The sequence below is a fragment of the Trichococcus alkaliphilus genome, assembly GCF_003008695.1.
In the GTDB taxonomy this organism is placed as follows: domain Bacteria; phylum Bacillota; class Bacilli; order Lactobacillales; family Aerococcaceae; genus Trichococcus; species Trichococcus alkaliphilus.
Genome location: NZ_PXZT01000018.1, coordinates 1 through 53,370, shown reverse-complemented (window position 1 = coordinate 53,370; position 53,370 = coordinate 1). Strand labels below are relative to the sequence as shown.

Sequence of the window (53,370 nt, the reverse complement as noted above, 5' to 3'; positions counted from 1 at the left end):
CCCATATAAGACTTGAAATAATTCAATGTCCTATATAGAGGTAGCATATCAATGCGGGACAGCCGTTTTTTAGTTGTTGGGCGTTACGGTCAGTACAGTAATAGCGAGATAAGCCAAGGCCAGGTCGTCCATGCTCTTCAAGGCCAGGCCGGTCGCATCAAAAAAACGATCGATCCGGTACTGGAGGGTGTTGCGGTGCAGATAAAGGTCGGCTGCCGCTTTCGACAGGTTTCCTTGGTTCTGCCACATAGCCGTGATCAGTTCGTGTGTGCCCTCGACGGAACCGATCGTAGTCTGCAAGGCTTGCAGCACCGGATTTTGGGTTCCTGCTTCCGAGATGAAGTAAGGAAGCGCGATGGCGGCAAGCGTGATGATCTTGTTGCCTTTGGCGATCGTTCGGCTGGCCGCGAATATTTTCCTTTCCTCCTCGAAAAGAAGCGGCAGGCGAGCGTCGACAGGCCAACGTTGACCCAGATACAAGTCGGTCCGCAGGCTGAAGTCATCGTCCAGAACATCAAGCACCGCCGCCAACTCCTCATCGATGCAGTAAGGTTCAGGGCTGTCGAGAATGAAGACACCGCTTTTGCCGTTCAAAAAGAAGCATTCGCGGACGAGCGGTAACGTCTGGCTGAAGGAATCGAGCCACAGCGTCTGATCGAAAGATCCGGCGTCCTCTTCCCGATAGGAGAGGCTGAACTGGAGCAGTTGGGTCTGTGCCAGTCCGGTCGGAAATTCGCTCGTCTGGCCCAACAGAAACTGAGCCCAAGGATTCTTCGGAATTTCGAATGTCGTCTTGGCCTCGTTGAGCAGCAACTGCTTCAAAAGGGCTTTTTCGCGTCCGTTCAGGGTGTGTTCAGGGATATGCAGCCATTTGTTCTGGAAAGGCAACGTGAAGTAAGCGGGCCCGAGATTGGCCGCGGTCGTTATTTTGGCTTCGGGGAATAGTTGTTGGAGTTCTTTTTGATTCAAACTTTCACCTCATTTGTAGGCTGGTTGTTTTAGCTTTGAAAGGCTTTTCATCCATTTTAGCATTATTATCATTAATTTGCTAAAAAAATATGAAATATGCTATGATAAGTGAAGCAAAAGGGACGAGGTATGGGAAGATGGATGAGTTGAAGGAAGAGTATATGCGGGAAGCCATCAAGGAGGCGGAAAAGGCTGCGGCCATGGGGGAAGTGCCGATTGGAGCGGTGATTGTCTGGAAGGGTGAAATCATCGGGCGCGGGCACAATGAACGTGAAGTGACGAATGATGCGACGACGCATGCGGAAATGACGGCAATCAAGCAAGCCAATGCGTTCAAGAAGAACTGGCGGCTCGAGGAAGCGGAGCTTTATGTGACGCTTGAGCCATGCCCGATGTGCTGCGGCGCGATCCTGTTGTCGCGGATAAAAAAAGTCTATTATGGCGCATCCGACCTGAAAGGCGGGACGGCAGGCACTTTGATGAACCTGCTCCAGGATGAACGCTTTAACCATCAGAGCGAGGTCGAGAAGGGTGTCCTGGAGGAAGAATGCCGGACGCTGCTGCAGGATTTTTTCCGGGCGCTGCGCAAAGAACGCAAGGAAAACAGCCGGAAGCATCTCCGCGAGCACATGCAGGATGAAAACAAAGGCTAGCTTTTTCTTTTTGGCTATGGTATGATAAGAAATGCCGAAAGGCCTTATGGCAATGGCGATCTTATGAATTGAGTCAGATCCGGAAGGAAGCAGCTATAAGTAGGTATCGCCATGTGCTGTAAGTTATTATAACTTATACAAAGAAGCAGGAAAAACCGTCCAACGGTTCTCCTGCTTCTTTTTTGCTTCGATTTTGTTTTCTTTCGCTAAACTGGATGCTGCTGTTCCGCATCGTCAACGATGATCAAAATATTCCCTTCCTCCAATTCGGAGAAGTATCCTTGCATCTTGCGTTCCTGCTCTTCTTCCTTTTCCGGTGACAACTGTGGATAAGGCTGCTGAGGGGATGGCTCGAAAAGGGCTTCCTCATCGAAAGACGGGTAGAGCGGGGCGAGTTCTTTCCAGTCGAAGCTCTCATCGTGTCCTGTTTCGGTGATGATTTCAATGCCTGTTTCTTTTGCCAGCCGTTCCTTTTTATCCGGTGAATTGGTCACCAAAAGGAGGTCGGTATCCTTATGCCCTTTTTCAATGAGTGCTTTTACGGCTGTTTCCACAGCTTCGACGGTTGCGTATGAACCTGCCACAAATTTTGACATATCACATCAGTCCTTTCACTGTTCATGGTTTGCAGAGCTGCTTGATGAGTCGAGTAGAAAACTGTCATTCGTCGGCTTCCTTCGTAATGATGACGATGCTGCCGCTTTCGATGGCAGCGATGTGGTCCGCAAGAAAGTCCATGCCGTTGGGGAAAGTCCCGGTCTTTTTTTGGAAATATTCGTATTGCTTCAGGTTGAACAGATTGTTGACCTTTTCCAGCAACGAGTGGCTCGAAAAAATCGCACCGTCCGAACCGCGAAGATCCCAATTCTCCAATATGGCTTCTTGATAGGCGTTGTTCGTCACCAATGTGATCTGTTCCTTCTTGTAGCCCTTTTTATGCAGTTCCTCAACCGCCCGTTTGCACTCCTCAATGGAATGGAGACCGGTGTGAATGGTATATGTCATGATGACTTCCCCCTTATCAAGAGAAAAGAAAACGTTCTCTTTTGATTTGAGTATAAGCCTTTGCATCAAAAAAAACAACAATCGCACTGTCAATGCCGTTCGCGTGCCGCATTCCTTTTGGATCAGTATTGATTTTTCTTGAATACCGCCACACTGGACCATTTATCCTGGTACAGAATATGCACATTCCGGATGCGGTCGAGCGGAACCCATTCTTCGCCGATCAGGATTTCATCCTCTCCGCAATAGCCCTTGAAAAAGCCCGTGATTGCTTCCGTTTGGCGCCCGAACCGATCCTTTTGGTTCAATTGGATCGATACCCGGTGATTTTTTTTCAGGGCTTCCGCCAAGGTTACATCGATTTCAGTAGGGCTCAGTTGAGGGAGGATCGGGATGTCCTTCATGGCTTCCTCTTTTCCTGCAGAGATGGACTTCACCAGTTCATCCATGGCGTAGGCCGTTACCCATTTGATCATGCCGCGGTCGTGGTAGTCGTTGTAGTCCTCAAATACCTTATCCGTCCGTTTTCTTGGTTCGTTCAGCATTTTCTTCCCCTTCCTCCAATCCGGCCATGCCGCCTGCGTGTCCTCCCACCAATGAGCTGCGCGGGATTGCGCGGCCGCCTTCCAACAGGCTGACTGCCCGCACAAGTGAGCGGAAGCCATATTTTTTGCGGATCGAATCGACAATCAGATCCTTCTTTTGCTCGTTTACTTGTTCGTCAGGATCCTGAAACAGGTCCAGCTGCAGAAAATCCGTGTGGATCAGATTTCCGGCACCCACGCCGACGTTCCGGATCGACTGGTCTTTGTAATGCTGGTCAAAAATCATCAGGATATGGGCTACGAGCTCACTCGAGGCATTGGTGGGCGGGATTTTCAGCTGCTGATGGAAGCCGGTCCGGCCCAGCTGATCGATGTAGTTGATACTGTAGCCGATGCTCAGACTCACAAGCTGGGCCTTGGCTCCGGATTTCCGCAGGCGCGTCGCCACTTGGTCGGCCATTTCGATCAGGACGATCTCGATCTCCGAGCGCACCACATAATCCTTGTTGAGTACCTGTGAATTGCCGATGGATTTGGAGTTGACTTTGACTTTTTCCCCAAGAAAGCTGCGGTCGATCCCCCAACTGTGAGCGTACAACTGCGCGCCCATGACGCCAAGCTTGCTCTTCAAGTCATAGTAATTGGTGTGCGCCAAGTCATAGATCGAGGAGATGCCCAACTGGTTGAGCCGCAGCTGGGTCCGTTTGCCGATGCCCCAAAAATCGGTCATGTCCGGGATCTTCCAAATGGTTTCGGGAATATCCGGATAACGCCATTCCGCGATCATGTCCGGTTGGTGCTTGGCCGCGTTGTCGAGCGCCAGCTTGGCCAGCAGCGGATTATCGCCGATGCCGATTGTTGTGTAGATGCCGGTGGTCTGCAATACGTCGGCCTGGATGAGTTTGGCCATTTCGTAAGCCGAGTTTTTCCCGAAAAGTTTCTGGACACCTGTGATGTCGACGAAACTCTCGTCGACCGAATAGACATGGTGGTTGGCTTCGTCCGCATACTTTTTGTAGATGTTGTTGATTTCGGTATTTTTCTGCATGTACAACCGCATTTGCGGCGCCGCGATCACCAAACCCGGCGGATAGGGGAACGGCAAGTCCCTGGCCCGGCTAATGTTCGATATCCCGTAAGCCTTTTTGGCGGCCGGAGAGGAAGCCAGAATCAGCCCGCTGCCGCGCTCTTTCGGATCGGCTGAGGGATAGCTCATCACAACCAATTTTGTTTCGAGCGGATGCAGCCCGCGCCTGACGCATTCCACGCTCGCATAGAAGGATTTGCAGTCGATGCAAAGAATGTCGCGACTGGGTTCCTTCGCATAATCAAAAACCAATTCCGTTTCATACATAAAAACCGTCTCCAATCTCTATGTCTCTATTATACGAACGTACGTTTGTTTTTGTAAAGCGAACAGGGAAAGATATTTAAAAAGAAAGTTAGGAAAATTTTAAAGTGTCCCTCGATTTTTTATGGCGAAAAAGTTGGGAACCTTTTCATTTCATGTTTAACGGCCGTTCTGCTATAATTACCGTGTGGAAAACTATTCATAAATTTATGGATAAAAGGAGGAAAAAAGAATGGAACAATTTACGGATTCCTTGCAAGGTTTGTGGGTCTCTTTCGTCAATATCCTTCCGAATCTCCTAGGCGCTCTCTTATTGTTGGTATTAGCTTGGATTATCGCTACGCTAGTGAAAAAGGCTGTCGTGAAGGGTCTCAATGCCCTTGGATTTGATAATAGATTGGTAAAATGGGGCGTTGCACACACCGTAGAGGACTCCCACCGCGTTATTGAATCGATCGGGAAGGTCTTCTACTATCTGATTTGGCTATTCTTCATACCAGGTATTCTTTCACAGATTGGTCTCGCCAATATTGCTCTACCCATAACCAACATGTTCGATAACTTTTTGGCTTTTCTGCCTAAACTCTTCGGAGCAACCATTATCTTGGTGATTGGTTACTTCGTGGCCAAATTCGTCAAGGAACTGGTCCAAAGCTTGTTGGAATCCCTCAACGTTGACCGTTGGATTTCCAAATACACTCAGACTACCAATCAAAGTGCGCAACACGCCGCAGGTCCAACCCCTGGGCAGAAGAATACGATTGCCCGTGTTTTGGCCAATATAGCATTTGTGATTATCCTGATTCCAGTCCTGACTATGGCGCTGGAGGCGTTGCAGATCCGTTCCATCTCTGAACCCATCGTGAATGTACTGACCCAAATTTTGGCTGCCATTCCGAATATTCTGGTGGCGGTAATCCTACTGATTGTAGGTACTCTAATCGCAAAATTTGTGGCGGATCTTCTGGAAGGACTGTTGGAGAATGCTGGAATCAACCGCTTCTCCCACTACCTAAATCCTAATGGAACTTCCCGTCTCAACCTTTCACAAGTAATCGCAAAAATTGTACAGGCTGTAATCATTGTCTTCTTCACGGTAGAAGCGTTGAATGCGGTAAACCTGGAAGTGTTGAATACCATTGGTGTTGCGATCATTAGCTACCTGCCATCCGTACTGATTGGCCTCATTATCTTAGGATTGGGGATCTTCGGCGGGAATGCGCTATCTGCCTTCCTGAAGGAGTCTACCGGCAGCTCTATGTTAGGCGAGGTCGTTAAGTACATCTTATATGTCTTGGCTGTCTTCATGACGCTGGATCAACTGCAGTTTGCTTCAACGATTGTGAACACTGCATTCTTGTTCATCATTGGCGGCCTTGCCGTCGCCTTTGCACTGGCATTTGGTCTGGGAGGCAGAGAATTTGCCAAACACCAACTCCAAAAACTTGATCGCAAAATTGACCAAGAAACAGCCAAGCCTTCCGAGCCTATCGAGAAGACGGAAACGGGAGAAAAAATTGATCCACTTGGCTAACACTAAACAATATAAACTCTCTTTTCAAAAACCAGTTCCCTTTGGAGCTGGTTTTTTTCTGTCAAAGGTTCCATTCCACGCTCCCATAGAAGGATTTGCAGTCGATGGAAAGGATGTTCCGGCTGTGTTCCTTCGCATAATCAAAAATCAATTCCGTTTCGTACATAAAAATCGTCTCCAATCTCTATATCTCCATTATACGAACGTGTGTTTGGTTTTGTGAAGCGAACAGGGAAAAATATTTTGGGAAATGATAAAATACAATATGAAAAAAACAGGGAAGCTCCCAAAAAAGGAAGTTTCCCTGTTATACACGTTAAAAAAGCTAGTTCATGATCTGCGCAATCCAACTCACGCATATAAGTAAAAAAACGCTTATGCCACAAAACATACTGATCTGGTTATTCTGTTTGATTGCCCCCAATGCCATAGCCGCGCTACTTAATATCAGAAGTAGATGGACTTTATTTGAGAAAGGCAATGGTTGGCGAGGTATTACCACGAAATATAGAAGGAAGAGAAGGAATACTGCTGTATACATAAACAAGTAGATTTTTTTCATGGCCTCTCCTTTATTCATTAATAGAGTCTTCTTATCCCACGGAATATAAAGCATAAACAAACTCGACACATACGAAACATAAACAAGACTGAACAGCGACATAAAAACAGTATTAATTATTTTTGTTAAAAGTCTCTTACTGGAGTCCTGTCAGCGTCAAGTAGAATTGAACAGTTAACGCCAATTAATTTTGAACACTTTCGCTCACAAACATGCTCTGGCGATGTTTCATACGGTAGCTAGCTTCATTCTCTATTGATTTCCTATATACTCCACGCTGGAGGGCCCGCCCCAGTGGAATAGATTGCCTAAGTGCGCATATAAACCAAATGCGTTGACTAAGAGACTGATCACTCCTGCAACAAACACCAGCTTATAGAAGGTGTTTGTTGCTTTATTTCTTTTCAGGATAATTGGAGTGATAAACAAACCTAAGGGAGCAATCAAACAACTGAGAAGATTAAGCATCAGCAAGATCAATCCTTCATCCCGCTCACCATTTGCCTGGATATAGGCTAGTTTCTTTTGGGAGTCTTTAATCTTTTCTTTGTTTTCTTCTATTTTTTTTTTTAATCCTTGATTCTCTTTCAAAAGATCATCAACAGTGACTTCGTAATATTCACTCAATCGCACGAGGTTGTCCAGGTCTGGATAGCTGCTGTTGTTTTCCCATTTGGAAATGGACTGACGGCTAATATTTAGATGTTCAGCAACTGTGCTTTGCGATACGCCTTTTTTTTGGCGGGTTTCTTTCAATCGTTCTCCTAATAACATTATTTTGCACCCCTTTAGATCACTTTCCTTCATGATAGCGTAGATAGCGTTCTTTTTCTAGAAACGAATGCTTGCACATCCGCAAATACTAGTTGCTAATGGTAGGAGAGCCTATAAAGTGCGGCCATGTAAACCACTGGTTGCTTTTATATTTACCGGATTTACCTTAAGTTAGATGTATAGATAAAAATATATACCGATCAAATTTATTCAGGAAGGAGATGACATTAAGTTTTCAGTGTATTCGTTTTTGAAATTTGAAAGGATGTGAGGAGGAGAAATTATGTCACGTGTTCTATTTATCATTTTTGTTCTTACTTTCTTCTTGCTGAATTTATTTTTTCGAAGAAAATCCAAAATGACCAGAACAAGTGGCCGACTCAAAGTAGCAACACTCGAACGGAGGGGGAACATTCAAAGTGAGTTCTTTTATTATAAGTCCATAAGATTACACGATTTAACAAATGACTCCTTGCGTCAAATAGTCTTAAAAAATGCCTCTGCGTTATTCATCTATCCCGCTCAGTTCTCCAAAGTGACTCAAAAAGAGTACCGAGAGTCTTTACAAAAGATTGCCCGAGAAATACCAATAGTAGTGATTGGAGCGAAGATACTTAATTCCGATTCCTTCTGTGAAGAAATCCTGCCGGGATCGGAACTGCATGAAACCATTCAAGCTTTTTTCTATTTTCCTAATGGCGACGATTGTTTCTTCAGGACAGACGAGTCCACCTATCAAGACCAAAAAGAATTATATCAAGCAATCCTCCTCATGCATAAGACAGCTTGCTATGCTGATTGGGAAAAAAGTTTCTATGACTACTAAACGTTCTTTCCGGTAGTGCGTCAGAGCAGTTAAAGTTTTCTTGAAAAAGATGTCGTTCCAGTAAGTGAACGCTTGATTTTAGTAACGCCTACAGATCAGGTATCAAGCTTACAACAAAGCCAACAACGAAGGGAAGTTTAAAAATGAAAAAAATAGTTCTAAGTCTACTAGCCAGTAATATATTAATTAATGCTGTTTCCCCCTACTGTGGCATTTGCTTCTGAGCAATCCACAAGTGTCATTTCTGAACTCACATCTCATAATTCATCTTCTGAAGAGAAAAACTACTTGAGGCTCGAAAATGGTGATGAAATTGTAACGAAGATAGGCACAGAAAATTTAGTTGCATTCCGTATTACTGAAGATGGGGAGGAGTTTGATTTAGTTTTTAATTTTGAAAAGGGTGAGGTAACTGTTGCTGATAAGGTATATAATATGGAGGAGTACCTATCTGCAATAAACGGAGAAGGTTCTATCAAGGAAACTGTGACTCTAATTGAGCCTCTGAGATTCTCTCAATCTGAAGAATCTGCGCTTGCACCAACATTAGAAAATTCTCCTAATATTTCCATCATGGCTATACTACCCACTACAGGCTATAATCCTTTGGTAAACTATGGAACATATAGACAAATCATTATGAAAATAGGATTTGCAACTGCGGCCCTTACTGCAATAGCAGCTTTTGTATTTAAAGGAAATGCCCAACTTAGTCAAGCTTTTGTAAGTTCTGCATTGCAAAGAGCTGTAGAAGCAGGAATTATTGCAAGTACCACCGACTACTTCTTCAGTGATGTTTACTATATTAAAAGACAGGCTACCCATCCCACAGTAGTAGGAGCCGTTAAAGAAACTCGGGAACCATATACCCTTATTCAAAATACGAGGGTTTATGGATCCACTGCCACTTGGTATTTTTGGAGTGTAAATCCTTACTAAAAGTACTATTTATTTGAGAGGATGTTAAAATATGCAATTCTCCCGAAAAAAACGGAGTCGTGGTGTCATAAAGTATCTTAAAAAGAATAAGTACCTTCTCGTCATATTCATTTACTGCATTATAGCTGCTTTATTTTCTTCCCAACTCATTATTGAGTATGGCGAAAGTAAGTTTTATACAGTCTTTTTCTTAGGTGGCGTCCTGCTGATCGTTTTCCTTAAAATCGCTTCTTTGGTAACCTCGTCTGAAAATAAAAAAGAAAAGACTCGCCACAGGCATTAGTAATTTAAGGTGAATCTAGTTCGTTAAATAATAAACTGAGTTACTCTACAGATTGAGGTGGTAGAAAAATAAGCTGTCCATTATATACAAACGGTAAAATTCTGATTATGCAGATACATAATCAGAATTTTACCGTTTTGTCTTGGGGCATAAAGTAGCTAGATACAGTCAGAACTCAAAAATATTGAAGATCACTTTTGGCGCAGTGTTGCTTATCTTGAGTGTGTACAGTCTGTGGACAGAAGATTTTACTTACCAAGACATCATGTTATTCTTTTTGGGATTGTTCATGAGCGTACTCGGCGTTGAGGAATCAAAAAAGAAAGAGGGCCGGCGCTGGAATCTCTATGTTTTTACAGCAATCTTTCTATTCGCAACGCTATTGATGCAATATATGTGATGGTTTTATTGGGTTGATGCGAATGCGCAGTGTGAGCAGGGTTGCCTATTTTTCATTTAACAGGCATTCTTTTGTTAGTTAATTAACTCAACCAATTTGCGGAAGGAATGAAGTACTAAGGAGTAAGGGGCTATGGCTGAATTTTTGGATGCTGGGGGGACGTTATTAAACGCACTAGCTATTATCGCTATTCTAGGTTGGATCATCCGCTACTTCTTCAAAAAGAGATAGCGGTCTACAAGTCGATGTGCAATTTTTCTGAAGGTCTCACTATAGAAATAATAAATTATTTGTTACAATCGTATCATACATAAATTATTTTAAAAAACATATTTATATTTCATGAGAGAGAAGGCGTGTTATGAATGCCAAGAAATACAACCTTCGAAAGGAAATAAAAATGAAGCTTTTCTTGAAAGGGTTGATCAGAGGAACTCTTCCATTTGCTGTTATGTTGTCAATGTATGCATGGAATAATTTTCAGGGAAGAGCAGCCGATGCGAAGGTTTTTCTTTTTTATGGATTTATGGCTTTGTTTTTGGGACTGGCAAGCATCATATACGAAATAAAGCAGTGGAGTTTCCGCAAGCAGATTATTGTTCATTACCTGACGATGATCGTCACGGTTTTTCTATTGCTCTTACTGAGTGGCTATTATAAGACTGGCTCTTTCAGCGCTATTTTCCAGGTGTTTCTGCAGTTCAACAAGGTTGGTGTCATTCTCTTTGTAACGACAGCTATCATTTCCAAAGTACGCAACAGCCTTATGAATTTGAAGCAAACGGATCTCTAAAACGGAACCTTTGTATTTGAAAGAAAGCAGGTGGATGGATGAGTACGCGAGACAATCAGAAAAAGTACGATGACAAAAGCAATGTGGACAGTTCCATTTACTCCAGAATCAATATTGGACAAGGGGCAAACAACAAGTTTGATGGCCCGAACCTTACTCATTCGGGAGGGAGTATGAACAATCCTGATGAGCAGGTGCATCAAAGGAGCAGCTCCCTAACTACGGTCCTCTATTACGTGGTCGGCAGTGTCATCTCTGCCGCGACAGTATTTGCAGGGATGCAGATTTTTCACGATTACTTCTATGGCGAGGGTCTCAACAAGCTACTCCCTTCTCTGCTGTTACTACTCGGATCTTTGGCTATAGGATTTTTCTGTTCAAAATTGATTATGAAAAAATTTGTGCAATTCAAAAAGAAATAATCCATTAAAACTTCTTATTTTTATCAACAATAGATATTCTAAACAGATAGGATGGTGTTGGGAAATGATGAAAAAGCCAATGGTAACAACCTTATTTTTCCTTTCAAGTCTTCTAGTATTGAGTGGGTGTGGCGGTTCCACTTCCACCACGAGTGTCGTGAAGTCAATCGGGAATGCGGTTCAGAAGAACGCGGAACTGGACAATGCCCGTTTTGAGACGCGATACTTCATGGATAGTGACGCTGAGCCATTCGACCAAAGCTCGGAAGGGGCCTTCGTGAAAAACGCGGAGTCTGATTATGAGTGGTATCAGAAGACTTCCTTCGATGAAACGAATACTACGGAAATAGCTCAGATAGGCGGAAAGCAGTATCAGAAAATCAGTGTGCCCGGTCAATCGGAAACGCAATGGGTGGAGGTTTCATCAACTGGCTTTGCTTTGCAAGAACTTCTGCGCTCGCTCTTTGAGAATGAGATAGTGGAAGCGGAAATTGCGGAGAGCCAAGTTGAGGAAACAGGAGGCCGCAAGGAATATACCCTCACCATGAACGACGCCTATGCCGAGAGGATAAAAGCGAAAAATGTGGAAGTGATCCAGCAGAACATCGACGAATTGAAACAGAACGACGAAGAAGCGCTGGTCATCGAGGGAATAGAAGCCCATCTCCAGGAAATAGAGGAGACAGACTACCAAGACATCACCATCACCTATGAAATCAATGAGGAAGGTTTCCTGACGGCTGTCCACTTCGAATCTACTGTGGTGCCTCCGGCTGAGGAGGCCTACACCATGGTCAGCAGTTTCTCCCTTACGGAATACAATCTGGATGATACAGGAGACCTGTTGCCTCAGATCGCAGAGTAAGGGAATCCGGGGAAATAATTAACATTCCATAAATAAGCTATGTCGTTGGAGAAAAAAACGTTCCGTCTATCGACGGCGGCTATGTAAAAGGCGGTCATGATTGATTTACTGGGTCACATTCTTTCAAAACATTCATCGAAAAGTTTGTCGGAAATAACTTACTTCCGTTAACAAATCAAAAAAGCAAGCACCTACCAAAGGCGCTTGCTTTTTTGATTTGAGATGAACCCTACTGGCATTCTTTAATCTTGATAATAAGTGGTTGTCATTTCCATAAATTTCTTAGCTGTCTTCGATAGATAGTTTTTTTTGTTTACTATAAAATCAAAATTTCTGACCATCAAGGGAGAATCTATTTTGAAATAAAGAGCATCCTTATCAAGATTTTGGCTGATTATATGTTCAGATACAAGCGTTGCGCCCAGACCATTAGTAGAGAGGTGATAGGCAGTCACCATCTGCTGTACTTCTAAGGTGACGTTGGGTGAGATATTATGTTGCTGAAATAATTCCATGAGTCGTGTATGTAAATTGTTCCCTGGTGTTAAGGATATTATAGGAATCTGATTTAGGTAAGAAAAATCGAGATAAGGAAAATCATTGTCAAAAAATGCACCTGCTATTACTTGGTCTTTGTTCAGTCCTATTTGGGGAATACCATGTTCCTCTATCATCGCTTTAGGAATTGAAAGGAGCAGGTTGTCCCGGAACGCGATTCCTTCTGATGTTAGCGGATCCCCATATTCATCGCATTTTAGTGTTAAGTCGATGGAACCGTTCAACAGTTTTTTGGATAACTTATTGGAACCACATTCAACAAGCTTAAGATTTATTGATGGAAAGCTTTTGATGAATTCCAATATTATCGGTGCCAGAATATAGGATGATAGGTATTGCGTCGCGCCAATGACAAGTGTTCCTCTCTTCAGATCGCTCAAATCATTTATCTGCTCTTGGAGCTCATTTTCAAGTTGCATTATTTCGAAATACTTTTGGATGTATATTTTTCCTGCAGGTGTCAGCTGAAGTGGGCGTTTGCTTCGGTCAAAAACAGTTTCCCCTAATCGTGCCTCGACGCGTTGAACGGCCATGCTGAGCGCTGATTGCGTCATGAATAGTTTGTCGGCAGCCTTTGAGAAGTTCTTTTCTTTGTAAATGGTATAGATGTATTTCATTTCTTGTTCCATAGCAGTTTATCCACCCACTTCTGATTTTTTCAAGATCAAGCCTCTATCATAGTAGTATATTTTAGGCCGCTTTCCAAGTCAATTTGAACAGCAGGTACTATAAATTCTATTGATAGTAATATCAATAATTAGAAATATTATTAATGGCATAGCTGATATATAATCAATTCAAGGTTCGGAACTGAGTACTTGTTTAACTTAAAACAAAATAATTCTTTCGCTGTCACCGCAGTATGTTTTGTCGTAAGTAGGGTTCTGCTGCCAAAGTTTTATCCGTTTTATCAAACCAAAAATATTTAATTAGGAGAGAAGAAAATGACAAGAGTAATTGACACAAGTGAACTGATCCCGGTCATTGCAGATTTATGTAAAAAAGCATGCTATGAATTAGGAGATAATTTTGTGTGCGCATTAAAGAAAGCGCTTGTAAAAGAGGAGTCGCCTTACGGAAGAGATACAATCAGTTTGCTGATCGACAATGCCGAATACGCAAAAAGGGAACAGATTGCTTGTTGCCATGACACGGGTACCACCGTTGTTATTATGGATATTGGCCAGGAAGTAGCTTGGACAGGTATGCCATTGGGCGAGGCTGTAAATGCCGGTGTACGAAAAGGGTATGAAGAAGGTTATTTACGGAAATCGATGGTGCGTGATCCGCTTGCGCGTGTGAATACAGGAGACAACACTCCTTGTGTATTCCATCCTGAAATTGTTCCTGGTGACAAAGTGAAAATTACTGTGATGCCAAAAGGCGGCGGCAGTGAAAATATGGGAGCCTTCACTACATTGGTACCTGCGCAAGGTGAACAAGGCGTTAAAGACTTTATTGTTAAAGTAGTTGAAGCCGCCGGAGGAAAAGCCTGCCCGCCTATGATTGTAGGAGTAGGAGTGGGTGGCACGATGGATAAATGTACTTGGCTTGCTAAGAAAGCGCTCTTAAGACCTATCGGAGAGAGAAGCGAAACGCCTCACTATGCAAGAATGGAAGACGAGCTTATGGAAAGAATCAACGATTTGGGAATCGGTCCATTAGGAATGGGTGGTCGGATGACAGCTTTGGATGTCCATATTGAGTACTTCCCATGCCATATCACATCACTGCCAGTTGCCGTAAACCTACAATGCCATGCAGCTAGATGCGCTGAAGCGGAAATCTGAGAGGAGAACAAATGAATACAATCATTCAAATGCACACGCCATTAACAAAAGAAGATATCAAAGAGCTGAATGTGGGAGATGTAATTGAGTTAACAGGTACAATCTTTACGGCTCGGGATGCTGCTCACAAAAGAATGCAAACCGCTTGGGAAACAGGTGCTGAGCAACCGATCGATTTTAAGGACCAATTGATTTTTTATGCAGGCCCTTGCCCTACGAAACCTGGTCGAACAATGGGCTCCATTGCGCCAACTACAAGTATGAGAATGGACAGCTTTGTGGAAATGACTTTTCAGTTAGGCATGTTAGGCATGATCGGAAAAGGAGATCGCTCTGACTTTGTCCCTGAGCTGTGCAAGAAGTATGGTGGCGTGTACCTACTGAGTATCGGTGGGGCGTCAGCGATGATTTCTGATCAAGTCAAAACATGTGATGTAGTAGCTTATGATGATCTGGGAACAGAATCAATCAAACGATTGAAGGTTGAAAAATTACGCCTGATTGTGGGTATTGATACCAAAGGACGCGTATTCCAAACAGAGCAGGTTGCTCAGTACAAGAGATAACATATTTCCAAAAGTACTTCGCTCAGTGGCAAAATATAACCAAAGTTTAGAATTTTACTTTAGATCGAGTTGTTCCTCTTAATCTGATAAATGCGTCTATTTTTAAGAGGAGCTGATTTCGATCGAACAAAGTTAAAAAAATAGTGAAATTCGATTCAATGAATTATTATCAAGAATAAATTTTCCCGCTATATTTAAATATAATTAGTAAAGGAAGTGTAAGTAATGGCAAAAGCAGTAAGTAAGATACGCAGTATGACCCTGTTCTCTAAAATCATGATAGGTTTTGCGCTCGGGATTACCATCGGGGCCATAATGGGGGAAAAAGCCTCAATATTTGCTGTCCTCGGCTCTATTCTCATCCGATTATTACAAGTCGTTGTTGTCCCACTCGTCTTTTCTCTAATGGTTGTAGCGATTGCGGACATCGATGATATGCAGCAGTTTGGTAAAATCGCACTCAAAACCGTAGGAACTTATGTTGTCTTTACATTTGTTGCAACGGCCCTAGGTCTTGGAATGGGTTTTCTGTTTCAAGTTGGGCAAGGCGCTAACATCGATACGTCTACTGCTGTCATTCAGGACCCTGTGGTATTGTCGGTTAGTGATACCATTCTGAGTTTTATCCCAAGCAATATAGTCCAAGCGATGACTGAAGGTAATTTAATACAAGTCATTTTCTTTGCAGTCATTTTCGGGTTCTCGTTGCTGGCGATCGGTGAAAAAGGTGCACCGATGTTACTGCTGTGCAAGTCTTTAGCTGAAACCATGAAGAAGTTTGTCAATATTGTATTAGCTTTCACTCCTATCGGCGTATTTGGTTTGATGGCTAATGTCATTGGTACAAGCGGGCTTTCAATCATCTGGCCTTATTTGAAGACGATTGGTGCCGTATATACAGCAGCCAGCATTCAAACGATTGTTGTCCATGGCATTATCGTGTGTGGGTTCATCTGCAGGGTTCCCCTCAAACGATTCTTGCAATCGTCGAAAGAGTCTATGGCATTCGCCTTTTCAACGACATCAAGTGTGGCGACAATTCCCCTCGCATTAAAGGCAGTAAAGAAACTTGGTGTTTCAGATCGGATCGGGAATTTTATCATTACGATTGGATCTAACATGAGTATGGACGGAATTGCAATTTACGAAGGTGTGGCGATTGTTTTTGCAGCGCAACTCTTTGGCGTTGAATTCACATTGATGGAATACTTCCGCATTATGCTTATAGCAACCATTACGTCAATGGGCTTGGCGGGTGTGCCTGGTTCAGGTCTGATTGCGATATCCGTTGTATTACAGACGGCCGGTTTACCGTTGGAAACAGTAGGCTTGTTAGCCGGTGTTGACCGAATTCTGAACATGGGCCGTATCATTCCTAACGTTACTGCAGATATTTGCACTTCCGTATTAGTAGCTAAATCTGAAGGGGAACTTGAATTGGATCCTCGGAGACTAGCTCAAGCTGAATTTTAATATTACACTAGCGAGTTGATTCTGACTCGCTATTATATTTATCCTTGATTTTTTTAAAAATACGGTTGGCCTATAATCGTTATGAAGTATCAGGGCATACGAAAAAAGTAAGGAGGGAAATATGGGATTATTTGATTTTTTTCGCAAAAAAACCAGTTATCCAGCAGAACGCCAGCAACCGGAAGAAAGCCCAGTTTTACAAGCGCATACGGGAAGCGACGGAAGCATGGTTCGTCGAGCAGAAGTTGATTTTACAAGGACAATCTCCGATAAGGAAAGAGAAGTAGCTGCTGTAGTAACAGCTGCCATACTGTCTGGCAGCAACGACAGTGCCCATATGCGGGTGAGAAAGGTAACGGGGATCGATACGGACAAGGAAATAGCCGCAGCAATTGTTGCGGCTATTGCAGCACATGATAAATTTGAAAACTCTTTTCGCCTGCACAGCATTACACGTGTGAAGTAAAGAAAAACATCAAGAAAGAAGGAAGATGGCATGTTAAGGAAATTCCGCATCAAAATCAATGAAAAAGAATACATGGTGGAAATGGAAGAGTTCGGTGCGCCGGCTGTAGCCGCGGCATCGGCTCAAACAGCACCCGTGCAAGCCGCGCCAGTCGCAGCACCTGTAGCTGTTCCAGCGGCTCCTGCACCGGTTACCGGAAGTGGAGAAGGCGACCCGATCACGGCGCCGATGCCCGGGAAAATCATGGACATCAAAGTGAACGTCGGCGATGTCGTGGCAGAAAATCAAGTGCTTGCCGTATTGGAAGCCATGAAACTGGAAAATGAAATCGTTGCGCCAAGAGCAGGCACCATCACGGCTGTCATTGCCACAAAAGGAGCACCGATCGACGTCGGACAAACAATCGTAATCATTCAATAAAAACAACGTTTGGAGGGAAATAAAAATTGGAACAAATTGTTGCAGGAATCTTATCCGTCACGCCCGGCCAACTGATCATGATGGTCATCGGCAGTGTGCTGATGTATCTGGGGATCAAGAAAGAATATGAACCGACTTTGTTGGTACCGATGGGATTGGGAACGATCCTCGTCAACTTCCCGGGGACCGGCGTCTTGACGCAGATGATCAACGGAAGCGAAGCGGAAGGCGTCCTCGATGTCCTTTTCGAAGCCGGTATCAGCACCGAGCTGTTCCCTTTATTGATCTTTATCGGCATCGGGGCCATGATCGACTTCGGCCCGCTCCTACAGAACCCATTCATGCTATTATTCGGCGCTGCTGCCCAATTCGGGATCTTCTTCACGATTGCGGTAGCCGTATTTTTCGGATTCGACATCAGGGAAGCCGCATCGATCGGCATCATCGGCGCTGCCGATGGCCCGACAGCCATTTTCGTATCCAACCAACTGGCACCGAGTCTGTTGGGGCCGATCACCGTCGCCGCTTATTCGTACATGGCCTTGGTGCCGATCATCCAACCGATCGCCATCAAAGCCGTCACAACCAAAGCGGAACGCCGCATCCGCATGACGTACAAAGCGGAAGGCGTTTCGCGCATGACCAAGATCCTGTTCCCGATCATCATCACGCTGATCTCAGGTTTCATCGCACCGATTTCCTTGCCGCTGGTCGGATTCCTGATGTTCGGTAACCTGCTGCGCGAATGTGGCGTCTTGGACCGTCTGTCCCAGACAGCCCAGAACGAATTGGTGAACATCATCAGCATCCTCTTGGGTCTGACGATTTCCGTCAAGATGCAAGCCGAATTGTTCCTGAACTTGCAGACGTTGATGATCATCGCTTTCGGTCTTGTCGCTTTCATCATGGATACGATCGGCGGGGTATTGTTCGCGAAACTGCTGAACCTGTTCCGCACGCAAAAAGTCAATCCGATGATCGGTGCCGCCGGCATTTCGGCGTTCCCGATGTCCAGCCGGGTCATCCAAAAGATGGCGACGGAGGAAGATCCGCAGAACTTCGTATTGATGTATGCGGTGGGCGCGAACGTCTCCGGACAGATCGCATCCGTTATCGCAGGCGGACTGTTGTTGGGCTTCTTCAGCTAACCTATTATTCTTTTGAAAGGAGATTGACATGAGCACATTTGAAAATTTTCAAATCGCCCTGAAACTGATGCTTTTTGGGATGGGAGGGATCTTCCTCGTCCTCTTCCTCCTGTATGTGGTTTGTATTGTACTGATTAAACGGTTCCCGGCCGATAAATGATGGAGTTGATGAAAATGACGAAAAAAATCCGGTTTATGGAAACGGTCCTGCGGGATGGGCATCAAAGTCTCGTAGCGACCCGCATGTCGACCCCGGAGATGCTGCCGATCCTGAAGAAAATGGACGAAGCCGGCTATGATGCGCTTGAAGTCTGGGGCGGCGCGACCTTCGACGCCTGCCTGCGGTACCTGAACGAGGACCCATGGGAAAGGCTGCGCACAATCCGGAGCGAAGTGAAGAACACGAAGCTGCAGATGCTTTTGAGAGGCCAAAACTTGTTGGGCTATAAGCACTATCCCGATGATGTCGTCGAAACATTCATCCAGAAAGCGATCGAAAACGGCATCGATGTAATCCGGGTGTTCGACGCGCTGAATGATCTGAGGAATCTGAAGACATCCTTCAAAGCCATCAAAAAGTATGGTGGACACTGTCAAGGGACGATCAGTTACACGACCAGCGAAGTGCACAACAATGACTATTACCTGAAACTGGTTGCACAAATGGAGACGATGGGCGCGGATTCGATCTGCATCAAGGACATGGCGGGCATCCTGACGCCAAAGAATGTCTTCGAATTGGTCAGCGCGCTGAAGAAATCCACGGTGTTGCCGATCCATGTCCACACGCATTGCACCAGCGGCATTGCCGAAATGACCTACCTGATGGCCGCGCAAGCGGGCGCGGACGGCATCGATTGCGCCATCTCGCCGTTCTCCGGCGGAACGAGCCAACCGGCGACGGAATCGATGGCGATCGCCTTTGAGGAGATGGGTTTTGATACCGGATTGGATCTGGAAGTACTGAAGGAGATCGCGGATCATTTCCATCCGATCAAAGAAGACTTCCGCAGCAAGGGGCTGTTGAATCCGAAAGTGATGGATGTCGAGCCGAATACTTTGTTGTACCAAGTTCCCGGAGGCATGCTTTCCAACCTGCTTTCACAACTGAAAGAGGCGCATCAAGAGGATAAATATGAAGCGGTACTGAAGGAAATCCCTGCCGTAAGGAAAGACATGGGCTATCCACCGCTTGTGACGCCATTATCGCAGATGGTCGGCACACAGGCTGTCATGAACGTCGTGAGCGGGGAACGCTACAAGATGGTGCCGAAAGAAATCAAGGATTACGTCAAAGGCTCCTACGGGAAATCCCCAGCGCCGTTGTCCGAAGAAATCAAACAAAAAATCATCGGCGATGAGGAAACCTGCACGGTACGGCCGGCAGACCTGATTGAACCGGGGATGAAAGACTTCAAAAAGGAAACTGCAGAGTACGCAGACACGACGGAAGACGTGTTGACGTACGCCCTGTTCCCGAATCTGGCTGAACCGTTTCTGCGCAAAAAGAAAGATCCGTTTTACGATATACCGATCCAAAACGTATATGTTACTTTTTAACTTTATTAAGGCGTCCATTCTTTATGAAGAAGGGGCGCTTATTTTTGTTTGCGGAGCAAGAATCCAGAAGCCATCTTCCTTATTTGTAAATTAATAAACAGTCTGAACGTGTTCGTCCGGTCCGTTTGTGATAAAATCTAACGGGAACGATAAACATAGAATGCTTTGAGAAGTGAGGATATAAGATGATTGCAAAGACTGAAGAGGATTTTAACGGATTAAAAGAAATTGGCGGCATTTGTGGAGCGATCCGGGATGAAATGGTCCAATCCACCAACCCCGGCATCACTACAAAAGAGCTCGATGACATTGCCAAGGCGCTTTTTGAAAAAGCAGGGGCGGAATCGGCTCCAAAAGGGGAATACAATTTTCCTGGGTATACGTGCATCAGCGTAAATGAAGAAGTGGCGCATGGGATTCCGAGCGATCGGATCATTGAAGAAGGGGATCTTGTGAACATTGATGTTTCAGGTTCCAAAAACGGCTACTTTGCGGATACCGGCATTTCCTTTGTTGTCGGGAATGGCGATGTCGTTTTGAAGAAAATATGCGATATTGCGAAAGAGGCGTTCGATGCGGGACTTGCGAAGGTAAAACCGGGCGCGAAAACAAGCAACCTTGGAAAAGCGGTGCATAACGTGGCGAAACGGCATGGCCTGACTGTCATTAAAAATCTTACCGGCCACGGTGTTGGGCGCGCGATTCACGAAGCTCCCGATCATATTTTCAATTACTACTCACGCTGGGATGACGAAATTCTGAAAGAAGGCATGGTCATCGCCTTTGAGCCCTTTATTTCTACATTCGAAGAGGAAGTTTTCCAAGTTGAAGATGACGACTGGACCTTCTTTACAGAAGAAAGCATGGTAGCCCAATACGAACATACGATTATTGTCACGAAGGAAGGACCGATCATTACCACGCTTTAAGAACTTTGAAACTCCAATAGGGCGCGATTGCGGGACAATGACAAATACTTGTATCAGAAAAAGCACAGATTAATTTCTGTGCTTTTTTGCATGCCCTATCAGCTCTATATGATTTCATGTAATCATGCATTTGATTTTTTAAATAACAGCAAACCCACAAATATCATCGACCCACCTACATATGTCGCCAAGGTAGGGATCTCTCCCATTATGAGGAAGCCCATCAAAGCGGCCAACAAAGGGGTCACAAACATGTAATTCGTTACATCGCTTGTTTTTTGCGCCATGGTCAGTGCTTTTGACCACAACATGTACGCAAGCGCACTTGGGAAAACACCCAGAAAACCCATCACAAACAACTGCTGAAGAGGGGCGTTGCCGAATTGCACTGCCGCATCCGGTAAATACCACAGCAGAAATAGCGTTCCGGCAAAAACGCTGTAAGCAGTGGACTGCAAGGGGGAATATTTTTTCAGTAAAGAACGTTGAAGCAGATTATAGCCGCTGATGCAAAGGGCTGCGCCAAACATCCATAACATACCTGCATTCACAGAAAGAATTCCGTTCCATAATGTCAGAACCAGAATGCCGATAAATTCGATGATGATTGCGATCCATCCCAAGACCTTGATCTTTTCCTTGAATATGATCCGGGCAAACAGAGCGGTCAGGATAGGTGCGGATGCGATGACGACACTACCCGTCGCTGCTGTCAGCGATTTGGATGCTTGGTTAAAGGTGATCATATATAGCGCGAAGCCTAAAATGCCTGCTATCAGGAATTTAGGGATATCTTTTTTTTCCGGAAATCCAATTTTTGTGAAAATTCCAATTCCAATAAACAATAGGGAAGCAATCACATAACGAAGGACGCCTATCGCTTCTGCTGTATAGTAAGTCAGCGCGATTTTTGTGAGAACGAATGCCGAAGCCCACAGAACTACTGTAACAAAAGCATAAATTTGAGCCTGATTTTTTGTGTTTTGCATTTTTCCCTCGCTTTCCTGAATGTACAATTCACTCCTGGTGAAAATTCATTCATCTTCATAAACCCTTTTTTTGGTATATTTATAGGATAATTTAATTATATGAAAAGTCAATGTTTTTCAAATCGGCCAAATTTGATTAGATGAATAGAAGCTAACAGTTCTGAGCGGAGACTTTTCCTCGAAAGGGCTGATTTCATTTTTCCCGAAGGGTCGAGTGGCGAAAATATAGGGATGCAAAGCAAAGCTACATTTTCAAAATACATAACGTTCGGAAAAATCGATCATCTTTGATCGTTTTTGTATAGCTATTTAAAAGCAACTTATTGTTATATAATGAAAAAACGTTATGAATTGGTGAAACGCCATTTTGGGGGAGAAAAAAATTATGTCTAAAGAAATTGCTACACTCGCTGGAGGATGTTTCTGGTGTATGCTTGAACCTTTTGATGAAAAAACTGGAATCGAATCCGTTGTTTCAGGCTATACTGGAGGTTTCAAAGAGAATCCGACGTATGAGGAAGTGAAGTCCGGAGAAACCGGACACACTGAAGCGATCCAAATCACTTTTGATAACAATATAATTTCCTATGGGGAGTTATTGGGTATTTATTGGCAACAAACCGATCCGACAGATGCCATGGGGCAATTCATGGATCGCGGATCATCGTACCGTCCGGAAATATTTTATCACTCAGAGATACAGAAAGAGATTGCGGAACGATCAAAAGAGGAACTGAAAGGCAAACTGGCAATCAATGCGCCAATCGTCACTCAAATTTCTCCTGCAAGCACATTCTATCCTGCTGAAGAGTACCATCAGGATTTTTATAAAAAAGAGGGAAACCATGAGCGGATGATACCCTTGGAGGAAGATCGACAGAATCGCTTAAACGAAGTATGGGGAGATGTGGATAATGATGAAAAGAACAGTTAAAGGTTTATTTACTATAGGGGCTGCTGTATTATTTCTCGCGGCTTGCGGACAAGAAGCGGCTCAAGAAGATATCAGAACAGTAAAAATTGGCGTTGTTGGTGAACGCAATGAGGCGTGGGAACATGTTCAAGAACAACTTGAAGAAAATAACGAACCTGTAAGAATTGAGTTGGTAAAATTCACTGAATATGTTACACCTATCCAAGCTTTAGAGGATGGCGATATTGATTTGCACTCGGCTTTGACTGAAATTTATATGGATCAAGTGAATGAAGATGCTGGATACAGTAACACGACTATCGCATATACGACATTAAATCCGATGGGGCTTTTTTCTGAGAAACACACATCTATAGATGAAATACCGGATGGAGGGGAAATCGCGATACCGGATGATGTTTCAAATGAATCCAGAGCATTGTTGTTATTGCAAACTGCCGGCTTGATCGAATTGGATCCAACGAAGGGCTTATTACCTACTGTAAATGACATCACTTCAAATCCGAAAAACCTTAAATTTACTGTCCTGGCTGCCAATCAAACTGCTCGCGCGATGACGGATGTTGACGCCTCCGTAGTCAATAATGACATGGCTGCCGATGCAGGCTTGGTGCCTACTGAGGACGCTATTTTCCTTGAACCTGTGGCCGATTCATCCAAACCCTATTATAATGTGATTGCTTCTCGAGAAGATGAAACCGAAGATCCTGATTTTCAAATTATCGTCGATTATTATCAAACTCCTGAAGTCGAAAAAATCATAGATGAAGTTACCAAGAAATCGTCTATACCCGTTTGGGAATAAATACAACACAGCTCCAAATCTGGAATGACAGCTTTCCTTGATTCCGCAGTGACTTAGAAAGTTTCGCAACAAAAGGCAAGTATTATGCAGTCCAAAGAAGATGATCTCGATAAGCAATCGGGGTCATCTTCTTTGGTTTTTTCTGACAACACCTCGGATATGACGATATCTTTGAAAATTAGAATTTTCTCATTGACAAGTTAAACAGATGCATCCATAATGATGTAAGTGAGAATCATTCTCAATTGCGTCGAGAAATAATACGGCCTGGACTAATACATTTAAAGGAGAATTAATATGGATACATTTCTGCCCGCGTTCATCATGGGTTTTAGGGAAGGCCTGGAAGCATTCCTGATCGTCAGCATCATTCTTCAATACCTGAGGAAAAGCAAAAATGAATCTTTGCGGAAATATGTTTACTACGGGACAATCAGCGGTATTGTTGCTTCGCTCGGTATCGGGGGCATTCTTTACATCCTATCCAAAGCGATCGACAAAATGGAGCAAGTGGCGAAATTATGGGAGAGCGGAGCAAGCTTCGTTGCGTTGGCATTGGTGACTACGTTCATTTACTGGATGATCAAGCACGGCCGAAACATGGTCTCAACTGTGGAAAGCAGTGTCAGCCAAAATCTGTCTGCCTTCGGGATTGCCAGCGTTGCTTTCATAATGGTGGCGCGTGAAGGGGTAGAGGTTGCAATCTTCACTTTTGCCGGGCAGTACGCCATCACAGCCCTGTTTGCGGGGATTACAGCAGCTTTAGTGTTGGCGGTACTGATCAATCATTCGCTGGTCAAAGTCAATTTAAGGGTTCTGTTCAACATCACCTTGGCCTATCTTATCCTGCAAGCTGGCTTTTTACTTGGTTATGGTATCCACGAAGGGCTATCCGCGCTTGGCTCCATGAACCTGTTATCCAGCGAGAGTCCGCTGTTCATAAAAGCTTTTGATCTCTCTGAGACTATTTTCTACCATAAAGAAGGACTGCTTGGCTTGCCTTTGTATGTCCTGTTCGGATGGTATTCCAAACCGGAAATACTTCAATTTATCATGCAATATCTCTACACGGGTTCGCTTTTTTACATTTGGCACAGGCAAATAAAAAAAGAAACGAGCAAATTAAATTCGCTCGCGCAATAGCATAAACTCAATGACAACTTGTATTGATATGCAGCAGCAAACTTAAATAGGACAGGATGAAATCACACATTGATTTCAGTACTGGCCTTTTTTTGTTGCAGGCATTGATGGAGATAGCCCATATCCATTTATTATATAGAAGTTAGAATTGGCGTTTAGTAATCTAGAGCCCTATAATTAATACTGTAGGGCGCAGCTGGCAGCCACGGATCTCAGTAAGCGTAATTTATCACACTGTCTAAAGAAAAGTTGCCAATCCTGAAATCACTTTGAATGCTTATCGAAGAAAGTAGGCTAGGATATGAAAAATAAGCAGCAATTAGTGTGGGGTGTAATCCTACTGGGTGCAATTGCCATACTGATTGGGTACAGCATTTGGTTATTCATGTTCGTAAAAAGTGCTGAGACAGTCATTTCCAATCAAGGGTATTACAACAGCGGTATGATGGGCGGAAGAGTCAACAACAATCAGAACAGCAGCGATGAGAAATTGACGCCGGACCAAGTTCTGTCGGATGTCGAAAATTATTTGCAGGGTTATGGAAATAACCTTGAAGTGGCGGATATTTTTGTCTTCACCGATGCGGATTACTATGTTTCTGTGGAAGAGAAAGATACCGGCAGAGGCGCAATAGAACTCTTGATCAATCCGTACACGGGGCAGATTTATCCCGAGCCGGGGCCTAACATGATGTGGAACGAGAAATATAGCATGATGATGGGAGGCTCCCTCCGCTATAATGCGAATGCAACGGATACGGCAACTGTGGGCCGGACAGAAGCAGTCAAAATTGCGGACGATTTTGTGAAGAGCCAGTTTGGGGAAGCTTTTTCGGTACCGGGTGATGGGCACGCGTTCTATGGCTATTACACTTTTCATATCGAGGAAGACGGCAAAGTAATCGGGATGCTGAGTGTCAATGACCGTACCGGAGAAGTCTGGTACCATGATTGGCACGGGGATCTGGAACAAGTGATTTCTGAACATTAACAGAAGGGAAGCGGAAAAAATGATGAATTATTACGGATATAACATGATGGGTGGATGGGGGATTTTCCTGATGATTATCCTCCTGGTAATCTTAATAGTTATCATCGTGTATGCGGTGATGAAACTAGTCCAGGGAGGCAGTAATGCTGGCACAACTTCAAATGGCCGAGATGAGGCACTTGAAATCCTTAATCAGCGTTATGCAAAAGGCGAATTATCGGACGAAGAGTACCAACAAAAGAAGAAAATATTGAAAAGTTAGTTAGGGAAATCCGAGCATTTGTTAAATGAGAGGAGAAAATCATGGCAAAAACTAATATCCGCACACCATTCTTTGTTTTTAACCCCAAATCCTATTTGTTTGGAGAAAAATTATTGGAACTAGTCAGAGAAGCAGATGCACTAGCAGAAGAATTTCCGATTTCAATTTTTGTAACCGCTCCTTTTGCTGATATTGCAGCCGTTTCATCAAATTCCAAAAATATTATTGTGACAGCTCAGCATTTAGATGGCATTAATCCGGATAAAGGAATGGGTCATGTGTTACCCGAATCACTTTATGAAGCAGGTGCACGTGCAGTATTTCTAAATCACGCTGAACGTCCCTTGCCTCTGAATGGGTTAGCTAAAGCAATTAAGCGTGCAGCTGAACTTGAAATAATAACAATTGTATGTGCAGATTCTATTGCAGAGGCAAAGGCAATCACAATGCTAAGTCCCGATATTATTCTGTGCGAACCTTCAGACTTAATTGGTACCGGTAAAACAAGTGATGAGAGCTATGTTAAAGAAACAATCGAAGCTGTTAAGAGTCTTAATCCGAATGTATTAGTTATGCAAGCAGCTGGAATCAGCACGGCGGATGATGTCTATAGAACAATTTTGCTGCAAGCAGATGGAGTTGGATGTACCAGTGGTATAGTGAAGGCAAAAGACCCCCAAAAAATGCTGAGAGATATGGTTGAGGCGACTGTAAAAGCATCGAATGAAAATAATAAATAAGGAAATGAGACCTATTATTTGAAAGCCTAAAACAATTTCCGGCGGGCTTACAGATCAGTGCCGATGGTGTGGCAATTCCCCATACTGATGCTGTATATGTGAAAATTAAAAATAGGCCAAAACTGAAATCACACAATGATTTCAGTCTTGGCCTATTTTTGTTGCAGGCAAAGAATGAAGGTTACTTTTACAGATGCCTATTTAGGGTGTACCCAAAACCGACAATTGTAAAACATTGATTTTATTACATTTTTAATGTAGACGAGAAGTGTTGGTTAAATATTAACTAATAAGATAGGCGATAAGGAAGGTTACGTATTTGTATCAATCATCGATTAAAACTTATATCTTTCATAAATTATTGGACAGCTGTTATCGAATCAGCCATTCTCCCGAGTCTAAATCTATAAATTTATCTAACGTTATTTCAGATTTAAAGGTTTCCCCATATTCACCTCTACGGGTCTGTTGATCTAATTTAAAAGGTATATTATAAAATCGATTTTTAGCTGTTTTAGCTATCATATTATTTTTGATGAAATATGATATGACCTTTTTATGTGCATCTATATCATCACAATTAAGATAAAAGCAGGCTACACCTGTTTCGGCATTACTATGTTTGGCTTGTGTAACAATTCTATTCTTTACTGCGTTCTCACATTTTTCCGCTGCAACTTTTTTGTCCTTAAAAAAATACATCCACTTACCGACTTTATCGTCTTCAAATTCGCTAGTTTCTTCTAAATAATATACCCAGGGGATACTTTCTACTATTTTCATTTAAATTCCTCATTTCTTTACAGATCTAAAGTTACCTACCTTCTCCATACCTCGTCACTACTTTCAGTAACAGCCCCTTTGTGGTAACTCATTTGGTATTCATTGATTGCAGATGAGACAGAAGTGACTAGAGATACCGTAAACAGTTCCCATAAACACATCTGAGAAAATTTGTTTTGAATTATTTTAGTTCCTTGGAAAAAATAACGGTATCTTCTATTACCACACCATCATTATTAAGGTTAAGTTCTATTAGAGCAATTTCACTTAATCTACCGTGGATTTTGTCTATATTTTTTTTACAGTAGCTAAATGCTTGAACCATTTTATCTTCAGCTAATCTACTTGCAATAGTGCAATGAGGACTCCATTTACTAGGAAGATAAAAGGAGGTTTCATTCTCGTTAAACTTTCTGAAGTAGTCGTGATGGCTGCTATGAAAATCAAGTAATTCAGTTGATAAAGTCGGAGCAATGAATAGAGTCCCTGTACTAATAAAAGTTCCTAATACATTCAAGGTCAGATCTACCTTTTCCTTATCCTCATAGAATCCATCTGCTAATTGTATAAATCTATTCTTATCTAAAGCATCATAATCAGCAATAGTGATATGAGGTCTTTTCCCTTTGGTTTCCACTCCATAGTGACTGATATTCTGCTCACTTAAATCCTGCCATAATCCTCGAAAATTCACTTCTGTTTCATGGTCTAAATAACCTATAAATGCATATTCATGCATAAAATAGCCTCCTAAAATTATCAAAGCGTCGTTTGTAAACTCAAGGATGTTACTCCATTTCACCTATCCAATCAAACATTCAAATTGTAAAGAACTGCAGAGAAATAAGCGATGCCAAAGAAGACTGGGAATAACAGGATGCTAGAGCTCGTTCTGTTCCAGCCGAAAACATTCATTGTTGGGTCTTTTTTCTTGCAGCGCACCACTCTGTAAAGTTGAAAAAGCAAGCCTGCAACAGGAAGTCCGATTAAGAATGCCAACTTCGGGAGATAATCATCCGCTTGTCCCAATTCGTTAATGTGGATGGCGATTCGGTCAGGCAAGTACGAATAAGAAAAGATTCCGCTGATAAGAGGAAGAAGCAATATTGCAAATGAGCTTTGAACACTGAATATTGAGAAATGCTGATTATGATTCATTTTCTCGCTTCTTTCTGCTTGTGATTGTTATTAAATTCACAATTCGTTGAATAAAGGCCCATCAGTTGGGAAAAGCATAAGTGCGGCCTTCAAATGCCATAAAGTCTAAATTTTTTCTTTCAAAAGAACGGGAGCCGATCAGAATAGGTTCTTCTGAACCGTTTTCGATTGAGTGAAAAGCATTGATCGTGTCCGGCTTTGAAACAGAAAAATGAATCTCCGGCTGTCCTTTGTATTTTACGGTAACAGGCCACAAGTAACTTTGGGAGAATTCGTGATACTCAGGAAAATCAACGTAGAGTGGTATATTATCGTTCGTATCGCTTCTGTCCCTTATCTCTATAGTTATTTATACAAGTAACTTAAAAACGTTTTATGTTGCTGGCGTGTACTTTTTGTCGAATTGTTTGGGTTGGCTGGGATGGTAATTTCCAATGGCGTAGCTTAGTAGTCCCACGTTATTATGTATTTTCTTTCTTTTTTCTCAAAACCTTTTCAAAAATCTTTAGGGCAACTATAGCAAGCATTAATATGCCGCTGATATTAAAGAAGTAAACATATCTAATGTCTGCAATGCCATTGTTGTAGAAATTTCCATTAAATAAAAGCCAGATTCCTCCTATTAAATAACCGGTTATGGTATTCCAACGATCTAAAAATCGCCACATTTTTCTGAGAAAATTCATGCCAGTACCCCTTTTCTGAAGTTCTAACTATAGAGAAAATAAATTATTTGATACAATAGTAACATAAAAAATGTTTAGAAAAAAACATTTTTATATACAACGAAAAAGAAGACGTTCCATTAATGGGAAACGCCAAAATTTGTGTGCATATATATTAGGTATATTAGGACGTACTTCACTGATTTGTAGTGCCAGGGGTCCGTACGATTGGAAGAGCTGTTTAACCAAAAAGGGGGAAAGCAAATTGGATAAGATTTTAATATTGGTGGTCGTCGTAGGGATATTGGGCTATTCTTGGCAACAATCAAAGAAGTATTTATCTCCAACGTCCAGTTTCAATGCCATTATCACGTTTGACCCGGAACATTATACAGACATACGTTGGTTTGAAGTCTTTCGAAAGCTGACACACTGGGAAAAATTTGGAGCTCATTCATTTAAAGGAAATGTAGCTGTGAATGCTGAAGACATCATTCATTTAATTCATAAGGAGCTTGAGGTTCCTTTGGGAAATTTCAAAGTCAAAGTATTTCCAATAGAGAAAACAAGCTTCGATTATATTGTAACTTTTAAGAAAATCCCTCGGCCTGAAATTGAGGATTACCCTCATTTAGCGGAATTGGCGATCTGGAACACATACGGAAAAAACAGTTATCGATTGTGGCTTGGAATGTCAGTAGAACAATTCAGGGAAGTCATCAGCCAGGAATTGCATATTCCTGAAGACAGTTTTACTGTTTATTGCCCTGCAAACCTCGTATGGACAAGGTTTTTGTAAGTGTAATTTGAACAGGCTAAAAATAGCAGCTCGAGAGAAAGATTCAAGAAGAGGATTCTTTCTACTATTACTACAGGGATGCAGCAGGATCCACTATCTTCCTGTTAAAGAACGTAGGTAAAGCTCCCACAAAAATAATTGATGATCCAGCCTATTCAAACGGAAACGGTCATTATACACATGGGTGTCCATAATGAACCAGAATCTGGGGAGGTAGAGGAAAAAATTACCTTCAGGTATGAAATAGGATGAATCACTCCCAACACATTATTTTTAATATAGGGATGGTAGCGATATAATTAGAGGGTCTTAGAAAACGTTCTACTTTGTTGGCTTCATTCATTATGTCACTATTAGGAGGGGTTTGTTTATGCTTAATAAAGAGAGTCTTGAAAAAAGTGCCGATTTAAGAAGAGGAGAAAATAGTGAGTTTTGGGAAGAATTTGATAAAACACTGCAAAAGCAACGTGTTGAAGTCACTTTCAAAATAGATGGACATTTTTATCCAGAGACAATGAACTCGGTAGGTTCTCCGTATTTATGTGAATTTTCAAACAAAGAAATCAACTTTTTCGAATTTAAACCGCAATCACTAAACTGGAAGAACAGCTTACGTTTAAAATTAACTCATCTAGTTGAGGAAATCGAGCTGATAGAAGTGAATACTCAAAAGAAACTTGATTTAGTAATGGGAATTTTACCGTCTGATAGTGTGACATTAGAAGTAAAAATCAATTTTAAAAACGGGCAAATATACAATCTATATTCGAAAAGTATTTCTGTTGCTGAAAAAATATTTGAGTGGTGCGATAATAATGACCTGAAGGTAAAGGATGAAGAGGGGATCGAGATAGTATTTAAAGATTCCAATAATCCCGTAGATGAAATTAAAAATAACCGTATCAATAGAAGATATTAAATTCAATACAATACAAACAAAAAACTGATTACGCGCCTCATAATCAGTTTTTTATTTTGTCTGGTGCATAAATTAGGCAGTCATGGTCATAACTCAAGATTATGTTCGCAATACTCAATAAATGAGGATTGGTATGCACGAATGTTAACCGTAAGCTAGAATCTAGAGTGATAGATTGATACTTTAACAAAATCAGGGGGGAGAAAAAATATCTTGAGAAGCCCGACACAGGAGGATCCACTACCAGAGGCAACGTTATTTGTAAGCTACTAAAACTGTTGGCGTACTCAGTCAAATGCGATTTAGGTGGTTTATTAGGTGTAACAACTGTAAAAGTTAGGCGTTTCATCTTTTTTACGTAGTGCAGACATGAAGAGAATCACTTTCTATGGTTTTAGTGTACTAATCTAACCATAAAAAGAGATTTTTCCTGCGCGCCCAAAAGGGGCTTATCGAAAAAATTAAAAATGTTAACATCCGAACCTTAATGGTCGGTTTGGATGTTAACAATTATTTTAGGTTGTTTAAAGAAAGCAGTTGTTTTCCGTCTTGGTCAAAATTATCCGGCGATAACCATTTTTCAAGCCTTTTTTTATTCCTTTCCCATTCACAATCAAGCATTGAGAACCACGATGTATCGCGATTTCTATTTTTGTATATAATTGCCTGCCGGAATGTCCCTTCGTATTCAAATCCTAACCTCTTTGCAGCTAATCTAGAAGGCTCATTTAGACTATCGCATTTCCATTCGTATCTTCTATACCCTAAATTCTCAAAAACATACTTTGCCAACAAATACTGTGCTTCGGTAGCTTGAATGCTTTTTTTCAATTGCTGGCTATATATTACATAACCTACTTCGATAACGCCATTTTGTCGATCGTTACGCATTAGCGAAAGAGTGCCTAGCACTTTTGAATGCTCTTTATTCCAAATTCCAAAAAAGTAAGGGTCGTCGGACAAAAAAGTCTTGTTGAAAATATTAGAAAACTCTTCTTCTGATTGAAAGGATGAGAAGGGCAGATAAGTCCAATCTGGCGGAGTAAGTCCTTTTTTAAAAATGTCGGTATAGAATAAGTGTGCATGGCTCTCTGATGCATGGATTAAATCGCAAGTGCTTCCTTCTATTATTGTTGCATTCAGTTCTCTAAAACAACTTTTTTTTAAACTTGGTCCGACAGGTTGCCCGTAGCAGTTATATTCCATTTTATAATCTCCTTAAATAAATTTATGAATCGGTATCTATCCTATGCTTCTACTCAAAGAAGATTCAAAACTACGTCTATACAATTAGCCTTAAGATTGAAGAAATTATATCATACTTGAATTATAACTTTTGCCGAATTATTCACCGTACCCTTAAATCAGAAATGAAAAAACATACCTCTTCGTACCCACTGTAGTTTATCTTCTTTAAGAAACTAATTAGTCAGAGAAACTTTGATAATTGAATAACCTGTTTTTTTTGCGCACAGGTTAGGTGGTCATGGTCAAAACTCAATGGTTATGAGTACGCAACTCTATAGGCAGGAGCCATTAATTGGTTCCTGCCTTTTGATGGACACCCACAATGGTATCGCCTTCGATATGGCCAAAATCTTCTCTGAATATTAGGTAATCAACTTCTCTTTCAGCGATATTCCGCTTGAAGGCCTGTTTTCCGCGGCTTCCTTGCTGCCCATTGGGTTTTCTTTTTCCCTTCATGGGCAAGGTTAGTTTCATCAAATATTTTTTCCTTAAATCGACGATAGAAGGTTCGCATGGAACAACCTATTGGTATCTCTTTCCGACCAGTGATGGTATCTGGTATCCAATCTTGCACAACTTTTACTTTAATGTGCGTCTGTTGTTCGAGTGGTAGAACCATTTTACGTCGTCCACACCTTTTTTATTTTTCTTGTATTGTTGGTAACAAGCTTCTATCCTCACCCGTTCATCCGTGGTAAAATAGGTGTAGGTCATTAGTGATCACTTCTATGTTTTCTTTGGTCGGAAATACATTTTGAGTGTCCCATGAATGGCTTATTTATTTGTCTAGCTTCATTTTATAATCGATGATTATATAAAAAGGTGTGCTTATGAAAAAGCTAATTCCGATTTTATTAGTTTTAATAGTAATTGATAAGAGATAAAAAATCAGGAAATTGGAAAATCATAGGTGAGGATATTAAATTATAGTCGTCTTTGTAGATTATACGTAATAAGAGGAGAAAATATCGGACCAAAACTACCTTGTTATAGTTATATTGAATTTAATATATTGAGGGGCGGGTGATTCAAGGTGCAAATAATTGAAATGAGAGCTATTAGAGGACCAAATTACTATAGTAGACATCCTGTTATTTTTATGCAATTAGACATTCAGGAACTTGAAATGAAACCTACTGACATGGTAGAGGGATTTAAAAAAAACATGGAAAGTATGATGCCAAGTCTCTATGAGCATAAATGTTCACCTGGAAGAATAGGTGGGTTTTTTGAACGTTTGGATAGGGGGACTTGGGCGGGACATGTTGTAGAGCACGTTGCTTTGGAACTACAATGTCTTGCGGGACAAGAAGTAGCTTTTGGAAAAACATATAATACTGATAAAATTGGTATTTATAATTTAGTATATCGCTATATTGATGAAAATACTGGTTTAAGAGCAGGAAAAATGGCTGTAGATATTGTAGAAAGAATGTTTGATAGTATAGTAACTGATATTAAACCTTTAGTTAGCGAACTTAAAGAAATCTCAACATGGAGTCTTCTTGGTCCTTCAACACAGTCAATTATAGACGAAGCAAGTAAACGTGGAATACCTCATATAAGACTTAATGAGGAAAGCTATGTACAGTTGGGGCAGGGAATTCATCAAAGGAGAATACAAGCAACTATAATGGACAACACATCAGCATTGGGAGTTGAAATTGCAGATGATAAAGAAAGAACTAAAAATTTACTCGCTTCAATGGGTATACCGGTGCCGAGGGGACTTTCTGTAATATCTGAAGATGAAGCACTAAAAGCAGCAGAGACTATTGGTTATCCTTTAGTAGTTAAACCTTTAGTAGGTAATCATGGACGGGGAATTACAGTTAATATTATAAGTAAAGAAGAGTTGCTGAACGCATTTCGTACAGCAAGTGATATATGCCAGACTATTTTAGTAGAAAGATATTTAGAGGGATTTGATTACAGAGTTCTTGTTATTGACGGAAAGTTTGTTGCAGCAGCTCTTCGCGAACCTGCTTATGTTATAGGGAATGGAAAAGATAACATTGAAAAACTGATTGAGGAAATAAACAAGGATCCTGAACGGGGTGTAGGGCATGAAAATAATTTAACTCAAATTACTATTGATTATATGACAGAACGTTTTTTAGCAGTTCAAGAACTAACACTAAAAAGTATCCTTGCGGATGGTAGAAAAATTTATATAAAATCTACTGCAAATATTAGTACTGGCGGCATTGCACAGGATGTCACAGAAAATGTACATCCCCTGAATCAATTAATGGCAGAGCGAGTCGCTAAAATTATAGGTTTAAATGTAATGGGAATTGATATTATTGCTGCTTCATTGGAAAGCCCACTTGAAAGCGGTTTATCAGGAGTGGTAGAAGTCAATGCAGCCCCAGGATTCAGAATGCATCTTAATCCTACAAAAGGAACTCCAAGAAACGTTTCAGCTCAGGTGGTTGATATGTTGTATCCAGCGGGAGTTGCTCATTCCGTACCGATTGTTGCCGTTACAGGAACTAATGGTAAAACGACAACAACAAGGTTAATTTCACATATACTTGGTCTAAACGGAAGAGTTGTAGGAATGACATCTACTGATGCAGTAACCATTAATAATGTACCAATACTACACGGAGATTACAGTGGACCCGAAGGTGTAAAAAAAGTTATGATGGATCCTACTATCGATCAAGCAGTATGTGAAGTGGCTAGAGGAGGTATCCTTAGAAGAGGTCTTGGATTTGAAGTAAGCGATGTAGGGATTTTACTTAACATTACTTCCGATCATTTAGGAGAAGGTGGAATTAATACTCTAGAAGAATTGACTAGGTTAAAATCTACTGTAACTGAAGCTGTTAAACCATCCGGTTATGCCATTTTCAATGCTGATGATATGAGGGTTCTGTCTTGCCTAAACAAAACCAAAGCTAAGCCAATATTATTTTCGAAAAACCTTCACAATCAAGCTTTAAAAGATAATTTAAATAAGGGCAATATGAATGTAACCATAAAAGATGGTATTATAATCATTCAAAAAAGAGAGTGGATTTCAAAGGTTTCAAGTGTAATAGACATACCTATAACATTTGATGGGAAGGCTGAATTTAATATTGAGAATGTAATGGCAGCTATAGCAGCAACAGCTGCCCTAGGATTAAATGAAGCTCAAATCAGAGCGGGACTTGTAAGTTTCAGTACTTCTATTGAGCAATCTCCAGGAAGAATGAATATGATAGATATGGGTGATTTTAAAGTCGTTATTGATTATGGTCATAATACTGGTGCTATTAATGCAACCGGAGAGTTTATAAAAGCTTTGATGCCAGGTAGAAAAATCCGGATGGCTTCTGGTGTTGGAAATCGTAGAAAAGAAGACATTTTAGAATTTGGTGTAGCCTTATCAAATTTCTACGATCATATTATACTATGTGATTCAGATCCAAGAGAAAGAAATGTAGGAGAGACAGCACAGATAGTCCAAGAAGGCTTGATTAAAGGTGGTTTTAAACCTGATAGGATTACTAAGGTTCTAGATGAGAGAGAAGCAACTAAAGTCTCGTTAGAAATGGCTAAACTAGGAGATGTAGTAGTATTACAAGTAGATAATATTGAACAAGTTATAAAAGATGTTCTGGATTATAAAAAAAAGTTGCTAAAGCGTATGATAAAATCTAGAGAGATATCTAATTCAGTATTACAATAATAAAAAATGGATTGTCTACACTAACCTGTACAAAATTTATATGGCCTGCGATTTGAAGTCCAAAGGACTCTTGTAACCCAAGGTTCCGTGTCAATGGCAGCCGTGTGTACCCTCAAATCATGTTTGACACCTTATTATTTTTGTCCGAAAAAGTGTTGACATTCCAAGAATCCTTTGATGTTAAATATGAAGTGCATGCTAGAAATCTCTCTTCTCCTCTAAAAGGGACTCTGAAAATTAATCTCGCACATACGGTTGAAAATGGATAAGTTTGCCTAAAGAATAGGGGGGAGTACATATTTCAACTGTGTATTCTACTATATTTAATATAGTAGAACGGCATAGAACTTTTATAGTAGTAACTCGAGAATGCTGGCTGTGGTTTTTATTGCTAGTAAAATGAGATTTTAGCATAGTCTCATATCTTACGGCTATCGTTTGGAATCATTTAAATTGAAAAATCACTCCTAATCTTACATAGGGAGTGATTTTTTTATACCTACTTATTCAATCTGTCGATAAATTTGGTTCAGTATTCATTTCCTCTAATTTATTGAGGTAACGATAAATGGTTGTACGCGAAACATTCCATCTTTCGGCAATTGTTTTAACAGGTGTTCCATTATCGATCAACGTCTTCATAAGTTCCAAGTCACTTTTGCTCAACTTTTCCGGTCGTCCACCAAATCTACCTCGTGCCCGTGCAGCGGCACGTCCGGCTGCAGAAAGTTCCAAAATCAGATTCAGTTCAAATTCCGCAAACGCCGCAAACAAGTGGAACATTAATTGGCCAGTCGAACTTGATTTATCCATCGTGATATTTTCTTGTAAGCTGTGAAAGCTCACGCCACGATTATTCAAACGATTGACGATCGTAATCAAGTCTTCCATATTTTTCCCCAAGTCGATCTAATCGCCAAACAACGAGTGTATCCCTGAACGAACAAATTCAATCGCTGTTTCTAATCCCGGGCGATTGCTCTTTGCGCCACTCATGTGATCTGTAAAAACTTTCTCACAGCCAAATTTTTCCAGACTATCTTCTTGGAGATCCAAATTCTGTAAACCAGTTGAAACCCGCGCATGTCCACTTTTCAAAAAATAATCTTCTTTTTTATCTCAATGTACCATAACTTAATCGGTAGCGATTAATTGGACATAGAATTTGTTGCGGGTTTATGGACACGCATTTCAGTTCCTTTAGAGAAAAACAATAAAAAAAAAGCAGTGTCCAGAAATGAACCATTTTCTGGACACTCTGTAAAGCAAGGACAGAGGTGCTTATTGTGTGAAAAATGTTGTAGAATGAGATGCAGTAAATAATTTTGAACTACCTCCACCTACGCATTCGCTTAGAGGTGGAGGATTCCTACGAACACCGAAGTATCCCCCGGTTAATTGAGTAGGCTATCCCCGTAGATTCCTGCGGTTAGAAGCCGTAAGGCTTCATTCCTGATATTGATGCTAGCGTTCAGATCCCGGTCATGGTGGGTGTGGCATTCCGGGCACTCCCATTCACGGGCGGCGAGATTCTTCACGTCTTTGTTTTGGTATCCGCAGCCGGAACACAGTTGACTGGATGGAAAGTTCCGGGCCACTGCAACAACCTGCTTGCCGTACCAGCACGCTTTGTATTCCAGCATGGTCCGGAACTGGGACCAACTGGAGTCGCTGATGGCTTTTGCCAGCTTATGATTCTTGACCAGGTTGGAAACCAGCAGATCCTCGATGCCGATGATGTCGTGGTTTTTGACGATCTCGGTCGATATTTTCTGCAGGTAATCGGTTCTGGCATTGCTGATTTGCTCGTGGATTCCGGCGACTCTGGCGCGTTGCTTCTGGTAGTTTTTCGATTCGGACAGTTTGCGCCCATCCTTTTTGGCTTGCTCCCGCCGTCTGGAAAGCACTTTTTGCTCCTTGGCAAGTTTCCGCTCGAGTTTGCGGAAAGGTCGCAAGTTCTTGTAGACGGTTTCATCGGAAAGGACGGCAAAATCCTTCAAACCGACATCGATACCGCAAACGGAACCCGTCTTGGGCAGCTCCTGAACCTCGGTTTCGACCAAAATGGAGATGAAGTACTTGCCCGATGGGTTCCGCCTTATGGTGGCGTTCAGGATCCTTCCGTCCAATTCCTTAGACTTGGCAAACGGGACCAGCCCCAATTTGGGCAGTTTCAGTTTGTTTCCCACGACGGCGATGTTCCCATTGGTCAGTTTGGTGGTGTAGGACTGAATGGGATTCCGTTTGCTCTTGAAGCGCGGCGCGCTGTTCTGCTTTTTGAAAAAGCGATCGAAGGAATCGCTGAGATTCCTCAAGGATGACTGCAGCGCGATGCTGTCCACTTCCTGCAGCCACAGCGTGTCTGTTTCCTTTTTAAGCGCAGTCAGGCTTGCTGAACAGGTGCCATAACTTAGCCCTTTGCCTGTATCCTCATAACATTGGTTCCATTTGGACAGAAAATGGTTGAACACGAAACGGGAGCAGCCAATGGTCTTCCCAATCAAGATCTGTTGCTCCTTCGTGGGGTAGAGTCGGAACTTGTATGCTTTGTGGATGATCATGTTGCTCACCTCCTTCTATCACCCATTATACGCGAACGTGAGTTCGATGCCAAATGTGAAGGTGTAGGAAGCGAAAAGATTTTTCGACAAACAAATAGGCTGACGCCTACCGATATTCATCTCCCGCCTACTCAGTGGGCGATGCCCTATCATTCCTTGAGGCGGGAGTCTTCTATCGGATTGAAGATAAATTCTGATTTGAGTAAGAGGTAACGTCTTGAAAAAGAAAGGATCAATACTCCTAGATCAGATGAATCGGTACATTAAAATGAGCAATGTTTACTAAAAATTCAGTTTAAAAAAGGCAGGCTTCCATTTCAATCCCGAAAATAATAGTGATTTCTGATATTGGGCCTGTGCGTATCATTTGTTATTTTGTTTTGCTTGTTATAGAATGAGTGAAGGATATTGTAAGCGCTTTAAATTCGTTTATACGTTATGAATCAGAAGGAGGAACAGTAATGGATAAGAATCCTGAATTTGAAAAAGAATTACACGAAAATGAAGTGGCCGCAGCAAATGCTGCCCATTCCCATCCAGATCCAGTTTCCGGAGAAGCAGAATCTGAAAGGGACTATCAAATACCAAAATCCCAACATCCGGACCCAGAATTGGATGCCGAAGCAGAAGAGATTGTGAAATTCAATTCGGATGATGACGCTTAAGAGAATACACAGATAGAGGCAGGACAAAACCCAACTGAGTAATAAAAATAGGTGCGAATTTACCTGAGTTGGGTAAATTCGCGCCTATTTTTATCCTGCTACGGAGGTTTGTTCCATAGGTGTGTCCTTTCAGATAAGCGAATTCATCTCTACCGTGATATCCGTCAACAGGATTTGGAAGGACACATGAACCTATTGAAGGACCATTCCTAAGGGTACTACTTACTCTAATTGGATAACATAAGCTGCTTTATATCTATAAGCAAAGGTGGTGTCTCATTTTGAGACACCACCTTTTAAGTTCTATCTATAGTTCTTCTCCATTTGTAGTAATTACCTGCTTATACCAATCAAATGATTTTTTCTTGCTTCTCTCTAAAGTACCATTGCCATAATCGTCTTGATCAACGTAGATGAAACCGTAACGTTTAGACATTTCAGAGGTACTTGCACTAATTAAATCGATACAACCCCAGCTTGTGTACCCAATAAGATCCACACCTTCTTTGATAGCTTCGTTCATTTGCTCAATATGTGCACGCATATAATCAATACGATAATCGTCGTTGATTGAGCCGTCTTCCTCAACTTTATCATAGGCTCCAAGTCCATTTTCCACGATAAACAACGGTACTTGGTAGCGATCATACATTTTCTTTAAGGTAATACGCAATCCTTTAGGATCGATTTGCCATCCCCAGTCAGATGACTCTAAATAAGGGTTTTTCACACCACTAAAGAAGTTCCCTTTTTCCTTCTGCTTACCAGGTGCTCCGCTAGCAACCATTGACATATAGTAACTAAAGGATAGGTAATCCACTGTATGTTGCAGTAATATTTCTTCATCGCCAGGAATCATGTCAATCTTAATATCGTTTTCTTCAAAATAACTTAACATGTAACTTGGATAATATCCACGAACTTGGACGTCAGTGAAGAACAGGTTCATTTGGTCTTCTTTCAGTGCTTCTAATACATCATCTGGACTGCAAGTTTCTGGATATACTTCCATACGAGCCAGCATACAACCAATCAGGGCATCAGGGATCATTTCATGACAGGCCTTGACTGCTCTAGCACTTGCTACAAACTGATGATGTAATGCTTGATAAACCGTTTCTTCTTTGTGTTCTACTTCATCTATAAGAACACCACTACCAATATATGGAGACATCGTTGAAACGTTAATTTCATTGAACGTTAACCAGTATTTCACTTTTCCTTTATAACGATCAAATACCGTTTCTGCATAATGAACAAAGAATTCAACTACGCGTCGATCTGCCCAACCATTATATTTTTGAACTAAAGCAAGTGGAATTTCATAGTGTGATAACGTCACAAGTGGCTCGATTCCATATTTCAATAATTCATCGAATACTTTGTCATAGAAAGCTAGCCCTTCTTCATTTGGCTCTGTCTCATCACCATTTGGAAAAATACGAGGCCAAGAGATGGACATACGGAATGTTTTAAAGCCCATTTCTGCAAACAGTGCAATATCTTCTTTATAACGGTGGTAGAAGTCGATACCACGACGTTTCGGGAAGTTGTCTCCAACGGTTCCTGCTAAAAGATCCTCAAGTTCCTTCTTGCTTTTAATATCCATTTCGATTTCATTTGCACGTTCTTCTTTTGGTACAAATTGAACCATATCAAAAATGGAAAGGCCTTTGCCCCCCTCGTTGTAAGCTCCTTCTAATTGGTTTGCAGCCGTAGCTCCGCCCCATAAAAAACCTTTTGGAAATGTCATATTATATTCCTTCTCTCGACTTTTTTTTGTTTCTGATTTTATTATAAATTAGTGATGCTAAAAAAACTGGTCAAAAAGAGACCAGTTTAAGGCTAAGATGAATGGTGCTATCGGAATCAATGAAACAATACATCAAACAATCTTAACAACGTTTGACTACTGACAGCACTATTTTCAATTTTTCCACACTGTAAAATTTCATCAAATAACGCTAGATGTTGATGTGGTTCCGAGAAGGTAATAAGTAATTTTTTTCCCTTTGTCCTTTTAAGTTTTTCAAATAAGAGGAATTCCTCTGATAGTAAGTACCCCTGTATAGAAATAGTGATAATCATATCTTCCTCTGTCAATATGTCCAGAGCATCCATTTGTTTAAAAATATTTGTATTACATTCACAAAATTTCCCTGCAAGAAGTATTTTTTTTTGTAACTCCAAAGCTTGGATTTGATGCTTTTCAAAACCTAGTATTACAACTCTACGGGATTTGCTGATTTGTTTTACAATCCGCTCAATCTGTTCCCTTGGGATATTTTCAATTATTTCCACGTTTTCCTTTAATTGCTCTATAAACCTATCTCCACTTAGGTCAATATCGCTCTTTTCAAGAGGTGCCCCATTCTTAATTACAGAATTTCTTAAGTTTGAAAAATTTCTAAAACCAATTCGTTTGCAGAAACGATTAATTGTAGAAGGAGCTACATTACATACCTCTGCTGCTGTTTCTAATGAAAATCCCTCAATCTTATGAAAATTTTCGAGCAATGTTTTCGCTATATGGTAGTTAATATCCTTATCAAGAGAGTTATTTATGTATGCTAAAAGATTATAAATCAATGTTTCCACATTTCCCACCTCAAGTGAATAATTCATAGTATTTTATTAAAAGTATCGATTCTCTAGTTTTTCAATTGATTTCAAAAGTTGGACAATCACTTCATTATTTTAACATTAATTCCCTTTATTTATTTGTCATTATGAATCCCTTTGAATAAATGCGTCAGTAATTCCTGTATAAAGACTTAGTACATGGGTTGGTTATAGTCATCCGCAATATTCAAGAGGAAGTCTCAAACTATTCATATTAGCATAGTTTGAAGTGGTATAAATTATTCAGGTGTACAATAGGCGTAATGGAAAGGTGGGGTTTGATGAAAAGAGATACGGCTAAAAAGCTTTGGTTCTTTGCTGCCGCTTGTTTTATTTTGTTGGGGATAGCAGATAAAAATACAACGTTTATCGTGTTGGGGGCTGCATACGTCGGCATTGGTTCTTCCATGAACAGAAAGAAACCTGCAGATACAGATGCAGAAAGAAAGGCAAGTAAAAACGGAACCTTCCACAAATAGTGGCGGGTTATTTTTTCGGTAATCTGAAAAATGGATTTGCATCAGTAGTGGTTTAGAATTTCGTTGATGTACATCATATTCAGGCTGCGATTCCGAATCAGAACGAAAAAGTGCGGGTGATATCAAAACTCTTTCCGATAAATTTTTTCAAGGAACAATATAAAAAGGAGGAAGTGTTATGTCCAAGAACGTAAAACAGAGAAGAATAATTTTAGATTTAGCCGTTACTTTAGATGGTTTTATTGAAGGGGAAAATGGAGAAGTTGATTGGTGCATTATGGACCCTGATATGGGGTTCACTAATTTCTTAAATGAAATTGACACTATTTTATATGGCAGAAAAAGTTACGATGTATGGGGCCAGTATATTCCAAAAACTGAAGACTCTGATACCGAAAAAGAAATTTGGAAATTGATTCATAGTAAAGAAAAATATGTGTTTTCCAGAACACAAAAAGCTGCTGATGCTCAAGCAATATTTATAAATGAAAATATTGTAGAGGAAGTAAATAAATTGAAGAATAAGCCCGGTAAAGACATTTGGCTTTATGGAGGAGCAAGTCTCATTACAACTTTTATAAATTTAGGACTTGTTGATGAATTTAGATTATCTATTCACCCTGTTATTTTGGGAGAAGGAAAACCGTTGTTTATTGATATAAAACAGAGATTTAATTTAAAAATGGTTAATGCCAGAACGTTCTCTTCTGGCGTTGTACAACTAATCTATCATTGGATCTGAAGATGAAAGTGAGGATTTTAAATCTTAAGGTTCTATCAGATCGGAGTACCTACGGTGACTTCTTTACACATTATAATGGGGGAATCTGATTTAGAAATGCAAAATCGTATGGTTCAGACATTAACGGAATTGATGGAGAATGAAGATCATCAAAATATATTAGCTGTAAGTCATGGTGGTGCATGCACTATGTTTAGAAAAAAATGGACAGGTACATTAGGTAATACCCGAAATTGCAGTGTTTTAGTTTTTGATTATGATGAAGGAGTATTTACCGAAAGAGCGTTGTAAAGCCCCTCGCTTTAGCCATGGGATATAAGACGTGCACTCAGTCGTGTTATTTAGATGCGCGCTGTATAATGAATATATGGAAAATAAAAAATATAAATCAAATCATAACATCACTTATTCTTGTACCTATCATGTTGTCTGGTGTCCAAAATATCGACGAAAGGTCCTTGTCGGACCAGTAGCGGCACGCTTAAGGAGCTCATTGTAGAAACGTGCACCGCTCTATCCGTCGAAATTCAGGAAATGGAGATCATGCCAGATTACGTTCACCTCCTATTGGATATAGACCCACAATTCGGGGTTCACAAAGCAGTAAAACGCATCAAGGGAGTTTCTTCCCGCGTGCTGAGACAGGAATTTAAGGAGCTGACGACGAAGCTACCCACGCTTTGGTCGAATAGCTATTTCGTTTCCACAGTGGGTGGGGCACCGCTTGAAATGATTCAGCAATACATTCAAAGCCAAAAGACCTCACAACGCCAGTAAATGCGAAGGAATCATCAGGAAAGGAGGAACACGTATGGCTAAAAGCAAAACAGCTTCATTTGTCGTAGAGATGCGACTGGTCACACATCAAAATGAACATGCAGTGCTGGATAAGCGTTTCAAAATCGCTGAAAAACTGTATAACAAAGTCTTATACCATGCGCGGACGCAGCTGACAGAGTTGTATAAGAACCGTCGATACCAAGACGTGCTGGCAGAACGCCGCTTGGCTATCAAAGTAAAGGACAAGAAATGTGAAACCGCGTGCAACAAGGAATTGCAAGCTATTCAAAAGACCTTCGGTATGACGGAATACGCTTTGCATGCTTACATCGGACGGATGCGCGAGGCGTACAAGAAGCATATCGACAGCTTCACAGCACAGAAAATCGCTTCTACGGTCTGGATAAGTGTGTCCTCCCTTCTGTATGGCAAAGGCAAAAAGGTACGCTTCAAAAAGTTCGGACAGCTGGAATCGTTGGAAGGCAAGTCGAACGCTACGGGCATGCGCTTCAAAGGCGACCGTTTGGAGTGGAACGGGCTGGTTCTGCCCGTCACTATCCGTGCCAACGATTTATTTGTTCCGGAATCCCTTTCCTTGCACCGGGTGAAATACTGCCGCATCGTACGCAAAGCGTTCAAGGGCGGTAATCAGTACTTCTTGCAACTGGTGTTGGAAGGCATTCCGCCGGTGAAACGCAACCATAATAAGGGTATGCCCCGCCGAAAACCCGCTCCGAATGCGGAAGTGGGCATCGATATCGGCACCTCTACGGTGGCGGTGGTAGGTGATGACGGCGTCATCTTGAAGGAATTATTTCCAGAAGGAGCGTCCTATGACCACGCGATTTATCTGTTGCAACGAAAACTGGACCGGAGTCGCCGCGCAACAAACCCCGCCAACTTTAATGTCGACGGCACCGTCAAGCGGGGTGTCAAGTTGACCTGGGTACGGAGCAGGAACTACATGAAAATAATGTTTCGCTTGAAGGACCTCTACCGCCGTCGGGCGGTGGCCTTAAAGGAAGCCCACAACAAAACCGCCAATGCTATCCTAGCACTGGGTAATCAGGTTTATGTGGAGGACATGGATTTCCGCGCATTGATGAAGCGGGCTAAAGAAACGACCGTCAACAAGAATGGGCGGTTCAACCGCAAGAAACGCTACGGCAAGTCCATCGGCTATCACGCGCCGGCTATGTTGGTCGGCATCGTGAAGCAAAAAGCACCCCAAGAAGGGGGAGCGCTGTACGAGGTGGATACCTTTAAATTCCGTGCCAGCCAATATAACCACGTAAATGATACCTACATTAAGAAGACACGTGATGAACGTACGACCCTTGTTGGCGGGCAGCTTGTCCAACGGGACTTGTACAGTGCGTTCCTCCTGAAAAATAGCCAACCGACACGCAACGAAACTGACCGCACAAAATGTAGCGCGACGTTCGATACCTTCATGGCGCACCACGACACCTGCATCCAGACGCTCTGCCAATCAACCGAATGGCAGTCCCGCAATTTCGGACTGCGAGATTTTCAATTTGCTTAACAAATGTATATAGCAACCAAAAGGTTCAGCTGTGAGCCTTCAACGCTAATGGTGCCATCGGGCGCCTTGTTGAGAAAGTCTAAGGGCTTTTGGGAATAGAACGGAAATAGAAAAACGACATCTCCACTTTTTTGGAAATATCGCCAGTACGGTCCGTGACGTCCCAACCGCCCTTGGAACCCCCTGGATTTATCCATGGGGAGCAGTCAGTTTTCAAGAAGTAATTGACCATGATTTTAGTTTACTGTCTTAATTAACCTTAAGCAGAGAATGAAATAGTTACAATCTTATTAACCGCTGCTTATTGTATTTACCTGGCAATGAAGAGCATTTTAGTAGCGAGCGTAGGATATGGAAAAACAGAAGTAGGTCTGTCAAAATGGCATCCCTACTTCTGTTTGTTTAAATTGATTGTATGAGGTTGATGAAATAAAGAAAACGCTTGCCTTAAAGTGGACTTTAGCAAGTAAAATAATAATGAACAACAGGACAATGGTATTCAGCTTCATTCTTTTGTTCTATAAAAATAGAAGAGGAGTAACGACATGAATAAACGTACTTTAGGAAGCGAAGGATTAGTGACATCGGAATTAGGTTTTGGTTGTATGGGATTGAATCATGACAGAGGGCCAGCCAAAGATCGAAATGAAATGATGAAAGTTGCACAGCATGCATTTGATGCCGGCGTGACAATGTTTGACACCGCAGAAGTATATGGTCCCTATACCAATGAAGAATTAGTCGGTGAAGCTATTCAAACATTTCGTAAAGAGATTCAATTAGCGACAAAAGGTGGCTTTAACATTACTGGAAATTCTAATTATCCAGACAGTAGTAAAGAAACATTGAGAAATTCTTTAGAAGGCTCTTTAAAACGCTTGAGAACGGATTATATTGATTTGTACTATATTCATCGTGTTGATCCTAATATTCCAATTGAAGAAGTGGCCCAGACTATGCAGGAATTTAAGAAGAAAGGGAAAATTCTGCATTGGGGATTATCTGAGGCGAGTGCAGAAACAATTCGCCGTGCACATCACATCGAACCTTTAGCAGCTGTTCAAAGCGAATATTCTATTTGGTGGAGAGAATTGGAAAAAGAAGTTATCCCGACTTTGGAAGAGTTGAAAATTGGTTTAGTTGCCTACAGTCCTTTAGGTAGAGGGTTTCTTACCGGGAAATTGACAAGAGACGCTATAGCTAGCGAAAACGATAATCGTGCAGAACTTCCACGTTTTACCGAAGAAGCTTTCAAAGCTAATCAAGTAGTTCTGGACTTATTACAAAAAATTGCCAATGAAAAAGACGCGACGATTGCACAAGTATCGCTTGCGTGGTTATTGGCACAAAAAGATTGGATTGTACCCATTCCAGGAACAACAAAATTGAGTAGAATAGACGAAAATGTTGGTGCAACGGCCATTCATTTTAGCAAACAAGAGCTGAATGACATTAACCATGCAGTAGATCAATTAGAAATTGTAGGAGATCGTTATAATCAAGAACAAAAGAAAAAAACGGGTAAGTAATGTCTGCTGAATATATTTAATAATTATTCATTAGATAATAAATTTAATGAAAATAAAAAACTGATTAATCCAACTAATCAGTTTTTTATTTTGTCTTGGTGCATTAGTTAGACGGTCATAGCCATAACTTAAAAATAGCCTCTGTTAGACATAAATAGTAATATTATATATATATATGTGTTTTAATGATTTATTACATACATTTATGAGGTGTTTACAAGCCCTTACTCTGTCCAAACCAACGATCACACAGCATATCTACTATCTTGAAAACGATCTGGAAGTTACTTTATTCCAAAACCAGGTCGGCAATTCGACTTTCACCAAAAAAGGGCAATTACTGAAAAATCGTTTGGTCGTCATCAATGAATATATTGATGACCTATTGCAATCCCTGGATAACAAATAGCTACTGAATAATCATCATTAACGGGATTTCGTCATGGTAGACGTTTTTTAACAAGATTATCCTAGTATGCTCGTCTATAACGTCCATATCTAGAATCCTATTAAAAAAATTCTTTTAATTTCAACTTCAGAAGGCAGTGAATCGCATGATCAAACGAATAAGGTTATTATGGGCCGTTAGCAGTATGATGGTGCTCAGTGGGTGTGGTCCTACTGAAAGAACACTAGAAGAGATACGGACATCCAGTTCGATCGAATCTAGCGCTGAAGCCAGTTCCTCAGCGTATTCTGAAAGTGCCGAACCCCAATCAGCTGTATCTCATGATGGCTATACATTAATCGAAGTGTATGGCGGGGAATTATCAGGATATCGTGCAGCAAATGTTGTCGTTGATGTCGGATTTGGTGACAGGGAATACTGGGCCTATACAAATGAATATGGGCAATTGGTTCGCATTATCGCAGCAGAAATTATTTTGCAAAGTCATCACACTGAACCAGTCAATTCTGAGGGACGCTATTATGATGATGAAGCAAAAGTTCCGGGCACAGAGCACCCAAATCACGATGAAGCACATGTCATTGCTGACTCCTTAGGGGGTGTGGCCAATGCTTATAATATTACGCCACAAGACAGTGTGCTGAACCGTCATGGAGACCAAACATATATGGAACAGACCATCCGACAAGCAGGTGGGGCAACGAATTTCGAGGCACTTATTACGTACCCGGATACAACTACTCACGTTCCAAGTTCTTATAAATACACGTATACGATTAATGGGTATCAGGTAGTAGATGCCTTCCAAAATATAAACCCAGATGAATACAATGCCACCCTAGGATTAACTGGAGAGGGCGGCTCAGATTCTGGCGGTTTCGAAACAGCAGCATTCGCTGCACCCATCGATACCACACGAGGAAACGTGTGGGCTGTGGACATGAATGGTAATGGCCAAGTCACCATCAAAGAAGCGAAAGACGCAGGATACGCTATGCCGATTACAAGAGAGCATTGGCTCTATCAGTATATGAGAGATAATGATGGAGATGGGCAAGTTGGGGAATAAGATAATTCTGGTTTTTTAAACTTTGTCTGTTTAAATGTCTCTAGGTGGGCTTTAATTATGTTTGTAATACAATTCTCACCAAGGGCAAATTCTTTGCTATGCTTATGTTTTCTTATATAATCACCTTGTATACAATTAGTGGTAACTGCTGGTAGCTTAAAAAAGGAGGAATAATCATGGAATTTCTTTGGTCTTTAATTGTCGGAGGTATTTTAGGGGCACTTGCAGGCGCTTTTTTAGGTAAAGATGTTCCCGGGGGCATTATCGGAAACATTATTGCTGGGTTCATTGGCTCATGGTTAGGGATAACTTTATTTGGTGCATGGGGACCTGCAGTCGGAGGATTCTATATCGTTCCTGCCTTAATAGGGGCCATTATCCTGATTCTCATTCTCTCACTTATACTCAAATCTACCAGAAGGTAAATGTCGATTCGTACACAGAATGGAGGGAAATAAAATGGTCAAAATATTAGAAGGAATTTACTCCACGCAAGAGGAAACAATGGCCGCTATAAACCGCCTCAAGGATCAAGGGTACAGCCGAAGCGATATCTCTGTCGTGGCAAATACAGAAGTTCATAGTCATTTTTTCACAAATATGCAGGTGGATACCACAATAGACGTTCACGCTATCCATAATTTAGATGATGATCACCGTTCACTTTGGGAAAAAATCAAGGATGCTTTCACATTGGATGACGCTTATGACGAAGAGACCTATAAAGATTCGCGGTATGATTCTATCCGTACTCTCCTGGATGGATATCGAGATGAGATTAATCGCGGTGGTATCGCAGTGTTGATCGAAGAAGAACCGCCAACTACTACTTACACTGAGGACCTAGGAGCCAATCCAAGGGATGTTATAGATCGCACCCATGAATATGATCCCGATCGAGATAGTCTTCTTTAATTGAAACCTAAAGTCTTTCTGAGGAGAGTGTCGGAAGCTATGCCTTCTGGCGCTCTTTTTATTTAGTCAAGCTTCCAAAACATTAGTAGTTAAAGTATATTTTCATTTCCATTTAACTTGCTCTTATTAAAATCCCTAACAAATCTAAATGGATTATTTATATTACTAATACTGTAATGTATAGAAAGGATGATTTTAGTGAGTAAATCCAAAATTAGACTCGTTCATACTTTCTTTAAAGTTAGCCTATTAACGATTAATATTTTAGCGGGAACACGGTTTTTTAGAACAAAGATTAGCCCTGAAGAACAAGAGACGAAAGCTTCTATCATTAAGACAGAGAAGAATAGGATCGAATTAGCCATCAATGCCCATGACGGTATGCAACTCTCAACAACTATGTTCACAAGGGATAATCCAGAAGCTATTGTTCAAATTTTGCATGGTGCTACAGAACACAAGGAATTATATTATAACTTTGCGCATTTTTTAAATGAAAATGGCTATGCCGTAATTATTTCGGACCTCCGGGGACATGGTAAAACAGTTAACCGCAGTTATCCATACGGGCATATGAACAGTGTGGATGAGGTGATTGATGATGTGTACAGAGTTACCCAATATGCGAAGACGACATATCCTGATAAACCACTATATATAGTAGGGCATTCTTTGGGATCAATCCTGGCAAGATGCTATCTTCAGAAACATGACAACGAAGTAGACAAGCTTGTCATGACAGGAACCGCCCGATCGATTGACAAGACAAAACTTGGGTTATTCATCGGTAATTGGGCAACATTTTATTCTGGAGCTTATAATCATAGTAAGATACTCCATCTCATTGGAGGATCCACTATATATAAAGCATCATCATTTGAGGAAAATATGGTGACCACAGATAGGGATTTGTATGAAAAAATGAGTGCAGATCCTCTCATGCATTTTACATGGACAAACAACGGCGCATTAACTATGTTTGAAGCAACCAGCAATCTCAAACAATATAAAAAATATAACATGCAAAACCCCAAACTTGAGATTCTAAGTCTTTCTGGCACAAAAGATCCTGTCACGGGTGGCAGCGTGGGGCTGAAGGACACCGAGCAAACACTCAGGAAAATCGGTTACTCACGCATTTCAATCAAGCAATATGAAGAAAAACTGCATTCCATTTTATTTGAAACAAATAGAGACACCGTTTACCAAGATGTGCTGGATTTCCTCAAAAAGTAACTTATAAGTATCTTAATTCTTTTCGGATTCCGACACAATGAGTGGGATAAAGTAAGTTTGGGCGCTTATTATGAATAATAATATTTTCCAAAAAAGATTGTATCAGTCCCAGGAAACTGCGTTCCGGGACTGATGCAATCTTCTGTTTTTTATGCTTTTACTCTTTGTTATCCAATTTTTCCAATGGATGGACGGCAGGTCCGTCGAGGACTTCCCCAGAGTAGGAGAAGCGGGAACCGTGGCACGGACAATCCCAAGAACGTTCCGCACTGTTCCACTGCAGACCACACCCTAAATGAGTACACGTGGTTTTGACAAGATGGATTTGGCCGGCTTCGTCACGATATCCGCCCGCTTTTTTGTCATTTACAGACACGAGTCCGCCTTCGTCCGGTTTTAATTCTTCCAGAGTAAGGGCGGTGTGTTTGAGTTTGGAGAAGACGAAATCTTTGCCGACTGTCGCATTTTTTATGACAAATTGTTTGATGTCTTCCGTTTTTAACTTTCCCCTTGTAGGAGCGAATAAATCAGCATATCTATTCGGTTGATCCACTATTAAATCCACCAGCAGCTTTCCAGAGAGGGCACCCATGGCCATGCCCCATTTATTGAAACCAGTGGCCACCAGAATATCCGGGGAATCGTGAGTTATTTGGCCGACATAGGGCATCTTATCGAGCGTTGTCATGTCTTGGGCGGACCAGTGAAAAGGAACTTCTTGGAGGGAGAAGAATTTTTGGCCAAATTCTTTTAAATTGTGATAATGCTCTTGCGTATCGGATTCACTTTTTCCGGTCTGATGGCTATCCCCGCCTATCAATAATAATTTCTCGCCATTCACACCACTAATGGACCGCAGTGAGCGAGTAGGGGATTCCGCGCTGATGTACATGCCCTCTGGAATTGAGCCGGACACTTCAGCAGCAAGAGCATAAGAGCGAGAAATTGTGAGCTTCGAGAAGTACAATCCATTGAAGTCATTAAACGGATAGTGGGTAGCAACGACTACTTTTTCGCAGTGTAGGGTTGTTCCATTTTCCATGATGACGGTCGTTTCATCTTTCAACTTCACAGCACGTGTTTGTTCATAAATTTTCCCGCCGAACCGCTGAATCTCTTTTATTAGGGCTGCCAGGAATTTGACAGGGTGAAATTGTGCTTGATCAGGCATTGAGAGCGCTGCTTGGATATCGAACGGTAAGTCCTCCAATCGCCCTTCTGTCAAAAAAGCCGGTATGCCAAGGTCTTCATAAGCCCGGGCTTCTTCTCTGATTTGTACAGCACCGTTTGCAGTCGTAGCATACACCACTGCCTTTTTCTTTTCGAAATCGCAGTCTATTCCCAATTCTTCGGCTATTTTTTCGATAAGAGCGAGTCCTTCGATATTCGCCTCGTAATACAGACGGGCATCTTCTTTACCAAAAGTGTGAATGAGTTCATCATAAATCAGTCTGTGTTGGGCCGTGATTTTGGCGGTAGTATGGCCGGTGACGCCCGAAACAAAATCCCTGGCCTCAACAAGCGTCACTTGTCTGCCTGCCTTGGTCAATAAATACGCTGTGATGACGCCGACTATTCCTCCTCCGATTACTCCCACTTGGGTCCCACTGTCTGTAGTCATTGGCGGAAAGTGCGGTATAGGATGGGTAAGCCAGTAGGATTCCGGGAAATTAGCGAGGTTTTGATCAGCAGATGTATGCTTCATTATAGAACTCCTCCTTATCGGTTTATAAAGACTTGTCTTGAGTATACTCCTTCTTCTGAAAGGAAGAAAAAGATACCCACCAAACGCGGGAGCTTGGCACAGAAAGGTGTGAACTTACGGTATGTGGACCGCTTGCACCCTCCTTTATCATTTATTTCAAGACATCATTCAAAGCTTCCGCCATTGTAGGGTGGGTAAATATTTGATCTCTCAACACCTTATAAGAGATGCCAGCCTTCATGGCTAATGAAATGATATTAATGGTTTCATGGGACTCGACGCCATACAGAGAAGCTCCCACTGAATCCTCCTCTAGCGATTTGTTCTATAGAAAAGAAATTATACCAATAATTTCCAAAAGCTAACGATTAGGTACTTTGAAGTAACCGGGTAGGGGAACCTTCCAAAAGCGGCCAGCCTATATACTTCCTTGTTTCCGATAAGGGTTAATCTTTGCTAGTGAAGCTGAATTTCTATACAATGAGTTTGTAACAGAATAACGAAGAAGAAAGTGGAGGTAATAAATATGGCTAAGTTTGTGAAAGGCTCATACCGTACCATTTCAGAAGTTCATACTGTTTTAGAGGGTTTACAACAAGAAGGGTATACTGAATCGAATATTACACTTATAACAAATGAAGCTAAGAAGTATGATGAACTAATCAATTCCACAGAGGCTACAATAAAGTTAGATGACACTGCCGACGAGCATCTTACCCTCTGGGAGAAAATCATGCATGCTTTCCCTATCTTCACCAGCAGTGATTATGCGAGCAACAAAGAGGATGCTGATTTGGAACCAGAAGAAGACACGCTACTGGAAGGGTATCAGAGGCAACTAGATGACGGTGAAATCGTTGTGATCGTGGATGATATCTTAAATAAAGAAGCCTCTTTAAATTTGGGAAATATGGATGCAACAGATACGGTGAGTGCGGTTAAGTCCAACCAAATTCTTCAAGAGACACCGGAGACAGATTCTCATCCTGATGTTGAGTCAATGGCCGATGTTTTGGAGCAGGAAACAACGGTTGTTCCCGGAGATGAAGGTACGCATGAAGATCCGTATGAAGATTCACGTATTGAAAGCTAAATAAGGCAAGCGCCAAAAACGGCTCTCTGTCAAATGGTGTTGATGAGACATTCTATCTGTTGAAATAAGG

Annotated in this window: 55 protein-coding genes, 1 other RNA gene and 4 pseudogenes; 40 read left to right on the top strand and 20 right to left on the bottom strand. The window is 41.6% G+C overall.

The annotated features are described in order from the left end of the window. Positions 1-69: 69 nt before the first annotated feature. The gene (locus C7R73_RS12465) at positions 70-969 is read right to left on the bottom strand and encodes a helix-turn-helix domain-containing protein (protein WP_106450815.1); all 900 of its coding nucleotides are present in this window, start codon (positions 967-969) and stop codon (positions 70-72) included. 137 nt (positions 970-1,106) lie between these two features. Here C7R73_RS12465 and tadA point away from each other — a divergent pair, with 137 nt between their 5' ends. Beyond that, on the top strand, positions 1,107-1,622 hold the full coding sequence (tadA, locus tag C7R73_RS12460) for a tRNA adenosine(34) deaminase TadA (protein ID WP_106450814.1): 516 nt from the start codon (positions 1,107-1,109) through the stop codon (positions 1,620-1,622). Between the two features lie 41 nt (positions 1,623-1,663). Next, an RNA gene (gene ffs / locus C7R73_RS12455) (signal recognition particle sRNA small type) lies at positions 1,664-1,750 on the top strand. A 78-nt stretch (positions 1,751-1,828) separates the two neighbouring features. Here ffs and C7R73_RS12450 read toward each other — a convergent pair. From C7R73_RS12450 to C7R73_RS12435, 4 genes are all read right to left on the bottom strand, one after another. Further along, on the bottom strand, positions 1,829-2,218 hold the full coding sequence (locus tag C7R73_RS12450) for a general stress protein (RefSeq protein ID WP_106450813.1): 390 nt from the start codon (positions 2,216-2,218) through the stop codon (positions 1,829-1,831). 64 nt (positions 2,219-2,282) lie between these two features. Further along, on the bottom strand, positions 2,283-2,627 hold the full coding sequence (locus C7R73_RS12445; RefSeq protein WP_106450812.1) for a general stress protein: 345 nt from the start codon (positions 2,625-2,627) through the stop codon (positions 2,283-2,285). A 122-nt stretch (positions 2,628-2,749) separates the two neighbouring features. Further along, positions 2,750-3,172 carry a hypothetical protein gene (locus C7R73_RS12440; protein WP_106450811.1) on the bottom strand — a complete coding sequence of 141 codons (423 nt, stop codon included), beginning with the start codon at positions 3,170-3,172 and terminating at the stop codon, positions 2,750-2,752. Next, the gene (locus C7R73_RS12435; protein WP_106450810.1) at positions 3,141-4,526 is read right to left on the bottom strand and encodes a Y-family DNA polymerase; all 1,386 of its coding nucleotides are present in this window, start codon (positions 4,524-4,526) and stop codon (positions 3,141-3,143) included. Before C7R73_RS12435 ends, C7R73_RS12440 begins: the two co-directional genes overlap by 32 nt. Positions 4,527-4,755: 229 nt before the next feature. On the opposite strand from C7R73_RS12435, the gene C7R73_RS12430 reads away from it, so the two are divergent. Further along, a complete protein-coding gene (locus tag C7R73_RS12430; protein ID WP_106450809.1) occupies positions 4,756-6,057 on the top strand; it encodes a mechanosensitive ion channel in 1,302 nt (433 codons plus the stop codon). A gap of 814 nt (positions 6,058-6,871) precedes the next feature. Here the strand turns inward: C7R73_RS12430 and C7R73_RS12420 are convergent. Next, complete coding sequence (locus tag C7R73_RS12420; RefSeq protein ID WP_106450807.1) at positions 6,872-7,393, bottom strand: helix-turn-helix domain-containing protein; 522 nt, start codon at positions 7,391-7,393, stop codon at positions 6,872-6,874. 283 nt (positions 7,394-7,676) lie between these two features. Here C7R73_RS12420 and C7R73_RS12415 point away from each other — a divergent pair, with 283 nt between their 5' ends. The 6 genes from C7R73_RS12415 (at position 7,677) to C7R73_RS12385 (ending at position 11,921) form a co-directional block, all read left to right on the top strand. Then, positions 7,677-8,219, top strand: a complete 543-nt coding sequence (locus C7R73_RS12415) for a hypothetical protein (RefSeq protein ID WP_106450806.1) — start codon at positions 7,677-7,679, stop codon at positions 8,217-8,219. A 288-nt stretch (positions 8,220-8,507) separates the two neighbouring features. Then, positions 8,508-9,158 (top strand): hypothetical protein, encoded by a 651-nt coding sequence (locus C7R73_RS12410; protein WP_106450805.1) that lies wholly within the window; start codon positions 8,508-8,510, stop codon positions 9,156-9,158. An 815-nt stretch (positions 9,159-9,973) separates the two neighbouring features. Continuing rightward, complete coding sequence (locus C7R73_RS13905; protein ID WP_192875269.1) at positions 9,974-10,072, top strand: FeoB-associated Cys-rich membrane protein; 99 nt, start codon at positions 9,974-9,976, stop codon at positions 10,070-10,072. Between the two features lie 130 nt (positions 10,073-10,202). Next, positions 10,203-10,634, top strand: coding sequence for a DUF3021 family protein (locus C7R73_RS12395; RefSeq protein ID WP_106450802.1), 432 nt, complete (start codon positions 10,203-10,205; stop codon positions 10,632-10,634). A gap of 38 nt (positions 10,635-10,672) precedes the next feature. Next, positions 10,673-11,056 carry a hypothetical protein gene (locus tag C7R73_RS12390; RefSeq protein ID WP_106450801.1) on the top strand — a complete coding sequence of 128 codons (384 nt, stop codon included), beginning with the start codon at positions 10,673-10,675 and terminating at the stop codon, positions 11,054-11,056. A 64-nt stretch (positions 11,057-11,120) separates the two neighbouring features. After that, positions 11,121-11,921, top strand: a complete 801-nt coding sequence (locus tag C7R73_RS12385; RefSeq protein WP_106450800.1) for a hypothetical protein — start codon at positions 11,121-11,123, stop codon at positions 11,919-11,921. Between the two features lie 242 nt (positions 11,922-12,163). Here C7R73_RS12385 and C7R73_RS12380 read toward each other — a convergent pair whose 3' ends face one another. Next, positions 12,164-13,108, bottom strand: coding sequence for a LysR family transcriptional regulator (locus tag C7R73_RS12380; RefSeq protein WP_106450799.1), 945 nt, complete (start codon positions 13,106-13,108; stop codon positions 12,164-12,166). A gap of 315 nt (positions 13,109-13,423) precedes the next feature. Here C7R73_RS12380 and C7R73_RS12375 point away from each other — a divergent pair, with 315 nt between their 5' ends. The 9 genes from C7R73_RS12375 (at position 13,424) to map (ending at position 20,831) form a co-directional block, all read left to right on the top strand. Beyond that, on the top strand, positions 13,424-14,269 hold the full coding sequence (locus C7R73_RS12375; protein ID WP_106450798.1) for a fumarate hydratase: 846 nt from the start codon (positions 13,424-13,426) through the stop codon (positions 14,267-14,269). 11 nt (positions 14,270-14,280) lie between these two features. After that, positions 14,281-14,835, top strand: a complete 555-nt coding sequence (locus C7R73_RS12370; protein WP_106450797.1) for a FumA C-terminus/TtdB family hydratase beta subunit — start codon at positions 14,281-14,283, stop codon at positions 14,833-14,835. A gap of 225 nt (positions 14,836-15,060) precedes the next feature. Next, positions 15,061-16,308 carry a dicarboxylate/amino acid:cation symporter gene (locus C7R73_RS12365; protein WP_239992637.1) on the top strand — a complete coding sequence of 416 codons (1,248 nt, stop codon included), beginning with the start codon at positions 15,061-15,063 and terminating at the stop codon, positions 16,306-16,308. Positions 16,309-16,429: 121 nt separating this feature from the next. Continuing rightward, the gene (locus C7R73_RS12360) at positions 16,430-16,774 is read left to right on the top strand and encodes a hypothetical protein (protein WP_106450796.1); all 345 of its coding nucleotides are present in this window, start codon (positions 16,430-16,432) and stop codon (positions 16,772-16,774) included. A gap of 30 nt (positions 16,775-16,804) precedes the next feature. Further along, positions 16,805-17,194 (top strand): biotin/lipoyl-containing protein, encoded by a 390-nt coding sequence (locus C7R73_RS12355; RefSeq protein WP_106450795.1) that lies wholly within the window; start codon positions 16,805-16,807, stop codon positions 17,192-17,194. Positions 17,195-17,271: 77 nt separating this feature from the next. Then, positions 17,272-18,342 (top strand): sodium ion-translocating decarboxylase subunit beta, encoded by a 1,071-nt coding sequence (locus C7R73_RS12350; protein WP_414718272.1) that lies wholly within the window; start codon positions 17,272-17,274, stop codon positions 18,340-18,342. Positions 18,343-18,370: 28 nt separating this feature from the next. Beyond that, entirely contained in the window at positions 18,371-18,502 is a 132-nt protein-coding gene (locus C7R73_RS13900) for an OadG family protein (protein ID WP_275658101.1), read from the top strand. Positions 18,503-18,516: 14 nt separating this feature from the next. Further along, positions 18,517-19,902, top strand: coding sequence for an oxaloacetate decarboxylase subunit alpha (locus tag C7R73_RS12345; RefSeq protein ID WP_106450793.1), 1,386 nt, complete (start codon positions 18,517-18,519; stop codon positions 19,900-19,902). A 185-nt stretch (positions 19,903-20,087) separates the two neighbouring features. Next, positions 20,088-20,831 carry a type I methionyl aminopeptidase gene (gene map, locus C7R73_RS12340; protein WP_106450792.1) on the top strand — a complete coding sequence of 248 codons (744 nt, stop codon included), beginning with the start codon at positions 20,088-20,090 and terminating at the stop codon, positions 20,829-20,831. 122 nt (positions 20,832-20,953) lie between these two features. Here map and C7R73_RS12335 read toward each other — a convergent pair whose 3' ends face one another. Next, on the bottom strand, positions 20,954-21,820 hold the full coding sequence (locus C7R73_RS12335) for a DMT family transporter (protein WP_153060398.1): 867 nt from the start codon (positions 21,818-21,820) through the stop codon (positions 20,954-20,956). A 385-nt stretch (positions 21,821-22,205) separates the two neighbouring features. Between C7R73_RS12335 and msrA the strand changes: the two genes are divergently transcribed. The 6 genes from msrA (at position 22,206) to C7R73_RS12305 (ending at position 26,695) form a co-directional block, all read left to right on the top strand. Continuing rightward, positions 22,206-22,754 (top strand): peptide-methionine (S)-S-oxide reductase MsrA, encoded by a 549-nt coding sequence (msrA, locus tag C7R73_RS12330; protein WP_106450790.1) that lies wholly within the window; start codon positions 22,206-22,208, stop codon positions 22,752-22,754. Beyond that, the gene (locus C7R73_RS12325; RefSeq protein WP_106450817.1) at positions 22,738-23,559 is read left to right on the top strand and encodes a MetQ/NlpA family ABC transporter substrate-binding protein; all 822 of its coding nucleotides are present in this window, start codon (positions 22,738-22,740) and stop codon (positions 23,557-23,559) included. The genes msrA and C7R73_RS12325 overlap by 17 nt, the downstream gene beginning before the upstream one ends. 297 nt (positions 23,560-23,856) lie before the next feature. Beyond that, positions 23,857-24,702 carry an FTR1 family iron permease gene (locus C7R73_RS12320; protein WP_205076520.1) on the top strand — a complete coding sequence of 282 codons (846 nt, stop codon included), beginning with the start codon at positions 23,857-23,859 and terminating at the stop codon, positions 24,700-24,702. A gap of 301 nt (positions 24,703-25,003) precedes the next feature. After that, entirely contained in the window at positions 25,004-25,693 is a 690-nt protein-coding gene (locus C7R73_RS12315) for a hypothetical protein (RefSeq protein ID WP_106450789.1), read from the top strand. A 19-nt stretch (positions 25,694-25,712) separates the two neighbouring features. Further along, positions 25,713-25,955 carry an SHOCT domain-containing protein gene (locus tag C7R73_RS12310; RefSeq protein ID WP_106450788.1) on the top strand — a complete coding sequence of 81 codons (243 nt, stop codon included), beginning with the start codon at positions 25,713-25,715 and terminating at the stop codon, positions 25,953-25,955. Positions 25,956-25,996: 41 nt separating this feature from the next. Beyond that, a complete protein-coding gene (locus C7R73_RS12305) occupies positions 25,997-26,695 on the top strand; it encodes a triose-phosphate isomerase (RefSeq protein WP_106450787.1) in 699 nt (232 codons plus the stop codon). Between the two features lie 372 nt (positions 26,696-27,067). On the opposite strand, the gene C7R73_RS12300 is transcribed toward C7R73_RS12305, so the two are convergent. From C7R73_RS12300 to C7R73_RS12285, 4 genes are all read right to left on the bottom strand, one after another. Then, entirely contained in the window at positions 27,068-27,478 is a 411-nt protein-coding gene (locus tag C7R73_RS12300) for a hypothetical protein (RefSeq protein WP_106450786.1), read from the bottom strand. Positions 27,479-27,659: 181 nt separating this feature from the next. Then, positions 27,660-28,217 carry a 2'-5' RNA ligase family protein gene (locus C7R73_RS12295; protein WP_106450785.1) on the bottom strand — a complete coding sequence of 186 codons (558 nt, stop codon included), beginning with the start codon at positions 28,215-28,217 and terminating at the stop codon, positions 27,660-27,662. Positions 28,218-28,288: 71 nt separating this feature from the next. Further along, on the bottom strand, positions 28,289-28,636 hold the full coding sequence (locus C7R73_RS12290) for a DUF1648 domain-containing protein (RefSeq protein ID WP_106450784.1): 348 nt from the start codon (positions 28,634-28,636) through the stop codon (positions 28,289-28,291). A 461-nt stretch (positions 28,637-29,097) separates the two neighbouring features. Then, complete coding sequence (locus C7R73_RS12285; protein WP_106450783.1) at positions 29,098-29,322, bottom strand: hypothetical protein; 225 nt, start codon at positions 29,320-29,322, stop codon at positions 29,098-29,100. 244 nt (positions 29,323-29,566) lie between these two features. Here C7R73_RS12285 and C7R73_RS12280 point away from each other — a divergent pair, with 244 nt between their 5' ends. Next, positions 29,567-30,100, top strand: coding sequence for a hypothetical protein (locus tag C7R73_RS12280; RefSeq protein ID WP_106450782.1), 534 nt, complete (start codon positions 29,567-29,569; stop codon positions 30,098-30,100). 370 nt (positions 30,101-30,470) lie between these two features. Then, positions 30,471-31,019, top strand: coding sequence for a hypothetical protein (locus C7R73_RS12275; protein WP_106450781.1), 549 nt, complete (start codon positions 30,471-30,473; stop codon positions 31,017-31,019). A 510-nt stretch (positions 31,020-31,529) separates the two neighbouring features. Here C7R73_RS12275 and C7R73_RS12270 read toward each other — a convergent pair. Together C7R73_RS12270 and C7R73_RS12265 are read right to left on the bottom strand one after the other, a co-directional pair. Next, the gene (locus tag C7R73_RS12270) at positions 31,530-32,225 is read right to left on the bottom strand and encodes a GNAT family N-acetyltransferase (RefSeq protein ID WP_106450780.1); all 696 of its coding nucleotides are present in this window, start codon (positions 32,223-32,225) and stop codon (positions 31,530-31,532) included. Positions 32,226-32,567: 342 nt separating this feature from the next. After that, positions 32,568-32,981 (bottom strand): annotated as a pseudogene (locus C7R73_RS12265) (transposase family protein); the annotation flags it as partial. A gap of 319 nt (positions 32,982-33,300) precedes the next feature. On the opposite strand from C7R73_RS12265, the gene cphA reads away from it, so the two are divergent. Beyond that, positions 33,301-35,949, top strand: coding sequence for a cyanophycin synthetase (gene cphA, locus C7R73_RS12260; RefSeq protein ID WP_106450779.1), 2,649 nt, complete (start codon positions 33,301-33,303; stop codon positions 35,947-35,949). 507 nt (positions 35,950-36,456) lie between these two features. Here cphA and C7R73_RS13940 read toward each other — a convergent pair. Both C7R73_RS13940 and tnpB read right to left on the bottom strand, forming a co-directional pair. Continuing rightward, positions 36,457-37,047: pseudogene (locus C7R73_RS13940) on the bottom strand (recombinase family protein). 296 nt (positions 37,048-37,343) lie between these two features. Beyond that, positions 37,344-38,510: an IS200/IS605 family element RNA-guided endonuclease TnpB gene (tnpB, locus tag C7R73_RS12250; RefSeq protein ID WP_106450778.1), complete on the bottom strand. Its 1,167-nt coding sequence runs from the start codon at positions 38,508-38,510 to the stop codon at positions 37,344-37,346. A 461-nt stretch (positions 38,511-38,971) separates the two neighbouring features. Between tnpB and C7R73_RS12245 the strand changes: the two genes are divergently transcribed. After that, complete coding sequence (locus C7R73_RS12245; RefSeq protein ID WP_106450777.1) at positions 38,972-39,175, top strand: hypothetical protein; 204 nt, start codon at positions 38,972-38,974, stop codon at positions 39,173-39,175. A gap of 307 nt (positions 39,176-39,482) precedes the next feature. On the opposite strand, the gene C7R73_RS12240 is transcribed toward C7R73_RS12245, so the two are convergent. Next, positions 39,483-40,928 carry a glycoside hydrolase family 1 protein gene (locus tag C7R73_RS12240; RefSeq protein ID WP_106450776.1) on the bottom strand — a complete coding sequence of 482 codons (1,446 nt, stop codon included), beginning with the start codon at positions 40,926-40,928 and terminating at the stop codon, positions 39,483-39,485. Positions 40,929-41,044: 116 nt separating this feature from the next. Further along, positions 41,045-41,773 carry a MurR/RpiR family transcriptional regulator gene (locus tag C7R73_RS12235; protein WP_161525946.1) on the bottom strand — a complete coding sequence of 243 codons (729 nt, stop codon included), beginning with the start codon at positions 41,771-41,773 and terminating at the stop codon, positions 41,045-41,047. A gap of 305 nt (positions 41,774-42,078) precedes the next feature. Between C7R73_RS12235 and C7R73_RS12230 the strand changes: the two genes are divergently transcribed. The 11 genes and pseudogenes from C7R73_RS12230 (at position 42,079) to C7R73_RS12180 (ending at position 50,502) form a co-directional block, all read left to right on the top strand. Then, on the top strand, positions 42,079-42,276 hold the full coding sequence (locus C7R73_RS12230) for a hypothetical protein (protein WP_106450774.1): 198 nt from the start codon (positions 42,079-42,081) through the stop codon (positions 42,274-42,276). Between the two features lie 178 nt (positions 42,277-42,454). Then, complete coding sequence (locus C7R73_RS12225; protein WP_106450773.1) at positions 42,455-43,018, top strand: dihydrofolate reductase family protein; 564 nt, start codon at positions 42,455-42,457, stop codon at positions 43,016-43,018. Between the two features lie 54 nt (positions 43,019-43,072). Further along, positions 43,073-43,309, top strand: coding sequence for a histidine phosphatase family protein (locus C7R73_RS12220; RefSeq protein ID WP_106450772.1), 237 nt, complete (start codon positions 43,073-43,075; stop codon positions 43,307-43,309). 76 nt (positions 43,310-43,385) lie between these two features. Then, a pseudogene (gene tnpA / locus C7R73_RS12215) lies at positions 43,386-43,795 on the top strand (IS200/IS605 family transposase). A gap of 226 nt (positions 43,796-44,021) precedes the next feature. Beyond that, positions 44,022-45,344 (top strand): hypothetical protein, encoded by a 1,323-nt coding sequence (locus C7R73_RS12210; protein ID WP_161525945.1) that lies wholly within the window; start codon positions 44,022-44,024, stop codon positions 45,342-45,344. 545 nt (positions 45,345-45,889) lie between these two features. Then, on the top strand, positions 45,890-46,873 hold the full coding sequence (locus C7R73_RS12205; protein ID WP_106450770.1) for an aldo/keto reductase: 984 nt from the start codon (positions 45,890-45,892) through the stop codon (positions 46,871-46,873). A gap of 205 nt (positions 46,874-47,078) precedes the next feature. Continuing rightward, positions 47,079-47,282, top strand: coding sequence for a helix-turn-helix domain-containing protein (locus C7R73_RS12200; RefSeq protein ID WP_106450769.1), 204 nt, complete (start codon positions 47,079-47,081; stop codon positions 47,280-47,282). Between the two features lie 145 nt (positions 47,283-47,427). Next, positions 47,428-48,351 carry a DNA/RNA non-specific endonuclease gene (locus C7R73_RS12195; protein ID WP_106450768.1) on the top strand — a complete coding sequence of 308 codons (924 nt, stop codon included), beginning with the start codon at positions 47,428-47,430 and terminating at the stop codon, positions 48,349-48,351. A gap of 173 nt (positions 48,352-48,524) precedes the next feature. Then, positions 48,525-48,776, top strand: coding sequence for a GlsB/YeaQ/YmgE family stress response membrane protein (locus C7R73_RS12190; RefSeq protein ID WP_205076521.1), 252 nt, complete (start codon positions 48,525-48,527; stop codon positions 48,774-48,776). A 34-nt stretch (positions 48,777-48,810) separates the two neighbouring features. Further along, positions 48,811-49,266 carry a general stress protein gene (locus C7R73_RS12185; protein ID WP_161525944.1) on the top strand — a complete coding sequence of 152 codons (456 nt, stop codon included), beginning with the start codon at positions 48,811-48,813 and terminating at the stop codon, positions 49,264-49,266. Between the two features lie 198 nt (positions 49,267-49,464). Further along, positions 49,465-50,502, top strand: coding sequence for an alpha/beta hydrolase (locus C7R73_RS12180; RefSeq protein WP_161525943.1), 1,038 nt, complete (start codon positions 49,465-49,467; stop codon positions 50,500-50,502). A 157-nt stretch (positions 50,503-50,659) separates the two neighbouring features. Here the strand turns inward: C7R73_RS12180 and C7R73_RS12175 are convergent, their stop codons facing one another. After that, on the bottom strand, positions 50,660-52,207 hold the full coding sequence (locus tag C7R73_RS12175) for an FAD-dependent oxidoreductase (protein WP_106450764.1): 1,548 nt from the start codon (positions 52,205-52,207) through the stop codon (positions 50,660-50,662). A gap of 151 nt (positions 52,208-52,358) precedes the next feature. After that, positions 52,359-52,517 (bottom strand): annotated as a pseudogene (locus C7R73_RS12170) (pyridine nucleotide-disulfide oxidoreductase); the annotation flags it as partial. A gap of 216 nt (positions 52,518-52,733) precedes the next feature. Between C7R73_RS12170 and C7R73_RS12165 the strand changes: the two are divergent. Continuing rightward, positions 52,734-53,300, top strand: a complete 567-nt coding sequence (locus C7R73_RS12165; RefSeq protein ID WP_106450763.1) for a general stress protein — start codon at positions 52,734-52,736, stop codon at positions 53,298-53,300. The last annotated feature ends 70 nt before the right edge of the window (positions 53,301-53,370 follow it).

What these genes read in the sequence shown, in the direction of transcription:
- tadA (WP_106450814.1), top strand. Translation starts at nt 1,107, where the DNA reads ATGGATGAGTTGAAGGAAGAGTATATGCGGGAAGCCATCAAGGAGGCG.
- C7R73_RS12450 (WP_106450813.1), bottom strand. Translation starts at nt 2,218, where the DNA reads ATGTCAAAATTTGTGGCAGGTTCATACGCAACCGTCGAAGCTGTGGAA.
- C7R73_RS12445 (WP_106450812.1), bottom strand. Translation starts at nt 2,627, where the DNA reads ATGACATATACCATTCACACCGGTCTCCATTCCATTGAGGAGTGCAAA.
- C7R73_RS12440 (WP_106450811.1), bottom strand. Translation starts at nt 3,172, where the DNA reads ATGCTGAACGAACCAAGAAAACGGACGGATAAGGTATTTGAGGACTAC.
- C7R73_RS12435 (WP_106450810.1), bottom strand. Translation starts at nt 4,526, where the DNA reads ATGTATGAAACGGAATTGGTTTTTGATTATGCGAAGGAACCCAGTCGC.
- C7R73_RS12430 (WP_106450809.1), top strand. Translation starts at nt 4,756, where the DNA reads ATGGAACAATTTACGGATTCCTTGCAAGGTTTGTGGGTCTCTTTCGTC.
- C7R73_RS12420 (WP_106450807.1), bottom strand. Translation starts at nt 7,393, where the DNA reads ATGTTATTAGGAGAACGATTGAAAGAAACCCGCCAAAAAAAAGGCGTA.
- C7R73_RS12415 (WP_106450806.1), top strand. Translation starts at nt 7,677, where the DNA reads ATGTCACGTGTTCTATTTATCATTTTTGTTCTTACTTTCTTCTTGCTG.
- C7R73_RS13905 (WP_192875269.1), top strand. Translation starts at nt 9,974, where the DNA reads ATGGCTGAATTTTTGGATGCTGGGGGGACGTTATTAAACGCACTAGCT.
- C7R73_RS12395 (WP_106450802.1), top strand. Translation starts at nt 10,203, where the DNA reads ATGAATGCCAAGAAATACAACCTTCGAAAGGAAATAAAAATGAAGCTT.
- C7R73_RS12390 (WP_106450801.1), top strand. Translation starts at nt 10,673, where the DNA reads ATGAGTACGCGAGACAATCAGAAAAAGTACGATGACAAAAGCAATGTG.
- C7R73_RS12385 (WP_106450800.1), top strand. Translation starts at nt 11,121, where the DNA reads ATGATGAAAAAGCCAATGGTAACAACCTTATTTTTCCTTTCAAGTCTT.
- C7R73_RS12380 (WP_106450799.1), bottom strand. Translation starts at nt 13,108, where the DNA reads ATGGAACAAGAAATGAAATACATCTATACCATTTACAAAGAAAAGAAC.
- C7R73_RS12375 (WP_106450798.1), top strand. Translation starts at nt 13,424, where the DNA reads ATGACAAGAGTAATTGACACAAGTGAACTGATCCCGGTCATTGCAGAT.
- C7R73_RS12370 (WP_106450797.1), top strand. Translation starts at nt 14,281, where the DNA reads ATGAATACAATCATTCAAATGCACACGCCATTAACAAAAGAAGATATC.
- C7R73_RS12365 (WP_239992637.1), top strand. Translation starts at nt 15,061, where the DNA reads ATGGCAAAAGCAGTAAGTAAGATACGCAGTATGACCCTGTTCTCTAAA.
- C7R73_RS12360 (WP_106450796.1), top strand. Translation starts at nt 16,430, where the DNA reads ATGGGATTATTTGATTTTTTTCGCAAAAAAACCAGTTATCCAGCAGAA.
- C7R73_RS12355 (WP_106450795.1), top strand. Translation starts at nt 16,805, where the DNA reads ATGTTAAGGAAATTCCGCATCAAAATCAATGAAAAAGAATACATGGTG.
- C7R73_RS12350 (WP_414718272.1), top strand. Translation starts at nt 17,272, where the DNA reads ATGATGGTCATCGGCAGTGTGCTGATGTATCTGGGGATCAAGAAAGAA.
- C7R73_RS13900 (WP_275658101.1), top strand. Translation starts at nt 18,371, where the DNA reads ATGAGCACATTTGAAAATTTTCAAATCGCCCTGAAACTGATGCTTTTT.
- C7R73_RS12345 (WP_106450793.1), top strand. Translation starts at nt 18,517, where the DNA reads ATGACGAAAAAAATCCGGTTTATGGAAACGGTCCTGCGGGATGGGCAT.
- map (WP_106450792.1), top strand. Translation starts at nt 20,088, where the DNA reads ATGATTGCAAAGACTGAAGAGGATTTTAACGGATTAAAAGAAATTGGC.
- C7R73_RS12335 (WP_153060398.1), bottom strand. Translation starts at nt 21,820, where the DNA reads ATGCAAAACACAAAAAATCAGGCTCAAATTTATGCTTTTGTTACAGTA.
- msrA (WP_106450790.1), top strand. Translation starts at nt 22,206, where the DNA reads ATGTCTAAAGAAATTGCTACACTCGCTGGAGGATGTTTCTGGTGTATG.
- C7R73_RS12325 (WP_106450817.1), top strand. Translation starts at nt 22,738, where the DNA reads ATGAAAAGAACAGTTAAAGGTTTATTTACTATAGGGGCTGCTGTATTA.
- C7R73_RS12320 (WP_205076520.1), top strand. Translation starts at nt 23,857, where the DNA reads ATGGATACATTTCTGCCCGCGTTCATCATGGGTTTTAGGGAAGGCCTG.
- C7R73_RS12315 (WP_106450789.1), top strand. Translation starts at nt 25,004, where the DNA reads ATGAAAAATAAGCAGCAATTAGTGTGGGGTGTAATCCTACTGGGTGCA.
- C7R73_RS12310 (WP_106450788.1), top strand. Translation starts at nt 25,713, where the DNA reads ATGATGAATTATTACGGATATAACATGATGGGTGGATGGGGGATTTTC.
- C7R73_RS12305 (WP_106450787.1), top strand. Translation starts at nt 25,997, where the DNA reads ATGGCAAAAACTAATATCCGCACACCATTCTTTGTTTTTAACCCCAAA.
- C7R73_RS12300 (WP_106450786.1), bottom strand. Translation starts at nt 27,478, where the DNA reads ATGAAAATAGTAGAAAGTATCCCCTGGGTATATTATTTAGAAGAAACT.
- C7R73_RS12295 (WP_106450785.1), bottom strand. Translation starts at nt 28,217, where the DNA reads ATGCATGAATATGCATTTATAGGTTATTTAGACCATGAAACAGAAGTG.
- C7R73_RS12290 (WP_106450784.1), bottom strand. Translation starts at nt 28,636, where the DNA reads ATGAATCATAATCAGCATTTCTCAATATTCAGTGTTCAAAGCTCATTT.
- C7R73_RS12285 (WP_106450783.1), bottom strand. Translation starts at nt 29,322, where the DNA reads ATGAATTTTCTCAGAAAAATGTGGCGATTTTTAGATCGTTGGAATACC.
- C7R73_RS12275 (WP_106450781.1), top strand. Translation starts at nt 30,471, where the DNA reads ATGCTTAATAAAGAGAGTCTTGAAAAAAGTGCCGATTTAAGAAGAGGA.
- C7R73_RS12270 (WP_106450780.1), bottom strand. Translation starts at nt 32,225, where the DNA reads ATGGAATATAACTGCTACGGGCAACCTGTCGGACCAAGTTTAAAAAAA.
- tnpB (WP_106450778.1), bottom strand. Translation starts at nt 38,510, where the DNA reads ATGATCATCCACAAAGCATACAAGTTCCGACTCTACCCCACGAAGGAG.
- C7R73_RS12245 (WP_106450777.1), top strand. Translation starts at nt 38,972, where the DNA reads ATGGATAAGAATCCTGAATTTGAAAAAGAATTACACGAAAATGAAGTG.
- C7R73_RS12240 (WP_106450776.1), bottom strand. Translation starts at nt 40,928, where the DNA reads ATGACATTTCCAAAAGGTTTTTTATGGGGCGGAGCTACGGCTGCAAAC.
- C7R73_RS12230 (WP_106450774.1), top strand. Translation starts at nt 42,079, where the DNA reads ATGAAAAGAGATACGGCTAAAAAGCTTTGGTTCTTTGCTGCCGCTTGT.
- C7R73_RS12225 (WP_106450773.1), top strand. Translation starts at nt 42,455, where the DNA reads ATGTCCAAGAACGTAAAACAGAGAAGAATAATTTTAGATTTAGCCGTT.
- C7R73_RS12205 (WP_106450770.1), top strand. Translation starts at nt 45,890, where the DNA reads ATGAATAAACGTACTTTAGGAAGCGAAGGATTAGTGACATCGGAATTA.
- C7R73_RS12200 (WP_106450769.1), top strand. Translation starts at nt 47,079, where the DNA reads ATGAGGTGTTTACAAGCCCTTACTCTGTCCAAACCAACGATCACACAG.
- C7R73_RS12195 (WP_106450768.1), top strand. Translation starts at nt 47,428, where the DNA reads ATGATCAAACGAATAAGGTTATTATGGGCCGTTAGCAGTATGATGGTG.
- C7R73_RS12185 (WP_161525944.1), top strand. Translation starts at nt 48,811, where the DNA reads ATGGTCAAAATATTAGAAGGAATTTACTCCACGCAAGAGGAAACAATG.
- C7R73_RS12175 (WP_106450764.1), bottom strand. Translation starts at nt 52,207, where the DNA reads ATGAAGCATACATCTGCTGATCAAAACCTCGCTAATTTCCCGGAATCC.
- C7R73_RS12165 (WP_106450763.1), top strand. Translation starts at nt 52,734, where the DNA reads ATGGCTAAGTTTGTGAAAGGCTCATACCGTACCATTTCAGAAGTTCAT.